The organism is Arthrobacter sp. NPDC080073, from assembly GCF_040686575.1.
Classification (GTDB): Bacteria; Actinomycetota; Actinomycetes; order Actinomycetales; family Micrococcaceae; genus Arthrobacter.
This window is the reverse complement of sequence record NZ_JBFBKR010000029.1, coordinates 1-44,250: the sequence shown is the minus strand read 5'-3', so window position 1 is coordinate 44,250 and position 44,250 is coordinate 1. Positions and strand designations below refer to the sequence as shown.

Sequence of the window (44,250 nt, the reverse complement as noted above, 5' to 3'; positions counted from 1 at the left end):
AGCTAAGACCCACAGCGCCGATGGTACTGCACCCGGGAGGGTGTGGGAGAGTAGGACACCGCCGGACAACCATTCACGGCCAGGCCCCGACACACACGTCGGGGCCTGACCCATTTAACAACACGAACCGCACCGGACCCCCTGCCTCCACCCGCTGCCCACCAGAAGTGAGCCGGCGTCCCGCCGAAACCGGCATATGTGAGCCGGCGTCCCGCCGAGCCCGGCATAAGTGAGCGGGCGTCCGGCCAGGACCCTGCATATGTGAGCGGGCGTCCGGCCAGGACCCTGCATATGTGAGCGGGCGTTTAGCCGGAGAAGAAGTCGGAGAGCTCGGCGATGAGCTTGTCCGGTGCGCGGATCACTCCGTCGTGGCCGTGGCCGGGCAGGATGGTGTAGCTCGATCCGGACAGGACGTCGTGGATCTGGCCACACGCCACACCGAAGTAGGCGGGGCTTTTCTCCCCGACCACAATGAGCGTCTCCAACGGCAGCTCAAGGAACGGTTCTGCCGGCATGTCCGCGGCAATGACTGCCTTGATTTCGCGCACCCCGGCCTGCATGAGCTCACGCATCTGCTTGCCCATGGGAGTGCCCGAGGTCAGCTTGGTGACAAGCGTCAGCATGGACAGCGGCATCCGCGCGAAGGCACCCTCCGTTTCGACGCCCTTCACGAGCACAGCGAGCCCACGGTCAAAGTCTCCAGCCGCCGTCGCGCGCTCGTATTCGCTCGTCCACTCTGCCTTCACGCTGTGGTTGACGGAGACTGCGGGGTCGTAGACCGCCAGGCGTTCCACCGGCAGCGTGCGTGCCGCGTGCAGGGCCACTGCGCCTCCGAAGCTGTGGCCGAAGACATCGGTGCTGGCCGTGTGCTTCATGACCTCGGAAAGATCCCGGATGTCGACGTCGAGGGTGTAGTCCTCGGGCTGGGGCGATGATCCTCCACGGCCGCGGCGGTTGAAGGTGTGGACCGGGCGGCCAAGGGCGGCACTGAGTTTCTGGGCAAACTTGGAATAGTCCGCGGCGGTCACCATGGAGGCGGGCACGACGACGACGCCTGAGCCGCCAGCGGCAAGCTCACCGCCCGTCGTGAACAGCTCGAGGGTTCCGCCGTCGGCCGTTGTGATCTTCTCGCGCGTCATGCTTCGAGCCTAACCGAGCCGCAGGGTTCCGTCAGTCCTTGAAATAGCTGGAAAGGTCCAGCACAAGTTCCTTCACCGCGGCAGGAATGGATCCGTGGAAGCCTTTTGGCGATACCACGAGCGAGCTTCCGGGGACAGCTGCGTAGAGCCGCTCCGCCGTGACCTTGTAGTATTCGGGGCTTTTGCTGCCCACCATGAACCGCGTGCTTCGGGGGAGTACGGAGAAGTCCCGGGGGCGCGCAGATTCGTCGTAGGCGGCTTTGAGTTCGGCTACGCCGGTTGGCATGAGTCCCCTGAGGACCTTGTTGACCTTCGTGTGCGAAACAAGGGCCATGAGTCCGGCCAGGATGGGCTCCGGGATTCGCGCCAGGGCGGTGCCAGGCTGCATGCCCCTTTTCATCCTTGCCATGGCACGCCCCACATGTCCGCTATCCACGGATTGGGCAAAGCCGTCCAGCCAGCCCGTGTCCACGCTTCCGTCGATGTTCACGGCGGCGTCGTACACAGCAAGTTTGTCCGGCTCGTAGCGTGTTCCCGCAAACTCCTGAACGGCGTTAAGTGCCACGGATCCGCCAAGGCTGTGGCCAAGGAGGTTCCTGGCGCCTGTGGCGTCCATGATGCTGCGGACGTCCGCAATCTCCGTGGCCATGGAGTAGTTTGCGGGTAGTTCCGTCGAGCTGCCGCGACCCCTGCGGTCGTACACGTCGACCGCCCAGCCCTCGCCGAGTCCCTTGGACAACGCCATGGAAAAAGGCCGGTAGATGAGCGCGGTCAGGAATGCGCCGCCAATGAGCACCACACGGCGCTCTCCCGGGGCGTCCACCGTGCCGTAACTGTACAAGGCGAGCTTGCCGCCGTCGGGCGTCGGGACCTCACGTTCTCTCACCGCTTCATCCTAGGGGGAAGGCGCCTTCGCCGTCCCTTGGGCCAGGTAGCGGGCGATTCTAACCGCGAGCTGCTTCCCCGGCCGGAGGGGACCCTCGTGGAACTGCAGCGGGACTACCGCGAAGTCCACCAACGGGATGGTATCGGCAAGCTGCCGACCTGTTTCGGCAAAGTACGCCGGACTCCACCCGCCACTGAGCATCAGGGTTGGCGTTTGCAACTCCGCATAGTCTTGGATATGCGAGTCGGCGTCGATGATCGCGCGCATCTCCAACACCGCCGTAGGCAGCAGTTCCCTCATCTCGGATCCCAACCTCGTCTTGGCCGAGAGGATGCTGATCATCCGCAGCGCCCCGAGCGGCAAATAGGAAATCGGGCCCGCCGTGCCCAGCCCCTGGACCAAATGCGCCCAAGCGTTGTCGAGCTGGCCCGCGGTGACGGCCTCTTCCAATTGCGGCCGCCAGCGCCCGTTCAAGTTGCCGGAGAGGGAAACTGCGGCGTCGTAGGTGACGAGTCGGGAAATGGGTGCGCGCAGCGCCGCTTGGAGCGCGACGAATCCGCCATAGCTGTGCCCCACAACGTCGGTGGACCCGCTCGCGTCCATTACGGAAATCAAGTCGCTCGTCTCCGTCGCGGCGGAGTAGTCCGGCGGCTGCGGTGCCGATCGGCCGCGGCCGCGGCGGTTGTAGGAATGCACCGGCCGGCCAAGCAGGACACTCAGGTTCCGGGCAAATGGCCAGTAAAGGGAATCGGTCACCAAGGTGCCGTGAACAAGGACGACGCCGGGCTCCTCCGCAGCGCTCGAAGCGCCGGGAATGGACGCCCCGGCAACCGGCCGGAAGGAGTGCACCTCGAGGTGGCCGCCGTCGTCGTCCGTTTCAACTGTCCATGTCTCCACAGCCCGAGTCTATGTTGCCGCAGGGGCGGGAGGGGAAGATAGGGAACTCTAAGGAATCCCCGGTAAACTTGTGGATTGTGACTTCCGCAAACACCCCATCCCCGCACACCGCCGAGCCCGCCGACGCCAGCGAGCAGATGCGCATCCGCATGGAAAAGCGCAGCAAGCTGATTGAGCGCGGCACCGAGGCCTACCCGGTGGGTGTTGAGCGGACCCATTCCCTTGCAGAGATCCGCGAGAAGTACGCCCATCTCCAGGCCGACGAAACCACCGGCGACATCGTGGGCGTCACTGGCCGCGTCGTGTTCGTGCGCAACACTGGCAAGCTCTGCTTCGCCACCCTCCAGGAGGGCGGCGTAGACGGGAAGGGCGTGCGCCTGCAGGCGATGCTTAGCCTGGCGAACGTCGGCGAGGAAACCCTCGCCGACTGGAAAGCGCTGGTAGACCTCGGAGACCACGTGTTCATCAAGGGCGAAGTCATTTCCTCCAGGCGTGGCGAGCTGTCCGTCATGGCCGACTCGTGGTCCATGGCCTCCAAGGCTTTGCGCCCGCTGCCTGTCCTGCACGCCGAACTGAATGAGGAAACGCGTGTCAGGCAGCGCTATGTGGACCTCATGGTCCGCGACGAAGCCCGGGAAATGGTCTACACCCGCGCAGCGATTACGCGCTCGGTTCGAGACACCCTGGACCGCCGCGGCTATGTGGAGGTGGAGACCCCTATCCTGCAGCTCGTCCACGGCGGTGCCACGGCCCGCCCGTTCGAGACCCACATGAATGCCTTCGACCAGAAGATGACGCTGCGTATCGCCACCGAGCTCTTCCTCAAGCGCGCCGTGGTGGGCGGAATCGACCGCGTCTACGACATGGGCCGCGTCTTCCGCAACGAAGGCGTCGACTCCACCCACAGCCCCGAATTCACTACGTTGGAGTGCTACGAGGCGTGGGCGGACCAGTTCGTCATGGCCGAGCGCATGAAGGAAATCATCCTGAACGTCGCCGACGTCGTCGGCACCCGCACCATCCAGACTGGCGCCGGAGAGATCGACCTCGACGGCGAATGGGCCTGGGTTGCCGTCTACCCGGGCCTCTCTGAGGCAATCGGCGAAGAGATCACCCCGGACACCACGGTGGCTGAACTGCAGGCGATTGCCGCCAAGCACGAGGTCAAGGTGGATCCCAAGTGGGACGCCGAAAAGCTTGTAGTTGAACTGTTCGGCGAGATCGTCGAACCCACCCTGCTCAACCCGACCTTTGTCTACAACTACCCTCCCTCCGCGCAGCCCCTTGCCCGCCCGCATCGGGAGGACGACCGCCTGATCGAGGCCTGGGACCTCATCATTGGCGGCATGGAACGCGGCACGGCCTTCTCCGAGCTGATCGACCCCGTTATCCAGCGCGAACGCCTTACGGAGCAGTCGCGCCGTTCGGCCGCCGGCGATGTCGAAGCCATGCATCTGGATGAAGACTTCCTGCGCGCCCTTGAGTACGGTGCTCCGCCCATGGGAGGCATCGGCCTAGGCATCGACCGCTTGGTCATGCTGTTCACTGGAGCTGGCATCCGGGAAACCATCCTGTTCCCACTCCTCAAGCCCGAAGGGCACTGATCATGGAATACATTGCTGTTCTTGCACCGTCCGTCGTTGTCGGACTGCTCTTTTGGTTTGCCATGAAGGCTATCTTCAACGCGGACAAATCAGAGCGCCAAGCAGAGGCCCGCGCCCAGGAAGAAGCCGGATTCGGAATTGCCAAGCCGGCGGCCGATGGCTCAAAGCCAGCCAAATAGCTCTTTCCCGGGACGCTCCCGAAGATTTAATAGCTCCTTTGAGGATGCCTTTGCCCGAGCCTTTGCCCGAGCCTTTGACTGGGCCTTTGACTGGGCCTTTGACTGGGTGCCCTGCGCTGGACGATAATCTTTAATTAGTAGTCTAGCTATTCTGCATATCCGACCCCTCCAAAAGAGAGTCTTTTCATGGCACAGAAAGTCAAAATTATCCTCGTTGACGACCTGGATGAGGGCTCTGCGGATGAAACTGTCCGCTTTGGCCTTGATGGAGTCAGTTACGAAATGGACCTGTCCAGTGCCAACGCTGCGAAGCTGCGGGACGCTCTTGGGCCATTTGTAGCTAAGGCGCGCAAGACGTCGACCGGCCGTGCAACGCGTAGCCGCGTTGCCGCAGGGAGAAACCAAGACTCCGCACAGATCCGCCAATGGGCGCGCGAGAACGGTTATACCGTAAACAGCCGTGGCCGCATTCAGGCCGAAATTCAGGAAGCCTACCAGAAGGCCAATTCCTGACACCAAGTATCAATGCCCCGGCCCCTGCGGCCGGGGTATTGTCATTTAACCGCACGGTTCGCCCCGGATAACGATCTGGTTTGGCAGGGTGCCTCCACTATTCCTCCGAAGGCTTGGAGTCGGCTGGGCATATCCGGCAGACAGTCACCACGTTGCCGGGAAGAACGACGGCGGCCAGCCGGCTCGTGGGGGGTGCCGGCGGAAGCGTGGGGTGATCGTGGAAGCCAAGGGTGCGGGTCTCCGCGGTGATCCCTGGGGCCAAGGACGAGTTGAGTCAACCTATTCCCGGTGCGGCCATGTTTCCCCTGTGGCGAACACGCCCCAAAATTCCAGCGTTGCCACGTAGCATCAAAGTACGTCGTAGCTAGGAGTGTGGCGAAATGTTTGAGAGATTTACGGACCGTGCCCGTCGCGTTGTTGTGCTTGCCCAAGAAGAGGCACGCATGCTCAACCACAACTACATCGGTACCGAGCACATCCTCTTGGGTCTGATCCACGAGGGTGAAGGCGTTGCCGCCAAGGCGCTTGAGTCCCTGAGCATTTCGCTCGATGGCGTCCGCGAGCAGGTACAGGAGATCATCGGCCAGGGCCAGCAAGCCCCGTCCGGTCACATCCCGTTCACCCCGCGCGCCAAGAAGGTGCTTGAGCTTTCGCTCCGCGAAGCCCTGCAGCTCGGCCACAACTACATCGGTACCGAGCACATCCTGCTCGGCCTCATCCGCGAGGGTGAAGGCGTTGCCGCGCAGGTCCTTGTCAAGCTCGGCGCCGACCTCAACCGCGTCCGCCAGCAGGTCATCCAGCTGCTTTCCGGATACCAGGGCAAGGAAACTGCGGGTACGGGCTCGGGACCGGGCCAACAGGAAGGCACTCCGGCCGGTTCGGTGGTGCTGGACCAGTTCGGCCGCAACCTTACCCAGGCTGCACGGGAAAACAAGCTTGATCCTGTGATCGGCCGCGAGCTGGAGATGGAACGCGTCATGCAGGTCCTCTCCCGCCGGACCAAGAACAACCCCGTGCTGATCGGCGAGCCCGGCGTCGGCAAGACCGCCGTCGTCGAGGGCCTCGCCCAGGCGATTGTCCGCGGAGACGTGCCCGAGACCATCAAGGACAAGCAGCTCTACACGCTTGACCTCGGTTCCCTTGTGGCCGGTTCCCGGTACCGTGGTGACTTTGAAGAGCGCCTGAAGAAGGTCCTCAAGGAAATCCGGACCCGCGGCGACATCATCCTCTTCATCGACGAGATCCACACGCTCGTGGGTGCCGGCGCTGCAGAGGGTGCCATCGATGCCGCGTCCATCCTCAAGCCGATGCTGGCCCGTGGTGAACTCCAGACCATTGGGGCCACCACCCTGGACGAGTACCGCAAGCACATTGAGAAGGACGCCGCGTTGGAGCGCCGCTTCCAGCCGATCCAGGTCAAGGAGCCTTCCGTCGCGCACGCGATCGAGATCCTCAAGGGCCTGCGTGACCGTTACGAGGCGCACCACCGGGTGACCATCACCGACGGTGCCCTTGCCTCTGCCGCAACGCTGGCCGAACGCTACATCTCGGACCGCTTCCTGCCGGACAAGGCGATCGACCTGATCGACGAAGCCGGCGCACGTCTGCGCATCCGCCGCATGACGGCTCCGCCGGAGCTCAAGGCCATGGATGAGCGCATCGCCGAAGTGAAGATGGAGAAGGAATCGGCCATCGACGCCCAGGACTTCGAAGGTGCGGCCTCGCTGCGCGACAAGGAGCAGAAGCTCATTGCCGAGCGTGCCGAGAAGGAACGCAGCTGGAAGTCCGGCGGCATGGACGATATTTCCGAGGTAGACGAGGAGCTGATTGCCGAAGTTCTCGCGAACTCCACCGGCATCCCGGTCTTCAAACTCACCGAGGAAGAATCCAGCCGCCTGCTCAAGATGGAAGAGGAGCTGCACAAGCGCGTCGTCGGCCAGGACGAGGCCATCCGTGCCCTCTCCCAGGCGATCCGCCGCACACGTGCAGGCCTGAAGGACCCCAAGCGTCCCGGTGGCTCCTTCATCTTCGCCGGCCCCACCGGCGTCGGCAAGACCGAGCTCGCCAAGGCCCTGGCGGAATTCCTGTTCGGTGAAGAGGATGCCCTCATCACGCTGGACATGTCCGAGTACTCCGAGAAGCACACGGTTTCGCGGCTCTTCGGTGCCCCTCCGGGCTATGTCGGCTACGAAGAGGGCGGACAGCTGACCGAGAAGGTCCGCCGTCGTCCGTTCTCCGTGGTGCTGTTCGATGAAGTGGAGAAGGCCCACGCCGATCTCTTCAACTCGCTGCTGCAGATCCTGGAAGACGGCCGCCTGACCGACTCCCAAGGCCGCGTGGTGGACTTCAAGAACACGGTGATCATCATGACCACCAACCTGGGCACCCGCGACATTTCCAAGAGCGTGGCGACCGGCTTCCAGTCCGGCACGGACACCACCACCGGGTACAACCGGATGCGGGCGCGGGTCACCGAGGAGCTCAAGCAGCACTTCCGCCCCGAGTTCCTCAACCGTGTTGACGACGTCGTGGTGTTCCCGCAGCTCACGCAGGACGAGATCATCGAGATTGTGGACCTGTTCGTCACGCGCCTCGAAAGCCGCCTCAAGGACAAGGACATGGGCATCGAGCTCACCACGGCCGCCAAGGTCCTCCTGGCGACCCGGGGCTACGATCCCGCGATGGGGGCCCGACCGCTGCGCCGCACCATCCAGCGCGAGATCGAGGACCAGCTCTCCGAGAAGATACTCTTCGGCGAGCTGCACACCGGTGACATCGTGGTGGTGGATGTGGACGGCGAAGGCGACGACGCCAAGTTCACCTTTGCCGGCAACGCCAAGCCGCGTATCCCGGAAATCGCTCCGAGCGCCTAGGTTCCGCTTCCGCCAAGTTCCGAGTCAAAGGCCCCGCCCGCTCCCGAAAGGAGAGGGCGGGGTTTTTGCGTTCCCCATGTTCGTCATATCTGAAATATATGCTTCACTCTCAGTGAATCTTTTGTGATCTGGGGCACATTGCGTGTTGAATCAGGGCATGGATTCGAATGCCTCAGAGACCCCGAGCACACAACCCGAAACTCCCTTCCACGATCTCGACCACTACCTGGCCATCCCCCGGGTCGGCGGCCTGGCTCTCAGCACGGACGGAAGCCGCCTGGTTACTACGGTTTCCACCCTCAACGCAAAGGGCACTGAGTACGTCACTGCCCTTTGGGAGCTTGATCCTGCGGGAAGGAAGCACGCCCGCCGCATCACACGCAGCGCCAAGGGAGAAACCGGCGCCGTGTTTGCTGCCAACGGTGACCTCTACTTCACCTCAGCCCGCCCCGATCCGGACAGCCCCGAAGCGGATCCCGTGAGCGCGTTGTGGCTCCTGCCTGCCGACGGCGGTGAGGCCCGGGTGGTGCATTCCCGCGCGGGCGGAATCGGGGGTGTTATGACCGCGTCAGCCGCGGATGCAACCTTCGTGACGGCATCGGTCCTTGCCGGTTCCACCGATGAGGAAAATGACGAGGAGCGGCGCAAGAGCCGCAAGGACAACAAAGTAGCGGCCATTCTGCATACCGGCTACCCGGTCCGTTACTGGGACGCGGATCTGGGGCCGGCCCAGCCCAGGCTGTTCGCCGTGGAAAGCGGAGATGCGGCTGAGTCCGGCAAGCCGGCGACCGTCGATGCTACCGCACCCCTGAAGCTGCGCAATCTGACGCCCGACGTCGGCGGCAACCTCCGCAACACCCATGCGGTGGTCAGCCCGGACGGCAAGACAATCTATACGAGCATGGCCAAGCCCCTCGCGAAGGCTGACACGCGATTCGTGCTCGCCGCCGTCGATGTCGCTACCGGTTCGGTCAAGGTGCTCCTTGACCATGAGGGGATGAGCTATTTCCCGGGCCCGGTCAGCCCTGACAACAAGACGCTCTCGGTCGTCAGCGAAAGCGACAGTACCCCCCGGCAGGCGCCCCAGGTCAAACTCCACCTCCTGAACGTCGGGGCGGGAGAAACCCTTGATCTCGAGCCGCTGGCGCCCGCTTGGGACCGCTGGGGCAGCCCCGCGGCCTGGCTTCCGGACGGGCGCTCGCTCCTCGTCACAGCCGACGACGACGGCGCGACGCCGGTCTTCCGGGTCGCCGTCGCGGACGGTTCGGTCACCCGGGTGACGCAGGATGCGGCCGCGTACACCGACGTCGTGGTTTCCCCGGACGGGCTGAGTGCGTTTGCGCTGCGGAGCTCCTACGAATTCCCGGCGGAAGCGGTCCGGATCGAGCTCGCCTCGGGTGACGTCGAGCGGCTCCCAGCACCCGCTGATCGCCCCAGGACCAAAGGCTCGTTGGAACGGGTGGAGACGATCGCTGCTGATGGCGCGAGGGTCCCGGCTTACCTCGCGCTCCCGGAAGGCGCGTCCGAGGCGAACCCGGCGCCCTTGCTGTTGTGGATCCACGGCGGCCCGCTGGGCTCGTGGAATGCTTGGACCTGGCGATGGAATCCATGGCTGCTAGTGTCGAAGGGGTACGCCGTGCTTCTGCCTGACCCGGCACTGTCCACCGGGTACGGCCAGCAATTCATCCAGCGCGGCTGGGGCGAATGGGGCAAGGCGCCGTTTACGGACCTCATGTCCATCACCGACGCAGTGGTCCAGCGGCCCGACATCGACCAGACGCGGACAGCCGCCATGGGCGGGTCGTTCGGCGGATACATGGCCAACTGGATGGCCGGGCAAACGGACCGTTTCAAGGCGATCGTGACGCATGCAAGTTTGTGGGCCATGGACCAGTTCGGGCCTACAACGGACGCTTCGCAGTATTGGCTCAAGGAAATGACCCCGGAGATGGCGCTGGACAACTCGCCCCATCGCCACGTTGCGAAAATCAAAACCCCCATGCTGGTGATCCACGGTGACAAGGACTATCGGGTGCCGATCGGCGAGGGCCTGAGGCTTTGGTACGAACTTCTTTCCAGTTCCGGGCTGCCCGCCGATGAGAACGGCGAGACCCAGCACCGCTTCCTGTACTTCCCTGACGAGAACCATTGGATCCTGCAGCCGCAGCACGCCAAGGTCTGGTACGGCGTCGTGGAGCACTTCCTGGCCAAGCAGGTACTTGGACGGGAGGTTCCTGTTCCCGAGGACCTGGGGCTTTAGGCGCCATTCGCCTCGTAAGATTGGGGCTGTGACTTCGACGTTCAGTATCCGCCCTGCCCGCACCAGCGATGTTTCCGCGATCAAAAGGCTCGTAGCGCCGCTGGCAGAGCAGCGAATCCTGATGGCCAAAGAGACCGTGGCCTACTACGAGAGCCTTCAGGAGTTCCGGATTGCCGAATCGTCCGACGGCGAGGTGATCGGTTGCGGCGCCTTGCACGTCATGTGGGAGGATCTGGCCGAGGTGCGCACTTTGGCGGCGGACGACAATTGGCGGGGCAAGGGCGTGGGCCACGTCCTTGTCCAGCAACTCCTGGAGGACGCCCGCGCGTTGGGCGTTGCGCGGGTCTTCTGCCTGACGTTCGAGGTGGACTTCTTCAGGCGCCACGGATTCGAAGTCATGGCAGACCAGTCCGCCGTCGACCCCCAGGTCTATTCGGAATTGCTGCGTTCCCATGACGAAGGCGTGGCCGAGTTCCTCGATCTGGCCCGGGTGAAGCCCAATACCCTGGGCAATACCCGCATGATCAAGGTTCTTTAGCTCCGGTTTCTTCTCCTCGTTCCCGGATGTTTGATCCACAAGTCTTTACGTATATCAACTTGATGGATAAACTATTCGCGGCTCGGTTGCGGCGAGCCAACCATACTGTGGAGGCGAGAAATGAAGTACCACGTTATGTTTCCGGACTTTTCAGGTTTCCAGATCGAGCTGCCGGGTCCTGGCTCCACGCCGGAGTCGCGCAAGCGGGGAACGGGGGGTTGCATGCGGTCCGCGTGCACGGATCCCTGGCCCGACTCGATGGCCAAGGACGCAACAGCCCAGGACTTCAGCGTCGGTCGTTTGGCAGTGGGCGGGCCGCCGCACTGACCAGGCGCATACCGGAAGGGTTTTCAGGAGGGACAGCCGTTGGGGCTGTCCCTCCTGCGTTTCCGGTTCCGGACTTTCCACGTAGGGGCCGTTCCCCTACCATGCCCGGGGCGCTGGTAGTAGGGTCAAATCACCTACCAGCAACGCCCCAGGAGCGCGCCATGAAAAAGCTCATCAACGATCCCCGCTCGGTGGTGGACGAGTCCGTCGAGGGGTTCGGCATGGCCCATGCCGATCTCGTGGACGTCCATACGGACCCCATCTTCGTCGTTCGAAAAGGAGCGCCCGTAGCCGGCAAAGTGGCGCTTGTGTCGGGAGGGGGGAGCGGCCATGAGCCGCTTCACGCCGGCTTTGTGGGGCACGGAATGCTCGACGCCGCCGTGCCGGGTGCCGTCTTCACCTCGCCCACGCCGGACCAGATCATTCCGGCCACCGCGGCAGTCGATTCCGGGGCCGGCGTCATACACATCGTGAAGAACTACACCGGTGACGTGCTGAACTTCGAGACCGCGGCAGAGATGGCACAAGCTGAAGGAATCAGTGTCCGCTCGGTTCTCGTCAACGACGACGTCGCTGTGGAAGATTCGCTGTATACGGCAGGACGTCGCGGCGTGGGCGGCACGGTGCTGGTCGAAAAGATTGCCGGCGCCGCGGCCGAGCGTGGGGATTCCCTGGAGGCTGTCGCCGGCGTAGCGGAAGGAGTTGTCCGCAACGTGCGCACGATGGGCGTTGCCTTGTCCGGCTCCATCGTGCCGCATGCCGGGGTACCCAGTTTCGAACTTGCTGACGACGAAATTGAAATCGGCATAGGCATTCACGGTGAACCCGGCAGGCACCGGATAGCCATGGAGGGCGCCGACGCCATCACGCGCCGCCTCTTGGACCCGGTGCTGGAGGACCTCGGGATCAAGGCCGGTGAAGAAGTGCTGCTCTTCGTTAACGGCATGGGAGGTACGCCCCTCAGTGAGCTGTACATTGTCTACCGCCGGGCGGCCCAGATCCTCGCTGAAAGAGGAGCCAAAGTGGAACGCTCACTGGTGGGCAACTACGTCACATCGCTTGAGATGCAGGGCTGCTCCATCTCGGTGCTGCGGCTCGACGACGAACTGACCACACTCTGGGACGCGCCCGTCCACACTGCAGCCTTGCGTTGGGGGATGTGACAGTGGGCCTGGGGGTCGAATGGGCGGTCCAATGGTTGACACTTTCCGCCCGCCTCATGTCTGAGCATCGGGAGGAATTGATTGCCTTGGACCGTGCCATTGGCGACTCGGACCACGGCGAAAACATGGACCGGGGATTCCAAGCCGTCATGGAGAAACTTGCCCAGACTCCACCGGAGACACCCGGTGCAGCCCTGAAGCTTGCCGCGATGGCCCTGATGGCCAAGGTGGGCGGGGCAGCAGGACCGTTGTATGGAACGGCATATCTTCGGGCAGCCACCGCCCTGGGGGAAATCGCGGACGTTGATGCAGCGGCGCTCGCCGGAGCATTGACTGCGGCGCGGGACGGAATTGTTGCCAGGGGCAAGGCGGAGCTGGGCGACAAAACCATGGTGGATGCCTGGTCTCCGGCTGTGGAGGCGGCGGACGAGGTCCTGGTGGCGGGTGGAGATGCTGTCGCCGTGCTGGCTGCGGCGGCCGAGGCTGCCGAGGTCGGGGCCGTCACGACTGATCCGTTGATAGCCCGCAAGGGTCGCGCCAGTTACCTCGGTGAGCGCAGCGCCGGTCACCGCGATCCCGGGGCTGCATCTTCTGCCCTGTTGTTGCGCGCAGCTGCTACCGCCGCGGGATTCCCCGATGGGGCCGCTGAATGACGGTGGGTTTGGTGGTGGTCTCGCATAGCCGGAAGATCGCGGAAGGTGCGGTGGAATTGGCCGCGCAGATGGCCCCCGATGTGCGGTTCTACGCCGTCGGCGGCACGGATGACGGCCGGATTGGCACGGACCTGGAGAAAACGATCGCCGCGTTCGAGGCGGGACTCGGGGAGGCTGCAGGGGATGGCGTGGTGGTCCTGACGGATCTTGGTTCCGCGGTCATGACGGCAGAATCAGCGGCCGAGTTCTGCAGCGAGCCGGACAAAGTCCTCCTTGCTGATGCTCCCCTGGTGGAGGGCCTCGTTGCCGCCGCGGTGGCCACCCAGGGTGGCGCCTTGGCGGCCGCAGCGAAGGCCGCCGCGGAGGCGGTTCGATTTGGTCCGGAGCGGGCTTTTGATGGCGCCGCGCCGGCTGAAACCCCAGGCAGGGGCGAACCTGCGGAAAGCGGCGAGTTCGAGCTCATCAACCCCATGGGAATGCACGCCAGGCCTGCGGCGAAAATTGCGGGCGGACTCGCCGGCCTGGATGTCGAGGCAACCGTAAACGGCGTCGATGGCACATCCATCATGGAACTCATGAGCCTCGCAGTGGGCAAGGGCGGCAAGCTCAGAGTCGAGGCTTGGGGGAAAGATTCATCGAAAGCCGTGGACTACGTCAGGCGGCTGGTTGAAGAGGGATTCGGCGAGATCTGACTCGGCGTTTTGACGCCACACGGGGCTCTTGGGGTTCAGGCCTGCCGCAGGCCGTGGGCATCGAGCAAGAGGCTTGCCGTGATGGTGGTCTGGCACTGATCGCCCCACGGTTTGGCGCTTATGGGTGTAAAGCTCAATGTCCTGGCCGGCAATGCCCCGCCGTTCGTGCCCGTGCCAGTCACTTCCGCATCGATGGGCGAGGCCGTTAGCGTTCCCATGTTCAGGTAGCCGTAGCGGGTGCCGTCCGGTGACGTGACGGCCGAGCATGACCCCTCGGGTTCCGGTCCGCAGGATTGAGGTACCGACGCGCTGCCCGGCCGCAAATCCAGGTCGGCCTCGCGGCATTTCCCGTCTTGGCATGCCTTCAAATGGACGGTTTTGATCGTTGGCGCGTATTCTGCCGTGATTGTCAGGGACACTACGGGGGCTATCGCAATTGCCGGACAAGCGGTGACTTGAGGTTCGCATCCCGACCAGAGCGCCGCCGTCGTGGTCAATGCAATGGCGGCCCATAACCTGCGCATACTTGAGAATAATCCCGGCGCCGGGGCCCGAAACGCCGATGCCCACAACTGGCAGGTACATCGTTACCGACATCTGCGGATCGTTGCGGCTCCGCGACCTCAAGACAGGGCTGGGCAGGGCTTCGGCCGGCCGCAAAGAATAGGGTTCTTTGCATGACTCAACCCTCGGATGTGCATGCCACCCGCGCTGCCTACAACGCGGTAGCTGCCGACTACGCTGAACTCCTGCGCAACGAACTCGACACCAAACCCTTTGACCGGGCCATGCTTGGCACTTTTGCCGAGCTCGTGGACGCTTCTGGAAGCGGGACCGTTGCCGACATTGGTTGCGGGCCCGGACGGATTACGGCGCACCTGGATTCCCTCGGCCTGGCGGCTTTCGGCATCGACCTCTCGCCGGAGATGGTGGCAGTAGCGCGCAAGGACCACCCCGGACTGCGGTTTTATGAAGGATCGATGGAGGCCCTGGAGCTGGCAGACGGCACCTTGGGTGGCGTCGTCGCTTGGTATTCGATCATCCATACGCCGCCGGCCCGTTTGCCGGGGGTGTTTGCCGAATTCCACAGGACGCTCCGGGACGGCGGCTTGCTGCTGCTCGCCTTTCAGGCGGGCGATGAACCCAGGCACTTGGACTTCGCCTATGGCCACGAGATCGACCTCGATGCCTACCGCTTGCCGCCTGAACGCATCACGGAACTCCTCCTTCAGGCCGGCCTTGTTGTCGAAGCGCAGCTTCTCCGCGAGCCGGACGGCAGGTACGAGAAAACCCGGCAGGCCTACCTTCTGGCCCGCAAGCCAACTCGCAAGCCAACGCGCAAGCCGGCCACGTCGTGAAGGAAGCGCCGTAGCGGAACCAGCGCAACGGAATCCTAGGCCGGGAGCCGCAGTCCGCCGTCGTGCATCTCGGCCAAGCCGTCCCGCAGGAGCCCCTCGAGGGCCCGTTCCAGCTGCTCCGGGACTGAATTCAAGCGGTGCAGGGCAGCTAGCGGGACGGCCGTGCCATCGGCGGCGAAACCGAGATCGGCCGCGGGGCGCTCGAACAGTTCAGGTGCTACCGGCGATTCGGCCACGCGCAATACGGCCATGACGGCGCCCCGCAGCTGCCGGTCTGTGCCGTGCCATGCCTGGCCTTTGGGCGTGTACGTCGGCGGCGGCTCACCTGCGGCCAGCCACGCGCACGAATCGCGCACAGGGCACTCCGTGCATTTGGGGGAACGGGCGGTGCACACCAGCGCTCCGAGTTCCATGACGGACGCGTTCCAGCGGACGGAGAGCTTGACGTCGTCGGGCATGAGCGATTCGGCGAGACGCATCTCAGACGCGGTGAGCGACGGCGCCGGCAGCGCAAGTCCCGAAACGAGCCGGGCATGCACCCGGCGGATGTTCGTGTCCACCACGGTTTCGCGGCGCCCGAACGCAAAAGCAGCCACGGCCGCGGCCGTATAGTCGCCGACGCCCGGAAGGCTCAACAGCGATGCGTGCGTGTCCGGCACCTTGCCGCCATGCTGTTCCACGATCGCGACGGCGGCCGCGTGGAGCCTGAGCGCGCGGCGGGGATAACCGAGCCTGCCCCAATGTCGCACGGCCTCGCCCGAGGGTTGCTTTGCGAGATCCGCAGGTTCCGGCCAGCGTTCCATCCAGTCTTCCCATACGGGGAGGACGCGAACTACCGGAGTCTGCTGCAGCATCACTTCGCTGACCAGGATTCCCCACGGGCTGCAGTCCGGTGATCTCCACGGCAATGCACGGGCCACCTCGGAGAACCAGCGGTCCATGGACTGGTGCAGGTCCGTGAGGTGATGGGTGCCGGCAAGTTCAGCGGCGCCTGGCAGTGACATGGAGATCCTTGCTGCGGTTCGTGGCGGGCCCTGTTGGCGGCCGATTCCTGCCCTCCACTGTAGTGGAGGCGCCCGGGAATGACGTAGGTCATACTGGCCCCGATCAGGCCTCGGCGGCGTGGTGCGGCGCCATCCGGGCCCTGGGTTGCCTAGCCTAGAAGCATGGTCAACAAGGGCAATCAACCGCCGAGGGCGCGCACGTCGCCGTCGGCAAAAAGCCCTGCCCGGACCGGAGGCGCAAACCATTCGGCGAGTGGGGTCCGGCCCCAAAGGCGACGAACAAGCCCTGCCGTCTACCGGCGTCGGAGGCTGGTTGTCTTCGGTGCCCTCCTGGTGGTCCTGGCGATGATCGTGGCCGGGGTCGTCGCCATGAGTTCATCCCTTGCAAGCAAGGCTGATCCCGGCGCATCCAAGACCCAGGCAGTCGGAGCCGCTCCTGCGGGCCCGACCCCGTCGACGGGTCCCATCGTGGCCACCACAACGCCCACGCCCACCCCGGTGTGCGACCTCAATCTGGTGACAGTAACGGCGTCCACCGACCAGCCTGCCTATGCGGCCGGGCAGAACCCCGTGCTGAGCATGAAGATCACCAACGGCGGAGCAGCACCGTGCCAGGTCAATGTCGGGACCTCCCAGATGGAGTTCCTGGTGATGAGCGGCGACGACCGGATCTTCTCCTCCAAGGACTGCCAAGCGAAGGGCGATGACCTCGTGAAGCAGATCGATCCGGGCAAGAGCGAGACCGCCAACTTTCCGTGGCAACGCAACCGGACGACGGAGGGCTGTGGCGTAATCTCGGCCAAGCCAGCCACTGGTACATACACTTTCAAGGCCGTACTGGGAAACAAGGCGAGCACCAAAGCCGTCTTCCAGCTGGGTTAGAGGAACCTGTCCAGGAGGCTGGCTTCGGCCATCCGGCTGAGCCCTTCGCGGACGGTCCGGGCACGCTGGTCGCCGATGCCGTCCACGGTCATGAGATCGTCGATAGTGGCGGCCATGAGGTGCTGGAGGCCACCGAAGTGCTCCACCAAACGGTCGGCCACGGCCCTCGGCACCGACTTCAGCCCGGACAAGAGGCGGTAACCGCGCGGCTGCACACCGGCGTCGAGCACGTCCATGCCCCCTGCGAACCCGATGATCCCGGCGATCTTGCCCAGATCGATCAGCTCCGCCGGGCCAAGATCCAGAAGGGCCTGTACCGCGCCGTCGATGTCCTCGGGCGAGGCGTCGGCGCCGGCGTAGTCGCGGATGATCACGTCGCTGCCCGGGCCGCGGCCGGTGGTGAGCTCCTCCAGCTGCAGCGACAGCAACCTGCCGTCCTCACCCAGCTCCAGGACGTACTGTGCGATTTCCTCGGCAATCCGCCGGACCATTTCCTGGCGCTGGAGGGTGACAGCCACATCCCGGACGGTCACCATGGCTTCGATTTCGAGGGCCGACAGGGCACTGGTGACCTGGTCCAGGCGGGCGCTGTAGCGTTCGAGGGTTGCGAGAGCCTGGTTGGCGCGGGCGAGGACTTTCTCCGAGCCCTCCAGCACGTGCCGCAGGCCGTTGACGTAGAGGGCGATGATCTGCATGGACTGGCTGACCGAAATCACCGGCACTCCGGTCTGGATGGCCACGCGCTCGGCCGTCCTGTGACGCGTTCCTGATTCCTGGGTCTCGATGCTGGAGTCCGGCACAAGTTGTACTGCGGCACGAAGGATGTTCCCGGCGTCCTTGTCGCAGATGATGGCACCATCCATCTTCGCGAGCTCACGGAGCCTCGTGGGGGAGAAATCGATGCCGATTTCAAAGCCGCCGGAGCAGATGGACTCGATGGTCCGGTCCGTTCCCAGCACAATGAGGGCGCCAGTGCGCCCACGGAGGATGCGTTCCAGGCCGTCGCGTAGCGGCGTTCCGGGGGCCACCCTGCCCAGAGTCGCCTTGAGCGATTCTTCGGGGCTCCGAGCCATAGGTGTTCCCTTCAAAGGTGCAGGCAGGCATGCCCGCGAGTATGCCGGTTTTCAGCAGTGAGTCGACGGGATCAAAATGCCAGGTTTCCCGCAAGCTCAATGATAGAGGTATAGACCGGCAAGAACCGCACAGGCAAGCCTTAAAGTGCCCCAAAGGAGGTTGTGTGGCGGGCGCTTCGAAACGCGTTCGACGGCGGCCGCCGGACCGCCACTTTCAGTTCGGTCCCCGGGACCCTCAGTTCGGTCCCCGGACCTTAGCGAGCCGTACGAAGGCGCGCGAGTCGCTCAAGGTCGCGTCGCACACTCTGCAGCGCGGCTTCCCGGGCCGCGGCCCTGCCGGTGTCCGGATGCGTTTGCCGCGCAGGAGCGTGGGTTCCACCTGTGCCGGCGTCCGGACGGTGTCCTTGCTGGTTCACAGCGCGGCTCCCCGCGGGGGAGGGGCCGAAGGGGTCGTAGAACAAGTCATTCCCTGGTTTCATTGATGCCCTGTTTCTTTCATGCCATCGTCGGCTGGTCGGGTGTTTTCCTGGCGGATGGCTCCAATCCGGGCTGGACATGTCCGCCATTGATTCAAACTATCGGGAGGTGATTTCGGAGGTTTGTGCACTTCGTTTCGATCCTGTTAAGCGCTGGCGTTGGGACGCTGCCCCCGGCGTTGTCCCGGGCTGCGATAAACTTGTTGTCTTGGCTGGCGCGCAAATCGTGCCGCTCCCTGAGTTGGCCCCCGGCCGGCGCAGGGCCCGTATCCAGCCTCCATTCCACGTTCGGCCCGTCGTTCCAGTGCGGGCAACGCCCAGATCGCAGCGAAAGTAGCACCGTGTCCCAAGAAGTCCTGAGCCCCGCCCGAGTCCAGGAAATTCACCACGAGGCCTCCCGGCGTCGGACTTTCGCGGTCATTTCGCACCCTGACGCCGGCAAGTCCACGCTTACGGAAGCCCTTGCCCTGCACGCAAAGGTCATCGGCACCGCCGGTGCGTCGAGCGGCAAGGCCAATCGCAAGGAAACTGTTTCCGACTGGATGCAGATGGAAAAGGACCGCGGTATTTCCATCAGCTCCGCGGCATTGCAGTTCTCCTACCGGGACACCGTGATCAACCTGTTGGACACCCCGGGCCACGCCGATTTCTCCGAGGACACCTACCGCGTCCTGGCCGCCGTCGACTGCGCGGTGATGCTGGTGGACGCCGCCAAGGGCCTGGAAACGCAGACCATGAAGCTCTTCGAGGTCTGCAAGCAGCGGAACCTGCCCATCATCACGGTCATCAACAAATGGGACCGCCCGGGCCTGGATGCCCTCGCGCTGATGGACGAGATCACGGAACGCACCGGACTCCAGCCCATGCCCTTGACATGGGCCGTGGGGATTTCGGGCGACTTCCGCGGAGTCTGGGACCTGCGCAACGACCGCTTCGCACGGTTCGCGCGCAACAATGCCGGCGCCAACATCGCCATCACCGAGTACTTCACTCCGGAAGAGGCAGCCGAAGCGCAGGGCAACGACTGGAGCAACGCGGTCGACGAAGCCGGACTGGTCATCGAATCCAACCTCGAATTCAACGTGGAAAGCTTCCATGCTGGAACGGCAACGCCCATCCTCTTCAGCTCGGCGGCCTTGAACTTCGGCGTCAAGGAGATCCTGGATGCCCTGGTGGACTTCGCGCCTCCGGCCGCACCCCGCCCGGACGTCGACGGCGAGCCGCGTTCCGTTGACGCTCCCTTCGCCGGGTTCGTCTTCAAGGTCCAGGCCGGCATGAACAAGGCCCACCGCGACCACGTTGCGTTCATCCGCGTGTGTTCCGGCGTCTTTGAGCGCGGCATGGTGGTCACGCAGACACGCACCGGAAAGTCCTTCGCCACCAAGTACGCCCAGCAGGTGTTTGGGCGCGAACGCGAAGTCATCGACGAGGCCTACCCGGGCGACGTCGTCGGCTTGGTCAACGCGTCCTCACTCCGCGTAGGGGACAGCTTGTTCCTGGACGAACCGGTGGAGTTCCCGGCCATTCCGCTTTTCGCGCCCGAGCATTTCCAGGTGGCCAGGTCCCAGGACCCCAGCCGCTTCAAGCAGTTCCGCCGCGGCATCGAGCAGCTTGAGCACGAAGGCGTCATCCAGGTGCTCCGTTCCGATGTCCGGGGCGACCAGGCGCCCGTGCTCGCGGCCGTAGGTCCCATGCAGTTCGAAGTAGTGGAGGACCGCATGGCCCACGACTTCAACGCCCCGATGCGCTTGGAGCGCCTCCCGTACTCGATGGCGAGGATCTCGACGGCGGAGGCCATGCCCGCGCTCGCCAACGTCCCTGGCGCCGAGGTGCTGCTGCGGTCCGACGGCGAATACCTCGCGTTGTTCAACGATGTCTGGGCCCTGCGCCGGATCGAGAAGAACCACCCGAAGCTGACGCTGGTCCCGATCGGCACGCACAACCCGGCGAAATAGTCCCCCAAAGGCGAAGTAATCCCCTGGACATGCCCCTCGTTCGAGCTGAGGGCTGGACATAATCCTGTTATGTCCAATCCTTGGTTCGAACAGGGGGCATGTCCGGTGGTGGACCAACACTCCGGGCCCTACCGGCCGCTAGGTGATCAGCAACTCCAGGGCCTCGGCCAGGTGTGCCACTTCGCGGACCGAGAAACCCTCCGGGACAGGTCCCGGTCCGTTGGGGCTGGCGGGCACCACGGCGTGGGTGAAACCAAGCCGCTGGGCCTCGTGGATGCGCTGGTTGATTCCGGGAACGGGACGGACCTCCCCGGCCAGGCCAACTTCGCCGAATGCAATGAGCCGCTGGGGCAGGGCTTTGCGTGCCTTTGCCGAGGCCACGGCAAGCGCCACCGCCAGGTCGGTGGCCGGTTCGCTCAATTTCACGCCTCCGACAGTCGCCACATAGGAGTCGTCCTTGTGCAGGATGCAGCCGGCCCGCTGTTGGAGCACGGCCAGGAGCATGGCGACTCGCGAGCTGTCCAGGCCGCTCGTCGCCCTGCGCGGCTGTGAACTGGCACTTTCCGCCAGGAGCGACTGCACTTCGGCCAGCAGCGGGCGCCGGCCCTCCATGGTCACGGTGATGCAGGTGCCGGACACCGGCTCGCGTGTCCGCGACACAAAAAGGCCGCTGGGATCGGCGAGGCCCTCGATGCCGGCTTCGTTCAGGTCGAAACAGCCGACGTCGTCCGTGGCCCCGTAGCGGTTCTTGACCGCCCGCAACAAGCGGAGCCGGGAATGGCGCTCGCCTTCGAACTGGCACACAACGTCCACCAGGTGCTCCAAAAGACGCGGACCTGCGATGGAGCCGTCCTTCGTCACGTGGCCAACCAGCAGGGTGGTCATGTTGCGGCGCTTTGCGGCGGCGATGATGGACGCCGCGACCTCCCGGACCTGTGAAACCCCTCCAGCGCTACCCTCGACATCCGCGCTGCTGAGGGTCTGTACCGAGTCCACAATCAGCAGCTTCGGCTCGAGCTTCTCCACTTGCCCCAGCGCCTGCCCGAGGTCCGTTTCCGCCGAGAGATAGAGGGTATGCGCGACCGCGTCAATCCGTTCCGCGCGGAGCTTGACCTGGGCCGCCGATTCCTCGCCCGTGACGTACAGGACGTCCTGCCCCGTGCGGGCGAACTTCGCAGCGACGTCCAGCAGGAGGGTGGATTTTCCGACGCCGGGTTCCCCCGCGAGCAGGATCACCGCGCCGGGAACCAGCCCTCCGCCCAGGACACGGTCCAGTTCGTCGACGCCGGTGGGCAGGAACGCGGCTGTGGTGCCGTCTACCTCGGCAATCCGGCGGGCCGGCTCCAAAACCGTTGTTGCCGCCGTCGTACGCGCGACTGTGGCACCGCTTTCCTCCACGGTGCCCCACGCCTGGCACTCACCGCAGCGCCCCACCCACTTGACCGTGGTCCACCCGCATTCGGCACATTTGTACGCGGGTGTCTTGGAAGTGCGTGAGGTCTTGGAAGCCATGCGTACAAGGCTAGTGGAGGGGTGGGACGGTCAGGTGCGGCTCACTGCAAGGGAGGAAGCACGTCGCGGGCTTCCCGGGGGTCCATGCCCGCGGCTTCGAGCAGGTCCACCATGAGCGGCCGGAAGAGCATCACCACTGTTTCGCCCTCGAGCTTCTGGACATGCAGCATTTTGGGGTGCAGCCGGGTGGCAATGTCGGTCAGGTCCTGCCGCGCACCGCGCAGGTGGGCGCGTCGGGCGCCGTCGTGCACTTCCGCGAGGCCGAGCGACAGTTCCTCGACGGCTGCGGAAGTGTCCCGCAAGACCTCCGAGATGCTGTCCGTCGCTTCGTCCGTCAAGGCTGCATGGTTGATGGCGCTCGTGAGCCTCCGCGCGAACACCCGGCCGTTGCGAAGGGCGAGGTCGATGGAATCCAGTGATTCCTCCAGCATGGTCAGCTCGTCGCGGTGCCGGCGGTACGCGGGGGCGAGCGTGGCCACCTCGCCTGAGGCCTTGAGGGACTGGCGCATCCGGTCCACGAGGGGTTGGCAGTTCCGGCCCCGGATGAGGGCATGCCAGGCCTGGGTCGAGTCGCTGTTGATCAATGCTTCGGCGCACTCACGGAGGACCTCCGAGAGTTCGTGCAGGAGTTTGCGGACGTCCTGGCGCGGCTCCCGGCGCGGGTCCTTCGGGACCAGCATGGTGACGAGGAGCGCGAAAACCCCGCCCACGACGGCGTCGATGCTCCGGGTGAAAGGTCCCCCGGCCGGCGCGGGCAGCAAGACCACGAGCAGCGACTGCAGGCCGAGTTGGGTGGTGAAAATTGAGCCGCCGTCCAGGAAACGTGCCAGCAGGATGGAGAAAAGAAGGACGACGGCGGCCTGCCAGATCCCCGAACCCAGCCAGTGGAGGAGCAGATCACCGACGACGATCCCGAGGGTGCAGCCAAACCCGACTTCCACGACCCGGCGAAGCCGCGGATCCCGTGAGAAGCCGAGCGCGATCAGCGAGGAGGTCGCGGCGAAAAGGGGCCCGGAGTGCCCCAAGACATATTCAGCGAACGCATAGGCGCCCACGGCGCACACGGTCATCTGGACGGCCGGAACCAAGGAGTTCCGGCTGCGGATGAAGCCGGTGCGCAGCCGCGCCCGCAGGAATTTCTTGCTCGCTGAAAGTCCTTGGGGGGCGGTCATGGCTCAAGTCTATTCAGGAGCGGCTTAAGGAGTGCGGCTCGCCGGGGAGCCGCAAAGTGAGGGGCGTCACTTAATCCCCCGCGGCACGCCAAGCGCAAGGGTGACGCTGCACATGTAAGCCAATGGTCCACAGCCGTTCACCTTCCGTTCACTTTGGACCGCCGATCCCGTTACCTGCGGCTCTTACCGTCAATCAAGGTACAAACACGTACGCAAATCTTTCGTATGCCGACTTTCTCCCTCGGTACGCATCAGAGAATCCCTGGAAGGGGTACATCCCAGTGAAGGCAACTCGCTTCGGCCGCAATGCGGCAATCGCGGTCCTCGCAGTCGGCGCCCTTGCGCTGACCGCTTGCGGTTCGGACAACGCAACCGGCGCGCCGTCGGCAGCTCAGACCACCGCAGGCGTCAAGGTCACCGGCACCCTGACCGGCATTGGCGCCTCCTCGACCGGCGCGGCCATGGACGCCTGGAAGGCCGCATTCGCTTCCGCCAACCCCGGCGCAACCGTGCAGTACTCCCCGGATGGTTCCGGCGCGGGCCGCAAGGCAATCCTCGACGGTTCGGCCCAGTTCGCCGGTTCCGACGCATACCTGACTGACGCTGAGCTCGCCAGCTCCAAGACCAAGTGCGGCACCGACGGTGCCATCAATATCCCGGTCTACATCTCCCCGATCGCTGTCGCCTTCAACATCCCCAACATCAAGGACTTGAAGCTCGACGCCGACACCGTTGCGAAGATCTTCCGCGGCCAGATCACCAACTGGAACGACCCGGCAATCGCCGCCCTGAACGCCGGCGTCACGCTTCCGGACCTCAAGGTCACCCCGGTCAACCGCTCTGACGACTCCGGCACCACCCAGAACTTCACCGACTACCTGGCTGCCGCCGCTCCCTCGGTCTGGACCGACAAGGCTGCAGGCCTGTGGCCGGCATCCTTGAAGGGCGAGAACGCCAAGGGCACCTCCGGCGTCGTCAAGACCGTCACCGACACCCCGGGTGCCGTGACCTACGCCGACGACTCGTACGTCTCCGGCAAGCTTGGCACGGCTCAGATCAAGGTTGGCTCGGACTTCGTCAAGATCTCCGCTGACGCCGCAGCCAAGGCTGCCGAACTCGGCAAGCCCGTTGCAGGCCGGGCAGCCAACGACCTCTCCATCAAGCTCGACCGCACGACCACAGCTGCCGGCGTCTACCCGGTTGTCCTCGTTTCCTACCACGTCGTCTGCACCACCTACGACAAGAAGGAAACCGCTGACCTGGTCAAGGCATTCGAGAGCTACGTAGTCTCCGACGCCGGCCAGCAGGCTGCTGCCGGCTCCGCCAAGTCCGCACCGCTCTCCAAGGCTCTGCAGGACAAGGCGAAGGCCGCTGTTGACTCCATCAAGGCCAAGGCCTAAGGATCACAACGGAGTAGTGGTGCTGCGGACCGCGGCGCCACTACCCTGAATATCGAGGTTCCCCGTCCCGCGCTGGTGAAACATCACCGGACGGGGCGGGGAACTTGGCCATTTTTGAGTGAATCTGAAGGATCGTGAAGTGACCACCAACTCCTTGACCACTTCCCAAGGTGCTGGACGCGCCGGGGACAAGGTCTTCTCCGGAGCCACCCTGGCCGCGGGATGCCTGATCCTTGCGGTTCTCTTCGGCGTCGCACTTTTCCTTGTAGTCCAGGCCATCCCGGCGCTTGTGGCTCCACCCTCGGACGTCCAGGGCGGCCACGGTTTCTTCGCGTACATCGGGCCGATCGTGGTGGGAACCCTCATCGCCGCCGTCATCGCGCTGGTGATCGCTACTCCCATTGCCATCGGCGTCGCCCTGTTCATCTCGCACTACGCGCCCCGCAGGCTCGCCTCGGGCCTGGGCTACGTGGTTGACCTCCTCGCGGCCATTCCTTCCGTGGTCTACGGTGCGTGGGGCGCGGCATTCCTTGCCCCCCAGATTTCGCCCGCCTACGGCTGGTTGGCCAGCAACATGGGCTGGCTGCCGATTTTCCAAGGGCCGGCCTCCGCTACGGGCAAGACCATCCTGACCGCGAGCATCGTCCTTTCCGTCATGGTTTTGCCGATCATCACTTCCCTGTCGCGTGAGATCTTCCTCCAGACCCCGAAGCTCCACGAGGAAGCCGCCCTGGCCCTCGGTGCGACCCGCTGGGAAATGATCAAGATGGCTGTCCTGCCGTTCGGCCGCCCGGGCATCGTGAGCGCCATCATGCTGGGCCTCGGCCGCGCACTTGGCGAGACCATGGCCGTCGCGCTGGTCCTGTCCTCCGGCGTCCTGACGGCAAGCCTGATCCAGACCGGCAACCAGACCATCGCCGCGGAAATCGCCTTGAACTTCCCTGAAGCCAGCGGACTCAAGGTCAGCACGTTGATCGCGGCCGGCTTGGTATTGTTCGTCATCACCCTGGGTGTCAACATGATTGCACGCTGGATCATCTCCAGGCACAAAGAATTCTCGGGAGCCAACTAATGACTGTCACAGCCCCCGTGGCGCGCAAACGCTCCGCACTGACCAAGGGCCAGTTGCCCGCTTTCGCTCCGTATGTCGTCCTGGCCGTCGCTCTTGTGCTCGGCGCAGCGATCCTTGCGCTGATCGGCTTCAACGCCTTCGGCTGGGGCCTCGTCTCCGCCATCCTTTTCGCGATCGGCCTGGTCGGCTGGAGCGCAGCCGTCGAAGGCGGCCGCAAGGCGAGCGACAAGCTTGCCACGTGCCTGGTCGTCGGCTCCTTCCTCGTGGCGCTGCTGCCCCTGATTTCGGTGATCTGGACCGTCCTCGTGAACGGCATCCCGGGCATCATCACCCCCGGCTTCCTGACGACTTCCATGAACGGCGTCACGGGTTCCCTCGACAACAAGAGCGTCGATGAAGGCACGAAGGTCCTCGGCGGCATCTACCACGCGCTCCTGGGCACCGTGCAGATCACCTTGCTCGCCACTGTCATCTCGGTTCCGGTGGGCTTGCTGACCGCAATCTACCTGGTCGAGTACGGCAACGACCGGGCCCTCGCCCGTGCCATCACGTTCTTCGTCGACGTCATGACCGGTATCCCCTCGATCGTGGCTGGTCTCTTTTCCGCAGCCTTCTTCTTCGCAGTGGTCGGCCCGGGCACCAAGACCGGTGCGGTCGCCGCCGTCGCGCTCTCAGTCCTGATGATCCCGGTGGTGGTTCGCTCCAGCGAGGAAATGCTCAAGATCGTCCCGAACGAGCTCCGTGAAGCGGCTTACGCCCTGGGCGTCCGCAAGTGGCGCACCATCCTCAAGGTGGTCATCCCGACGGCGATTTCCGGCATCGCGTCCGGCGTCACCCTGGCGATCGCCCGCGTGATTGGCGAGACTGCACCGATCCTCGTCACCGCAGGTTTCGCCACCACCATCAACAGCAATGTGTTCGGCGGCTGGATGGCCTCGCTGCCTACGTTCATCTACACGCAGATCCTGAACCCGACCTCGCCGTCCAACCCGGACCCGTCGAGCCAGCGGGCATGGGGTGCCGCGCTGGTCCTGATCATCCTGGTGATGCTCCTGAACCTCGGCGCCAGGCTGATCGCCCGGATCTTCGCCCCCAAGGCCGGCCGTTGAGCCCCCAGGCCACCAGCAAACTTCCAACCACAGTACCGAAGGAACACCATGTCTAAGCGGATCGACGTCAAGGATCTGAACGTCTACTACGGCAGCTTCCTGGCCGTTGAAGGCGTCAACATCGCCATTGAAGCCAAATCGGTCACGGCATTCATCGGCCCGTCCGGTTGTGGCAAGTCCACCTTCCTGCGCACGCTGAACCGCATGCACGAAGTCCTTCCGGGCGCGCGCGTCGAAGGCGAAGTCCTGCTCGACGGCGACAACCTCTACGGACCCGGCGTGGACCCCGTGACTGTCCGCACCCAGGTCGGCATGGTCTTCCAGCGGCCCAACCCGTTCCCCACGATGTCCATCCGCGACAACGTGCTTGCCGGCGTGAAGCTGAACAACAAGAGAATCAGCAAGGGCGCGGCCGACGCACTCGTGGAGAAGTCCCTGCGCGGTGCCAACCTGTGGAACGAGGTCAAGGACCGCCTCGAGAAGCCGGGCTCGGGACTCTCCGGCGGCCAGCAGCAGCGGCTCTGCATTGCCCGTGCCATCGCCGTGGAACCGCAGGTCATCCTCATGGACGAGCCCTGCTCCGCGCTGGACCCCATCTCCACCTTGGCCGTCGAAGACCTCATCAATGAGCTCAAGGACGAGTACACCGTGGTGATCGTGACGCACAACATGCAGCAGGCTGCGCGCGTTTCCGACAAGACTGCGTTCTTCAACATCGCCGGCACCGGCAAGCCCGGCAAGCTCATCGAGTTCGCGGACACCACCACCATCTTCAACAACCCGTCCCAGAAGGCCACGGAAGACTACGTCTCGGGCCGGTTCGGATAAGCCCCGCTGAACTCAGCGGGACTCGCTCAACTCAGCGCGACAGCGGTGATAGCGCCAGCCCGAGAACGAACGCCACTGTGGCGGTAACGATCGGCGTCGCAACCCAGAACCCCAGGATCCGCAGCACCATCCGACGGTTGGTGACGGAAAAGTTCTGGTTGGTTCCTGCGCCGAGCACCGCGGACGTTACAGTGTGCGTCGTGGAAAGCGGCAAGTGGAAGCCGATGGCACCGACGAACAGCATCAGCGAGGTCAGGCTCTGGGCAATGAATCCCCGCATCGGGTCAACCCGCGTCAGCTTGTAACCCAAGGTGTACGAGATGCGCCAACCACCGCAAAGCGTTCCCGCCGTGAGCATGGCAGCCACCAGCAGGATGACCCAGAACGGGAGGTCATTCGAGTCGGACACCCCGGCCGCCACAGCGCCCAACAGGATCACTGCTACGGACCTCTGCCCGTCCTGCAGGCCATGGCCGAACGCGACGGCAGCGGCCGAGACGGACTGCGCATGGCGGAAGCGGCCATGCACAACATCGGGCTGGGTGTAGCGCGCCGCCCACGTGACAGGCCACACGAGAAGATAGGCGCCAAGGAAGGCAACCACGGGGGACAGCAGCAACGGCAAGACCACTTGTGCCAGCAAAATACTGTCTACTCCGTGGACGGAACTGCCTCCCGTCACTGTGCTTGCAGCTCCGGCGCCCACCAGGCCTCCCACCAAAGCATGGGTTGAGGAGAGCGGCACACCGCGCCACCAAGCATAGATTCCCCAAAGGATGGCGCTACACAGCCCCGCCGCAAGCATTGTCAGCCCGTTCATTCCCGAGGGGAGAACCACCCACGCCTGGCTGAAAACCAGCGCGAAACCCCCGCTGAGCAGCACCCCTGCAAAGTTGAAGACGGCCGCCAGCACCACCGCAACTGACGGAGTGAGGGCACGCGTCCGCACGGAGAGCGCGACGGCGGTGGAGACATCGCGGAAGCCGTTCAGGAATGCGAAGACAGCCGCCAGCACCACCACAAGGGCGAAGAACGCGACCGCCACCTCATGCTTCCTTGACGATGATGCTGCCTACCTGGGTCGCGACGCGGCGCATGTCCTTGGTGACGTCCACCAGTTGGTTGGCTACGTCGCGGTTCCTCGAAAACTGTGTGGACTTCATGTCGCGGAGCATCTCTGCTACCCAAGTCCGGTGGCTGCGCTCCGCACGCTTGGCCAGCCTCAGGACCTCTATCCAGTAATCCTCGAGCTCGTCCAGATCATCCAGCTGGCGCATGGCATCAACCGTGAGTTCTGCCTGGCGGCTGATGATCTCCAACTGGTCCGCCGCGCGCTTGGGCACCCGGTCCAGTTTGTAGAGGGCTACGAGCTCAGCGGCGGCATCCAGCTTTTCCATCGCCTCGTTGAGGAAACGGGAGAGGGCGTACATGTCCTCGCGGGGGAGCGGGTTCACGAAACTCGTGCGCATGTGGGTCAGGAGGGCGAAATGCAGGTCCGTGGATTTCGCCTCGTGTTCGTGCATCTCCTCCACAAGCCGTTCGTGCTCCGCGACAGGTGCTCCGAAGATCTCAGAAAGCGTCCCGGTTGCCTCAAGAATCTGGCGGGCCATTTGCGACAACAATTGCAAACCGGCGGGTTCTTGGGGGAAGAGACGCAGCTTCATTTGGCTTCCGGTAGGCGGGAGGGATGGGGGTGGGGCGGCGTCTTCGCCGAAGGGCATAAAAATGGTGCCGAACCGGATACGCCTCTCGGCGGTAGGCCGCTCGAAGCGGCTATAAGTTGAAGCCCGGGGGTTTCGCGGTTCGACACCAGTTTCAGTTTTCTACGTCGTCCGAGCTAAGTCAACATTGACAGCTGGCGCCGGAGGTGGTTGTGACGGCTCCACGCCCTTATATTTCGCCTCAATCCAGCTCTCCGAGGCGCCACGCGTTGGCCGCGTGCTCGAGATCTTCCGCGGTCTTCACGAGCTGGTGGGAGTTCCGGGTCAGCTTGCTTGCATGGCCTTCGTTGGAATGCTCTGCGCTGTCCGCCAGGGTGGCTTGGCCGAGCGCGACGACGCGGCAAAACGCGGCGGAGCGTTCCAGCGCGACGTCGAAATCGCCGTCGAACGCTCCAGAAAGGATAGCGTCCGCCATTTGCTTCATTTCATCGGCTCCCGGCGGCTCTGCGGCGCCCGCCACAACGTGGGAAACCTGGGCGGTGTCCCGGCCGGCCCTGAAGTACACGGAGATGCGCTCGGAGTCCTGCATGGTGGCCGCGCGCAACGCATAGAGCCGCCACAAGGCGCCGGGCAAGGACCGGGCGGGGCTCTCGGCCCACATTTCAGCGATGGCTTCCAGGCCTTGCTCGTCAGCGAGCTTCACGAGGCGCCTGGTGATCTTGGGATCATCGCTATCCCGACCCCGCCGCACGAGGGCCTGGGCGGCGAGGTGCGCGGCTTCGGACACGCGCGCGGGGTCCGCTCCGCCGGCAAACGGCTCGAAGTCAACCGGTGCGAAGGGTTTCGGCTTGTGGTGCCTATTTGCTCCGCCGTACACAGGAGGTCCGGATTGTTCGCTCATGCCCCAACGCTACTCCTGTGTTTTCGCTCGTGCACTCTTGACTGGGGCGCGTTCCTTCCTCCCCAGGTTTGAATCCGCAGGCGCCCCGACACGCCGTTGTGGCCGCGCGTCGTCGTCGGGGTTTGGTTCCAAGGTGGGGAGAACGCTGCGGGCCGGGCTTCTCTGCTGTCTTGTTTGAATCCGCCGCCGCCCCGACACGCCGTTGTGGCCCGCGCGTCGTCGTCGGGGCCGGGCCAAAAGAGGTCACGACGGCGCGGGGTCCGGTGGTGTCAAAACGGCCTTGAGCTTGAGGTACAGTATTTATGGCTGTTTCTATAGTCGCAGGGGCCTTTAGCTCAGTTGGTAGAGCATCGGACTTTTAATCCGTGGGTCGTGGGTTCGATCCCCACAGGGCCCACCCTTTGGCAGGTCAGAGGCGTTTCGCCTCTGGCCTGTTTTTCTTTTCGGGGCCAAATCCAACGGAAACCAGTTGATGCCCGGATGCGAGGCTCACAGCAGAAGCTGAATGGCGCGACTGGGATCCGGAAAGGCGCAGGTCCCCTGAAGTCAGTGACTGCTCGCAGGGCGTACGTCGATTCCTGTTTATGGTGGAGGCATTCATCTGCCGAGTGTTAAGCGCGTATCGCAAGCGTCGTGGATCGCGGACCGCCGGGTAGCATGACCGGGATTGGCTGACACGTACGTCAGGGTGTGGCCGAAGTAGCCTGAGGTACCTTACTCGAACTAGATGCTACTTGGGGCGAAGGTTTTTTCCTCAACATGGCAGGGCGCTCCACCGCGTAATACGTCAGGGCAGACAGCGGCAAAACGATACCGAGGACTAGGACGACGTTGAAGGGAAGTGCCAGCATCGTTCCACCCACTGTTAGTTTGCGTGTCATGAGCCAAAAAATGACCGGGAGGTGCCACAGGTAGATGCTGTAACTGATAGTCCCGGTGAACCTAATCGGACGCAATTCAAACAACAGCGCGAGTCTATTTGCCCATCTGTCTTGTGATGATGGGAGGACAACGGCAAGAAGGACAAGAGCCGAGGCGGCGCCAGCCATATTCGACAAGTAGGGCATTGTGCCTGACATGCCGACCCATATGGCAGCTACAGCTGCGGCAAGGAGGACCACCTTTATCCAGGTCGCAACACGCTGAACTCCACGCTCATCCAGGGCGACAACAACCAGTGCCGCCGCGATTCCATAGCCAAACAGGTCAGCCTGTCCCAGGAAACTCCTCAGTAGAACTGCAGTACCTGTCTGCCCAAAGGCAAAATCTATGCGCTGGGCGTGGTCCAGTTGATCGGCTGCCGCATGGCCCCAGGAAGTCACTCCCAACCCGATAACGACCATGGCAACCGGGGCTATCGCCAGAGCCAGTGCCTTGCTGGCTCCCAACCTCACGAGCCGGGCCGAGAGTAGCGCCATCAAGGGCACCGCCACGTAAAAAGTGATCTCGGCTGTCAATGACCATGCGACGGGAAGGCCACTCATGACGAACTGCGGAATAAACATATGCACTAGTAACGCATTGGCAAGGAACTTTATGGGCTCGGTCAGGCGTCCGATATTGTCAGGGCCAAACCCGTGTGTGCTGCCTTTGATGTAGACAGATCCCATAACGAGGGCGGTCGCTGCGAAGATGACAAGGTAAGCGGGGTAAATCCGCAGTAGTCTATTGGCTGCGTAACGTCGAATTGAGGGGAGCTTTTTGCCTCGCGCGATCGACGTAGCGAAGGGCCTGAACAGCAGGAACCCCGAAAGGACGAAGAAAAGTGGTAGCCCTTGGCCGAGAAGAGGCAGAAGGACCTGGCCGACGGGTCCCAAATGAACTTCGTCCGAGGCCATGAGGCCAACGTGATATGCCAGAACGGATAGGGCCGCCGCCGCTCGCAGTCCTTCGATGCCGGCCAGCCGGCGTCCCCAGGAAGGGAGAGGATCGACGATTTTTTTCACGGGGGCTCCTTCAGCCGGGAGGGACGATGTTGATGAAGCAGTGACCATCACTCGTCAAGGCCGCAGCTCGTCGCAACGGACTTGCACCTTCCATGCCCCCGGCGCCGTTCCGACTGGATATTCGGTCATCCCAGGATCAGCGATACAAGCGACTCTGGCCGTTGCAACGCCGGTTGCCCAGACCGGTCCGTCCTGACGGAATGCTGATGACGGAAAGAAATACAAGCACTGCAGAACAAGAAACGCGGCTAAGACGCCCGACGTGGCATTTGAAGAAGTTTTTTCCCATAAGAGTGCCAACAATGGAACCAGGGCCAGTAGGAACATCGACGGGACGGTGCTATATCTCCCCAAAAGGAAGGCGCTCCATTGAGTCGCGCCAAATTCTGAGTAATCAAATGGGTCGGAAAAGTTGAATATCACAGCCGCGGACCACACGCCCGCCGAAGCCGCTACGAACGAAAGTGCTACCACCCGAATACGGGCGGAGCCCTTCCACAGAAGATACAAAAAAGCAAAGAAAAATGGTAATGCGGCAAGGACTACAGGCAGCATGCCGAAGTTGAGGATATTGCGAGAAATTTGCCTCGATGTGCCGAAGACTACTGCCGAACTGCTGTTCAGGAACCACCCTTCGACTACCGATGCAAGGTTGACTGGCTGAAAAGGAGCGGAACGCGGATAGGACAGGGTGGCAATGATCTGGCATGTGATGCCCACCAACAAGCCGAGTCGAGCCGGTAGAAGCGCCTTGTCCTTGAACCTGTAGAGAAAGAGCGGAACGAACATCATCGTCAGAATCTCGGTGAGAGATGCCATCGCAGCCACGGCGAAAAGTAGGACACCCTCATATTTCGTTTGCGCGGGCTTGATAAGCAGCCAGGGTACCAACCACAGCAGATACCAATGGAGGTTGGCAACGTTACCCTGGCTCTCCAGCGCTCCGGGAGCCACAAAAATAGTGATTGATGCCCAAGCCAGCCGGATGAGAACATTTGCGGTAAGGGCCCGCGAACAATGAAACACCATCAGGGCGATGAGGGTGATCAGGAGGCAACTCAAGGAGGAAATCGCGATGGCAAAGTCATCGATTGAAAAGAACCTGACCACGAACTTCGTCATAGCCCGCGGGACTACATGCAGATAGCCCTGGTACGGAGCAAACACGTCCAGCAATCCGCGTCGGCTCAGCGCGTCTTGGAGAAAGACTGCGCCGTCCTCCGCCCAGATGGTCCCTTGAGCTGTAGGGCTGAGGCGACCAAATGCGACCAGAGTGCCTGCGAACACCGCCCCTAATGTAGTAGGAATTATCCACCGGATTTTCATCGGAACTACATTTCTGTCGCCGCTTTTCATAGTCCCCCTTCGACCACCGACGCGAAGCGCGCGTGGATTAGCTATTGGCAGCAGTCCAGATTAGGGGCTCTACGGCGCCTGCACCGCATGCATATTACCCCACCCAGATGGTGCCTACGAAAATCCGCCTGTCATAGGCTCGAGCTCGAACTATGCCTGCATCGGCTAGCAGGGCGCCCGCCGGACACGCAAAATGGGGGTGGATTGATAATCGGACAGTGGATGGCGCTAAGCCCCGCGGGTTCTGGGCTTAGTGACCATTCCGCGCCGCGAAAACCCGTAACGAAATCAACTAAACAGGGTCAGCATGGGCGAGTTCGCCGGACAGCAGAAGAGCGTGGTAAGGCCCGCGTATTCCTGAGCGTGTCGGCGGGTTCCGGGGTTTACTTGTCCGTGGCCCACATGGCTCGGTGACGGCCGAGCGGTCCGGCTTGCTGCGACCAGTGCGCGGGGACGCCGTCGATCTGCCCTGGAAGGGGGACGCGTCGCGCCGGCCCCCAGTCCGTGGTGGTTTCCACGAGGCTGACGTCGTTGGACCCGGATACGGATAGGTGGCCGTTCGGCGGGGTCAAGGAGTACAGCAAGTTGGCCGTGCCGATGAGTGAGCCCTGGATGCGGGCCGTTATCGAATGGCTGAGGCGCCGGGTCAGGGCACGGGCGACCGCTGCGGCCAATAGCCAGCCGGTCGCGTGGTCGAGGGCTTGGACGGGAAGCGGGGTCGGCTCCGCTTGGCCTGTGGCGGTGGCTCCCTCGTCGGCGATACCACAGCTCATCTGGACCAGGCTGTCGAACCCGCGGCGGTTGCGCCAAGGGCCATCCCAGCCGTAGGCGTCCAGGCTGGCGATGATCAAGCCGGGGTTCGCGGCGGTCAGGGCATCGTCGTCGTAGCCCAAGCGTTTCAGGGCGTCGCCTCGCAGTCCCGTCACGAGCACATCGGCCCCCGCGAGCAGTTCCTCGAACATCGCGCGGTCGCTTGGGGCCGTGAGATCCAAAGCGGCGGTACGTTTGCCGACGGTCGTCTCAGGCAGTAGCGACGGCACCTCTTCAAAGCCCGGCGGGTCGATCCGCAGCACGTCCGCACCGTAGCCTGCAAGGAACTTGGTGCACACCGGTCCTGCGATCACCCGCGTCAGATCCAGAACGCGCACCCCGTCGAAGGGCAGTTCTCCGATGGCGTTCGGCGTGCGGGCGCCGGATGAGCGGCGCTCGACGACGGTCAGCGGCGGCGCGTCCGCGGTCGCCGCCCCCGCGGCCGAGGCGAGCCACTGGCCGCGGTTGTGCATGACGGCGGCGCAGCCACCCGCCTCCACGATGGCCGTCTCCAATTCCTCGGCAGGCACCCCGGCCACTGCGGCCTGCACTGTTTCGCGGTCATGGGCGCCCAGCACCCGTTCGACGGCGGCGCGGTGGCTGGCGTAGTTGGTGTGCAGCCTGATCCAGGCATCCGCCGCACGATAGTTGCCGGCGATGGGGTCCCACAGCGGTGGACGGGTCCAGCCGATCGGGGCAAACAGCCTCTCGGATGCGAACGCGGCGCACGATTCCCGACTGTCTACTGTTACCGCCGGCTGCCCTGACTGGCGGCGGGCCGCGAGAAACTGCGCTGCGGCCACCGTCGCGGAGGCAACCGCGCCCGTCGCAAGTCCTGTCACGTCGAAAGCGGCCGGGAGGACCGCCCGCGGCCCGGTCGTCGTTAGCCGAGCGGCCAGCCAATCACCATCATCGGCGCCGATTGCGTGCCACACGCGGGAGGTCACATCAGCGAAGCTGTCGTTCACATTCACCATTGTCAATGGGCCTACACGGAACGGGCAACGGCAACCGGATCTGATGCCTCCTGCCCAAGTGGGCCTTCAACTGCCAGACTGTTCTTCATGCATGCGCTCTTGGACGGACTCCTGAACACCAGCCCGCTCGTGATCGCGTGCATCGTTTTCGCCCTCGTGTTCGCTGAGGATGCGATCTTTGTGGGCTTTGTTATTCCCGGTGAAACGGCGGCGGTGGTCGGCGGGGTGATTGCAAGCCGCGGGCTCTTCGAATTGTGGGCCATGATCGCCATTGTGGTGACTGCCGCGATCATAGGAGACACCGTGGGCTATGAAATAGGCAAGCACTTCGGCCCACGGGTGATGGCCTTGAAAATCCTGGACAAAAGACGCGCCCAATTGCAGAAGGCTGAAGACTTCCTCAAAGACAAAGGCGGCGTCGCGGTGCTCCTGGGCCGGTTTACCGCTTTCTTTCGCGCCGTCATGCCCGCGCTCGCCGGGCTCAGCCGTATGCCTTACCGGCGCTTCGCGTTCTGGAACTTCAGCGGCGGCATTATCTGGGGCTCGTTGTTCGTGACCCTCGGCTTTGTGGCCGGAAATTCGTACGAAGAAGTGGCGCGCGTAGCGGGCCGGGGTGCCGCGGGGGTGGTGGCAGTAATTGTGGTGGCGATCCTGGTTGTCTGGCAGGTCAGGAAGCACCGCGCCAAGAAGGCCTGATGTCGAAGGAGCACGGAAACCTTTCCGAAATCTCAAGGCTTTAGGCTGGTCACAATTCGTTCGGGAGGGGCGGTGAAGGGGCGAACTGGTTATGTCTGACGTTTGGCGTTATAACCGTAGTAGCTGCCCCGACGTCCTCGGCTTTTCGGAGCCTCGAGTGATCTGATGTCCGCTTCTGCAGCACGCAACTTTAAGGAGAACCGATGCATCTTTTGCCCCGTGAGCAGGAAAAGCTCATGATCGTGGTCGCGGCTGACCTCGCCCGCCGTCGGCAATCCCGCGGACTGAAGCTCAACTTCCCAGAAGCCGTGGCGATCATCAGCTACGAACTGATTGAGGGCGCCCGTGACGGGAAAACCGTCGCCGAACTCATGAGCTACGGGACCACCCTGCTTCGCCGTGAGGATGTCATGGAGGGCGTGCCCGAGATGATCCATGACGTCCAGATTGAGGCCACCTTCCCTGACGGCACCAAGCTCGTCACCGTCCACGACCCGATCCGCTAGGAGGCCAACATGATTCCCGGTGAGTACCGTCTCCAAGCAGAGCCCATCGCCTGCAACAGCGGACGCGAGGCAATCGCCGTCGACGTCGTCAATCGCGGTGACCGCCCGGTCCAGGTGGGCTCTCACTACCATTTTGCCGAGGCGAATCCGGCCCTCGATTTTGATCGCGAAGCAGCTTATGGCCGCCGCCTCGATATCCCCGCCGGAACGGCCGCGCGCTTCGAGCCGGGCGATTCCAAGACCGTCAAACTCGTTGCGCTTGCGGGCAGCCGCGAAGTCTACGGCCTGCGGAACGCCGTCAACGGTCCCCTTGATGCGGACGCGGGAAAGAACGACGGCGGTGCTGCCGCCGGCACCGACGGGCCCGGAGCCAGCAAAGAAGGGACAGCCCAGTGAGCTTTGAAATTTCGCGCAAGCAGTACGCAGACCTTTACGGCCCGACGACGGGCGACTCCATCCGCTTGGCGGACACCGAACTTTTCCTCGAGATCGAGAAGGACTACACCGTCTACGGCGAAGAGGTCATGTTTGGCGGCGGCAAAGTGGTCCGCGACGGCATGGGCCAGAACGGCCAGGTGACCCGCGACGGTCGATTGCCTGAGTCCAACGCAGCCTCGGACCAGACCCTCGACGTTCCGGACACCGTCATTTCGAACGTCGTGGTCCTCGACTACACCGGAATCTACAAGGCCGACGTCGCGCTCAAAGACGGCCACATCTTCAAGATCGGCAAAGCCGGCAACCCGCAGATTGCCGACGGCGTGGACATCGTGATCGGGGCCAGCACCGAGATGATCGCCGGGGAGGGCAAGATCCTCACCGCAGGCGGCGTGGACACCCACATCCACTACATTTCCCCGGACCAAGTCCCCACGGCGCTGTGCAGCGGCATCACCACCATGGTGGGCGGGGGCACGGGACCGGCCGAAGGCACCAAGGCCACCACCATCACGCCCGGCAAATGGCACATTTCACGGATGCTGCAAGCGGCGGAGGGGCTCCCGGTCAACATCGGCCTCCTCGGCAAAGGCCACGCGTCCGCCATCGAGCCGCTCGCCGAGCAGATCCGCGCAGGCGCTGTGGGCCTCAAAGTCCACGAGGACTGGGGCGCCACGACGTCGTCGATCGACATGTCCCTGCGCGTAGCGGACGAATACGACGTGCAGGTAGCCATCCACACGGACACCCTCAACGAGTGCGGATTCGTAGAGGACACCATCAAGGCCATCGATGGCCGGGTGATCCACACCTTCCACACCGAAGGCGCCGGCGGCGGGCACGCTCCGGACATCATCAAGATCGCCGGATTGCCCAATGTGCTCCCGGCATCCACCAACCCGACGCTCCCGTACACGAGGAACACCATCGAAGAGCACCTGGACATGCTCATGGTGTGCCATCACCTCAACCCTGACATCCCGGAAGACGTGGCGTTCGCCGATTCCCGCATCCGGGCCGAGACGATTGCCGCCGAAGACGTGCTCCAGGACCTGGGTATCTTCTCCATGACCTCCTCGGATTCCCAGGCCATGGGCCGCGTGGGCGAAGTCGTCATCCGCACCTGGCAAGTGGCCGATGCCATGAAACGGCAGCGAGGCGTCCTGAAGGATCCGTCGGGTGCAAGCCACGGCGCTCCAAATGGCTTGGGCGAGGACAGCGATAACTTCAGGATCAAGCGCTACATCTCCAAATACACCATCAACCCGGCGATCGCGCAGGGCATGGACGACTCCATCGGCTCCGTGGAAGTGGGCAAGTTCGCCGACCTCGTCCTCTGGAATCCGGCCTTCTTCGGCGTGAAGCCGGAACTGGTCATCAAAGGCGGGCAGATCGCCTACGCGCTCATGGGCGATTCCAATGGCTCCATCCCCACCCCGCAGCCGCGCACCATGCGCCCGATGTTCGCCACCCACGGCAAGGCGCTGCAGCAGTCCTCCATCACGTTCCTGTCCAAGGCGGCAATCGCGAACGGCGTCCCGCAGGAACTTGGACTGGAACGCGTCATCCGGGCGGTGTCCGGCATCCGGAACCTGAGGAAGGCGGACCTCAAGTTCAACGGCGAAACGCCCGATATCGCCGTCGACCCCGAAACCTACAAAGTGACGGTCGACGGCGAAGACGTCACCTGTGAGCCGTCTGACGTGCTGCCCATGGCCCAGCGCTACTTCCTTTTCTAGACCGCCGGAGGAGAACCACATGATCGTCGAAAAGATCCTCGGCAACCTGCACGAGCTGCCGCAGGCCGAAGCCGCGGCACTCGCACAACTCCACAAGGAGAAGGTCGTCATGCCCAGCGCCCAACTGGTCAAACGCATCCAACGCGTCACCACGGACCACGGGAAGGAGCTCGGCATCCGCCTCCCGGCAGGCTCCGGAGACCTGCGCGACGGCGACATCCTCGCCGTCGAGGACGCGAACCTGATCGTAGTCTCCGTGCTGCCGAGCGACGTCCTGGTGATTGCTCCCCGCAGCATCCACGAAATGGGTGTCGTGGCGCATTCCCTGGGCAACCGGCACCTGCAGGCTCAGTTCTTCGACAGCTCGTCCGAGTACGGGGCCGAAGTCATGGTGTGCCAGTACGACCACACGGTCGAGGACTACCTCGAACACGTCGGCGTGCCGTACGACCGCCAGGAACGCGTAATGCCGGTGCCTTTCCGCCATGCTGAACACACGCACTGAGTCCGTTCGCCGCTGGCGCGGTTCGGTCGGGTTGGGGCGCCGCCCCGGATTTGGGGCCGTGCCCGCTTCGCGGTGCCCTCCACACCGCGGCCCCCAAATCCGGGTCGGCGGCTCGTCGTCTCGCCTTGAGGGGGCGGCATGACCTCTTATCAGCTCCCGCTCCAGCAGCTGACTGACTCTGCTCTTCCTACTGGGGCTTTTGCCCACTCGCTGGGGTTCGAGACGTACATTGACCGCGGGTTGGTTCACGATGAGGCGTCGTTCGGCACTTGGCTGTCCGCGTTTGTTGGGCAGCAGTTGACCTATTCCGACGGCTTGGCCATTCGATTCCTTTATGGAGGGACGGACGTGGGGGAGTTGGATGAGCATTTGAGTGCCCAGCTCCTGCCTCGGCAGTTGCGGGAGGCCAGTACCAAAATGGGCGGGCGGCTCATCGAGATCGGGACCGAAGTCTTTCCGTCGGCCGAGCTGGAAGCCTACCGGACTCTCGTGACCACGGGCCGGGCTGCCGGTCATCAGCCGCTGGCGTTCGCCGTCGTCGCGCGCTCACTCGGCGTGCCGTTTGAAGAAGCGCTCGCCGCTTACCTTTTCGCGGCGGTCACCTCACTGACGCAGAACGCCGTGCGCGCCATCCCGCTCGGCCAGAACTCCGGGCAGCGGCTGTTGCGCAAGGCGCACGACGACGTCGCTGCCGCCGTCGAACATGTCCAGCACCTCAGCTGGGACGACTTCGGAGCGGTCAGCCCGGGGTTGGAAATTTCGCAGATGCGGCACGAATGGCAACGTGCGCGCATGTTCATGAGCTAGAACCACAGGAGGACACATGTCTGAACCCATCAAGATCGGCATCGGCGGCCCGGTAGGTGCCGGCAAAACGCAGCTCGTGGAGCGCCTGACCCGCCACATGAGCCGGGAAATCTCCATGGCCGCCATCACCAACGACATCTACACGATCGAAGACGCCAAAATCCTCGCGGCCAATGGCATCCTTCCCGAAGACCGCATCATCGGCGTCGAAACCGGCGGCTGCCCGCACACCGCCATCCGCGAAGACACGTCCATGAACACAGCTGCCATCGAGGAACTCAAGAAGCGGCACCCGGACCTGCAGGTCATCTTCGTCGAATCCGGCGGCGACAACCTCTCGGCCACGTTCAGCCCCGAACTCGTGGACTTCTCGATCTACATCATCGACGTCGCCCAAGGAGAGAAAATCCCACGCAAGGCCGGCCAAGGCATGATCAAATCGGACCTCTTCATCATCAACAAGACGGACCTCGCCCCGTTCGTCGGCGCAGACTTGTCAGTCATGGAACGGGACTCCAAGGAATTCCGCGGCGACAAGCCGTTCTGCTTTACCAACCTCAAAACCGACGAAGGGCTCGACAAGGTCATCGCATGGATGCGGCACGACGTCCTGATGCTCGACCTGGCCCAATGAGCACGACGGCGGTCCAGGGGAGTTCGGTCGGTGACCTGACCGCTGAGGCGGCGAAGCCGGATTTGGGGGCCGCGGCGTGGCGGGCACCGCGGGGGGCCCACCGCCGCGAGGGCCCCGACCCGAGCTTGCGAGGGTTGGGAGCGGCTGGGGACGGGCACGGCCCCAAATCCGGCGGAGCCGACGGAGGTGACCTGGTACCGCCAAGAACGCCGATGGGCGAGCTCAGCCTGCGCATAGCCGAACGTGCTGGTCGTTCCGTGGCCGTGCAGCAGTTTCATCGGGGTGCCTTGCGGGTTTTGAGGCCCCACTACTTGGATGGGTCCGGGCAGGTTTGTTATGTCGTGGTCAATCCGGGCGGGGCGTATTTGGGGGCGGATCTCTATGTTGTGGACGTGGAGGTCGAGGCCGGGGCTACGTTGCTTTTGACGACTCAGTCGGCCACGAAGATTTATCGGACTCCGGAGTCCTTTGCCGAGCAGCGCATGACTATCCGGCTGGGGGAGGGGGCGGAACTGGAGTTGGCTCCCGACCAGCTCATCGCCTACCGGGAGGCCAGCTATCGGCAGGATACGCACATCACTGTGCATCCGACGTCGAGCCTCATCATGGCGGAAGTCATCACTCCCGGCTGGTCGCCGGACGGCGCCTCCTTCCAGTACCGGGAACTCCGCCTCCGGAACGAAATCCACGTGGATGGCGACGACGGCGCGGTGCTGCTCGCGCTCGACAACCTCCTGATCCGGCCGCCGCTGGGCGATGTAATCGGAATGGGCTTCATGGAGGGGTACAGCCACGTGGGATCGCTCATTGTGGTGGATCCGCGGGTTGACCAGGCGCTCGCCGATGAGCTGCATGGCCTGACGACGGGGTTTGACGCTTACTTGGGCTTGTCGCTGACCCGGACCCTTGCGGGCACAACGTGCCTGGTCCTACGCTCCCTTTCGAACAGCACCGAGGAACTGAACCGGTTGCTTGGTGCCTGTACCGGGCTTTTGCGCGAACGCTGGCACGGCAGGGCGCCGCTGAACCTAAGGAAGTACTGATGACCTCACTCGCGGAGTTCGCCTCGATATACCGCCAGCGCGAGCATCTCCCGATGAAGTCGCGCCTCGAGTTCATGTTCGGTTCGGTCGTCCTCCTGCACCTTGCCGCCCTCGTTCTCCTGCTTGTGGGTGGCGCTGGTGGAGGGCAGCCGCTGGCCCTTGGCCTCGTACTGACGGCATACGTGGCCGGTATCAAGCACAGCTACGACTGGGACCACATCGCCGCGATCGACAATTCCACACGAAAATTCGTGGCACAGCGCAAGGACCCCGTGAGCGTCGGCTTCGCCTTCAGCCTGGGCCACAGCTCCGTGGTAGTTCTGGCCGGTGTGATGGTGGTTGGCGGCGCCAGCCTGGTGGGCCAGCTCATGGAGGACGGCACCACCGGGCACCTCGTGCTGGGGCTGATCGGCAGCGGCGTCTCCGGGCTCTTCCTCCTGGCCATGGGCGTCTTAAACGGGTCTGCTTTCCTTCGCACGATGCAGCTGTACCGCGCCGCCCAAACCGGAGGCGCGATCGCCGTCGACGACCTCGAAACCAAGGGGTTCATCGCGCGGCTCCTGGCCAAGCCGCTATCCAAGGTCCAGCGTCCGCGGAACATCTACGTGATCGGGTTCTTATTCGGGCTTGGCTTCGACACGGCCACCACCATTGGGCTGCTGGTGCTGACGACGGCGGCGTCCCTCGCGGGTGTGTCTGTTCTCGCCCTCCTGGCTCTGCCACTGGCCTTCACTGCGGCAATGACCCTCTGCGATTCCATCAACGGCGTGGCCATGATGCGGATGTACAAGTCCGCCATCCACGATCCCCAGCGCAAGCTTGGATTCAACGCCATCATCACCGGTATCTCGGCCTTCTCGGCACTCTTCATCTCGGTCATCACGCTGGGCGGTTTCCTCAACTCGGCCCTCGGGCTGACCGATCCTGTCACCACATGGCTGGGCGAAATAGACCTCGGCGACGCCGGGCTGGTGCTGATTGCGCTGTTCGCCGTCGTGTGGGCGGTCGCGGCCGTGCGGTTCCGGGTCCGCGCGGCGCTCCATGGGAAGCCCTGACGACGCCCGCTCACTTATATCCTGAATTCTGACGACGCTCGCTCACGTATGCCGGGAGAATCGACGACGCTCGCTCACTTATGCCGGGAAAGTCGACGACGCTCGCTCACGTATGCCGGGAAAATCGACGACGCTCGCTCACTTATGAGGCTATTTTTGTCAACCCTCCTGCAGTTGTATCGCCAACGGTCGACGGCGGGGGTCGGCGCTGGGTGCGGAAGTCGCCGTCGGGCATTAGACAGTTGGCGGCGACGGGCTATGGCTGGGGCTGGAGCCACTCCAGAAGCCGATCCAGCGGCCATGTTGTGATGATCCGATCGGCGGGTACGCCGTTGGCTTCCGCCCGCTCGGCACCGTACTGCAGGAAATCGAGCTGGCCGGGGGCATGCGCGTCACTGTCGATGCTGAAAAGGCAGCCAGCGTCGAGGGCAATCCGAATCAATTCATCCGGCGGGTCCTGGCGTTCAGGCCTCGAGTTGATCTCGACGGCGACTGAGTGTTCCGCGCACGACGCAAATACTTTTTCCGCGTCGAACTCCGATGAGGGCCGTGTCCCTCGTGATCCTTTGACCAAGCGGCCGGTGCAGTGCCCAAGGACGTTCGTGTGGGGGTTTCCGATGGCGGAGTGCATGCGCCGAGTCATGGAGCGTTTGTCGGAGCGGAGCTTCGAGTGGACACTGGCCACAACGACGTCGAGTTGGCCCAGCAGTTCCGCGGACTGGTCCAACTCGCCGTCTTCAAGGATGTCCACTTCGATTCCCGTTAATAGTCGAAAGCTGGACGATTGCCCGTTGTTGATCCCATCCACGACCGTGAGCTGCTCCATCAAACGTTCGGGGCTGAGTCCGTTGGCGATGGTGAGGTTGGGGGAATGATCGGTCAAAGCGAGATATTCCCGTCCGAGGATACGGGCCGCATCGGCCATGGCCTCGATCGCTGAACCGCCATCCGACCAGTTGCTGTGGCTGTGCAGATCGCCCCTGAGCTCGGCGTGCAGCTTGTGTCCGCCGGCGACCAAAGGTTCGGCCCCTCGGCGGCGGAGGTTCTCGAGGTAGTCCGGAACGGCACCGCTCAAGGCCTGGCTGATCACTTCGAAGGTCCGGCTGCCGATTCCCTTGGTGCGCTTGAGGCGGCCATCCCTGACTCGTGCAGCCAGTTCCTCTTGGCTCAGTCCGGCGATAACGCCCGCAGCCCGTCGGAACGCCTGGACCTTGAAGCTTTCCGCGAGTTCCCGTTCCAGCCAGAAGGCGGTTTCGTTGAGGGCGTCTATGGCGTCCATAGCTCAATCATGTACCACGCCGCGCCCAGATGTATGTGAGCGAGGGTTTGGGTTTTGCCGGTTGTTTGTGAGCGAGGGTTTCGGGTTGGGGGCGTGTACGTGAGCGAGGGTTTCGGGTTGGGGGCGTGTACGTGAGCGAGGGTTTCGGGTTGGGGGCGTGTACGTGAGCGAGGGTTTGGGTTTTGGCGGTTGTTTGTGAGCGAGGGTTTGGGTTTTGGCGGTTGTTTGTGAGCGAGGCCCTCTTCGTCAAGCTGGTTGTGAGTCATTCATTACCTGTTGAGAAGGAGCCGGCGATGGCCGTTGATACCAAGGGTTTTACGCGGGAAGAGATC

The 44,250-nt window shown here is 63.6% G+C and carries 40 protein-coding genes and 1 tRNA gene; 26 read left to right on the top strand and 15 right to left on the bottom strand.

The window, feature by feature from the left end:
* Positions 1 to 305 precede the first annotated feature (305 nt).
* Genes AB0O52_RS21635 through AB0O52_RS21625 form a run of 3 tightly spaced genes read right to left on the bottom strand, consistent with a single transcriptional unit; the run spans position 306 to position 2,922 of the window.
* Positions 306 to 1,139 (bottom strand): alpha/beta hydrolase, encoded by an 834-nt coding sequence (locus AB0O52_RS21635; protein ID WP_364542192.1) that lies wholly within the window; start codon positions 1,137 to 1,139, stop codon positions 306 to 308.
* Positions 1,140 to 1,170: 31 nt separating this feature from the next.
* On the bottom strand, positions 1,171 to 2,025 hold the full coding sequence (locus AB0O52_RS21630) for an alpha/beta hydrolase (RefSeq protein ID WP_364542190.1): 855 nt from the start codon (positions 2,023 to 2,025) through the stop codon (positions 1,171 to 1,173).
* Positions 2,026 to 2,034: 9 nt separating this feature from the next.
* Positions 2,035 to 2,922, bottom strand: coding sequence for an alpha/beta hydrolase (locus tag AB0O52_RS21625; RefSeq protein ID WP_364542187.1), 888 nt, complete (start codon positions 2,920 to 2,922; stop codon positions 2,035 to 2,037).
* A 77-nt stretch (positions 2,923 to 2,999) separates the two neighbouring features.
* On the opposite strand from AB0O52_RS21625, the gene lysS reads away from it, so the two are divergent.
* The 9 genes from lysS (at position 3,000) to dhaM (ending at position 13,724) form a co-directional block, all read left to right on the top strand.
* Entirely contained in the window at positions 3,000 to 4,526 is a 1,527-nt protein-coding gene (gene lysS, locus AB0O52_RS21620; RefSeq protein WP_364542184.1) for a lysine--tRNA ligase, read from the top strand.
* 2 nt (positions 4,527 to 4,528) lie between these two features.
* Entirely contained in the window at positions 4,529 to 4,705 is a 177-nt protein-coding gene (locus AB0O52_RS21615; protein ID WP_364542182.1) for a hypothetical protein, read from the top strand.
* 186 nt (positions 4,706 to 4,891) lie between these two features.
* Entirely contained in the window at positions 4,892 to 5,218 is a 327-nt protein-coding gene (locus AB0O52_RS21610; RefSeq protein ID WP_059390281.1) for an Lsr2 family protein, read from the top strand.
* 380 nt (positions 5,219 to 5,598) lie between these two features.
* The gene (locus tag AB0O52_RS21605; RefSeq protein WP_364542179.1) at positions 5,599 to 8,091 is read left to right on the top strand and encodes an ATP-dependent Clp protease ATP-binding subunit; all 2,493 of its coding nucleotides are present in this window, start codon (positions 5,599 to 5,601) and stop codon (positions 8,089 to 8,091) included.
* Between the two features lie 157 nt (positions 8,092 to 8,248).
* Positions 8,249 to 10,351, top strand: coding sequence for an alpha/beta fold hydrolase (locus AB0O52_RS21600; protein WP_364542176.1), 2,103 nt, complete (start codon positions 8,249 to 8,251; stop codon positions 10,349 to 10,351).
* Positions 10,352 to 10,379: 28 nt separating this feature from the next.
* Positions 10,380 to 10,889, top strand: a complete 510-nt coding sequence (locus tag AB0O52_RS21595) for an amino-acid N-acetyltransferase (RefSeq protein WP_364542173.1) — start codon at positions 10,380 to 10,382, stop codon at positions 10,887 to 10,889.
* Positions 10,890 to 11,377: 488 nt separating this feature from the next.
* Positions 11,378 to 12,379: a dihydroxyacetone kinase subunit DhaK gene (gene dhaK, locus AB0O52_RS21590; RefSeq protein ID WP_364542171.1), complete on the top strand. Its 1,002-nt coding sequence runs from the start codon at positions 11,378 to 11,380 to the stop codon at positions 12,377 to 12,379.
* A 2-nt stretch (positions 12,380 to 12,381) separates the two neighbouring features.
* On the top strand, positions 12,382 to 13,032 hold the full coding sequence (gene dhaL / locus AB0O52_RS21585) for a dihydroxyacetone kinase subunit DhaL (RefSeq protein WP_364542168.1): 651 nt from the start codon (positions 12,382 to 12,384) through the stop codon (positions 13,030 to 13,032).
* Positions 13,029 to 13,724 (top strand): dihydroxyacetone kinase phosphoryl donor subunit DhaM, encoded by a 696-nt coding sequence (gene dhaM / locus AB0O52_RS21580; RefSeq protein WP_364542166.1) that lies wholly within the window; start codon positions 13,029 to 13,031, stop codon positions 13,722 to 13,724. The genes dhaL and dhaM overlap by 4 nt, the downstream gene beginning before the upstream one ends.
* A 35-nt stretch (positions 13,725 to 13,759) precedes the next feature.
* Here the strand turns inward: dhaM and AB0O52_RS21575 are convergent, their stop codons facing one another.
* Positions 13,760 to 14,143 (bottom strand): hypothetical protein, encoded by a 384-nt coding sequence (locus AB0O52_RS21575; protein ID WP_364542165.1) that lies wholly within the window; start codon positions 14,141 to 14,143, stop codon positions 13,760 to 13,762.
* A 258-nt stretch (positions 14,144 to 14,401) separates the two neighbouring features.
* On the opposite strand from AB0O52_RS21575, the gene AB0O52_RS21570 reads away from it, so the two are divergent.
* A complete protein-coding gene (locus tag AB0O52_RS21570) occupies positions 14,402 to 15,082 on the top strand; it encodes a class I SAM-dependent methyltransferase (RefSeq protein WP_364542163.1) in 681 nt (226 codons plus the stop codon).
* A 35-nt stretch (positions 15,083 to 15,117) separates the two neighbouring features.
* On the opposite strand, the gene AB0O52_RS21565 is transcribed toward AB0O52_RS21570, so the two are convergent.
* Positions 15,118 to 16,086 carry an A/G-specific adenine glycosylase gene (locus tag AB0O52_RS21565; RefSeq protein WP_364542160.1) on the bottom strand — a complete coding sequence of 323 codons (969 nt, stop codon included), beginning with the start codon at positions 16,084 to 16,086 and terminating at the stop codon, positions 15,118 to 15,120.
* Between the two features lie 162 nt (positions 16,087 to 16,248).
* On the opposite strand from AB0O52_RS21565, the gene AB0O52_RS21560 reads away from it, so the two are divergent.
* Positions 16,249 to 16,968 carry a hypothetical protein gene (locus AB0O52_RS21560; RefSeq protein WP_364542157.1) on the top strand — a complete coding sequence of 240 codons (720 nt, stop codon included), beginning with the start codon at positions 16,249 to 16,251 and terminating at the stop codon, positions 16,966 to 16,968.
* Here AB0O52_RS21560 and disA read toward each other — a convergent pair.
* Positions 16,965 to 18,041 (bottom strand): DNA integrity scanning diadenylate cyclase DisA, encoded by a 1,077-nt coding sequence (gene disA, locus AB0O52_RS21555; protein WP_364542154.1) that lies wholly within the window; start codon positions 18,039 to 18,041, stop codon positions 16,965 to 16,967. The genes AB0O52_RS21560 and disA overlap by 4 nt on opposite strands.
* 817 nt (positions 18,042 to 18,858) lie before the next feature.
* On the opposite strand from disA, the gene AB0O52_RS21550 reads away from it, so the two are divergent.
* Positions 18,859 to 20,472 carry a peptide chain release factor 3 gene (locus AB0O52_RS21550; RefSeq protein ID WP_364542152.1) on the top strand — a complete coding sequence of 538 codons (1,614 nt, stop codon included), beginning with the start codon at positions 18,859 to 18,861 and terminating at the stop codon, positions 20,470 to 20,472.
* A gap of 138 nt (positions 20,473 to 20,610) precedes the next feature.
* On the opposite strand, the gene radA is transcribed toward AB0O52_RS21550, so the two are convergent.
* Both radA and AB0O52_RS21540 read right to left on the bottom strand, forming a co-directional pair.
* Positions 20,611 to 21,984: a DNA repair protein RadA gene (radA, locus tag AB0O52_RS21545; RefSeq protein WP_284980621.1), complete on the bottom strand. Its 1,374-nt coding sequence runs from the start codon at positions 21,982 to 21,984 to the stop codon at positions 20,611 to 20,613.
* A 41-nt stretch (positions 21,985 to 22,025) separates the two neighbouring features.
* Positions 22,026 to 23,156: an FUSC family protein gene (locus AB0O52_RS21540; RefSeq protein ID WP_364542149.1), complete on the bottom strand. Its 1,131-nt coding sequence runs from the start codon at positions 23,154 to 23,156 to the stop codon at positions 22,026 to 22,028.
* A gap of 281 nt (positions 23,157 to 23,437) precedes the next feature.
* On the opposite strand from AB0O52_RS21540, the gene pstS reads away from it, so the two are divergent.
* The 4 genes from pstS to pstB all read left to right on the top strand — a co-directional run bounded on the left by pstS (position 23,438) and on the right by pstB (position 27,565).
* A complete protein-coding gene (gene pstS / locus AB0O52_RS21535) occupies positions 23,438 to 24,556 on the top strand; it encodes a phosphate ABC transporter substrate-binding protein PstS (protein WP_364542146.1) in 1,119 nt (372 codons plus the stop codon).
* Between the two features lie 139 nt (positions 24,557 to 24,695).
* Entirely contained in the window at positions 24,696 to 25,628 is a 933-nt protein-coding gene (gene pstC, locus AB0O52_RS21530) for a phosphate ABC transporter permease subunit PstC (RefSeq protein ID WP_364542143.1), read from the top strand.
* Positions 25,628 to 26,737, top strand: coding sequence for a phosphate ABC transporter permease PstA (gene pstA, locus AB0O52_RS21525; protein WP_364542140.1), 1,110 nt, complete (start codon positions 25,628 to 25,630; stop codon positions 26,735 to 26,737). The genes pstC and pstA overlap by 1 nt, the downstream gene beginning before the upstream one ends.
* Positions 26,738 to 26,785: 48 nt before the next feature.
* Positions 26,786 to 27,565 (top strand): phosphate ABC transporter ATP-binding protein PstB, encoded by a 780-nt coding sequence (gene pstB, locus AB0O52_RS21520; RefSeq protein WP_364542137.1) that lies wholly within the window; start codon positions 26,786 to 26,788, stop codon positions 27,563 to 27,565.
* 31 nt (positions 27,566 to 27,596) lie between these two features.
* On the opposite strand, the gene AB0O52_RS21515 is transcribed toward pstB, so the two are convergent.
* The 3 genes from AB0O52_RS21515 to AB0O52_RS21505 all read right to left on the bottom strand — a co-directional run bounded on the left by AB0O52_RS21515 (position 27,597) and on the right by AB0O52_RS21505 (position 30,127).
* Positions 27,597 to 28,610, bottom strand: coding sequence for an inorganic phosphate transporter (locus tag AB0O52_RS21515; protein ID WP_364542134.1), 1,014 nt, complete (start codon positions 28,608 to 28,610; stop codon positions 27,597 to 27,599).
* 1 nt (position 28,611) lies between these two features.
* The gene (locus tag AB0O52_RS21510; protein WP_364542131.1) at positions 28,612 to 29,229 is read right to left on the bottom strand and encodes a nuclease PIN; all 618 of its coding nucleotides are present in this window, start codon (positions 29,227 to 29,229) and stop codon (positions 28,612 to 28,614) included.
* 238 nt (positions 29,230 to 29,467) lie between these two features.
* Entirely contained in the window at positions 29,468 to 30,127 is a 660-nt protein-coding gene (locus tag AB0O52_RS21505; protein WP_364542128.1) for a hypothetical protein, read from the bottom strand.
* Positions 30,128 to 30,451: 324 nt separating this feature from the next.
* On the opposite strand from AB0O52_RS21505, the gene AB0O52_RS21500 reads away from it, so the two are divergent.
* Positions 30,452 to 30,524 (top strand) — tRNA-Lys (locus tag AB0O52_RS21500).
* A 286-nt stretch (positions 30,525 to 30,810) separates the two neighbouring features.
* On the opposite strand, the gene AB0O52_RS21495 is transcribed toward AB0O52_RS21500, so the two are convergent.
* The 3 genes from AB0O52_RS21495 to AB0O52_RS21485 all read right to left on the bottom strand — a co-directional run bounded on the left by AB0O52_RS21495 (position 30,811) and on the right by AB0O52_RS21485 (position 35,207).
* On the bottom strand, positions 30,811 to 32,073 hold the full coding sequence (locus AB0O52_RS21495) for an acyltransferase (protein WP_364542125.1): 1,263 nt from the start codon (positions 32,071 to 32,073) through the stop codon (positions 30,811 to 30,813).
* A gap of 54 nt (positions 32,074 to 32,127) precedes the next feature.
* Positions 32,128 to 33,429 carry a hypothetical protein gene (locus AB0O52_RS21490; protein WP_364542123.1) on the bottom strand — a complete coding sequence of 434 codons (1,302 nt, stop codon included), beginning with the start codon at positions 33,427 to 33,429 and terminating at the stop codon, positions 32,128 to 32,130.
* Between the two features lie 383 nt (positions 33,430 to 33,812).
* Entirely contained in the window at positions 33,813 to 35,207 is a 1,395-nt protein-coding gene (locus AB0O52_RS21485; RefSeq protein ID WP_364542120.1) for a CoA transferase, read from the bottom strand.
* Between the two features lie 96 nt (positions 35,208 to 35,303).
* Between AB0O52_RS21485 and AB0O52_RS21480 the strand changes: the two genes are divergently transcribed.
* The 9 genes from AB0O52_RS21480 to AB0O52_RS21440 all read left to right on the top strand — a co-directional run bounded on the left by AB0O52_RS21480 (position 35,304) and on the right by AB0O52_RS21440 (position 42,639).
* Complete coding sequence (locus tag AB0O52_RS21480; protein ID WP_364542117.1) at positions 35,304 to 35,912, top strand: DedA family protein; 609 nt, start codon at positions 35,304 to 35,306, stop codon at positions 35,910 to 35,912.
* A gap of 203 nt (positions 35,913 to 36,115) precedes the next feature.
* Complete coding sequence (locus tag AB0O52_RS21475) at positions 36,116 to 36,418, top strand: urease subunit gamma (protein ID WP_078106942.1); 303 nt, start codon at positions 36,116 to 36,118, stop codon at positions 36,416 to 36,418.
* A 9-nt stretch (positions 36,419 to 36,427) separates the two neighbouring features.
* Entirely contained in the window at positions 36,428 to 36,814 is a 387-nt protein-coding gene (locus AB0O52_RS21470; protein ID WP_364542114.1) for an urease subunit beta, read from the top strand.
* Positions 36,811 to 38,595 carry an urease subunit alpha gene (gene ureC, locus AB0O52_RS21465; protein ID WP_364542112.1) on the top strand — a complete coding sequence of 595 codons (1,785 nt, stop codon included), beginning with the start codon at positions 36,811 to 36,813 and terminating at the stop codon, positions 38,593 to 38,595. Before AB0O52_RS21470 ends, ureC begins: the two co-directional genes overlap by 4 nt.
* 19 nt (positions 38,596 to 38,614) lie before the next feature.
* Positions 38,615 to 39,100 (top strand): urease accessory protein UreE, encoded by a 486-nt coding sequence (gene ureE / locus AB0O52_RS21460; protein WP_364542109.1) that lies wholly within the window; start codon positions 38,615 to 38,617, stop codon positions 39,098 to 39,100.
* 138 nt (positions 39,101 to 39,238) lie between these two features.
* Positions 39,239 to 39,907 (top strand): urease accessory protein UreF, encoded by a 669-nt coding sequence (locus AB0O52_RS21455; protein WP_364542106.1) that lies wholly within the window; start codon positions 39,239 to 39,241, stop codon positions 39,905 to 39,907.
* Between the two features lie 16 nt (positions 39,908 to 39,923).
* Positions 39,924 to 40,541, top strand: coding sequence for an urease accessory protein UreG (gene ureG, locus AB0O52_RS21450; protein ID WP_078106937.1), 618 nt, complete (start codon positions 39,924 to 39,926; stop codon positions 40,539 to 40,541).
* A gap of 212 nt (positions 40,542 to 40,753) precedes the next feature.
* Positions 40,754 to 41,584, top strand: a complete 831-nt coding sequence (locus AB0O52_RS21445; RefSeq protein ID WP_364542104.1) for an urease accessory protein UreD — start codon at positions 40,754 to 40,756, stop codon at positions 41,582 to 41,584.
* Positions 41,584 to 42,639, top strand: a complete 1,056-nt coding sequence (locus tag AB0O52_RS21440; RefSeq protein ID WP_364542101.1) for a nickel transporter — start codon at positions 41,584 to 41,586, stop codon at positions 42,637 to 42,639. The genes AB0O52_RS21445 and AB0O52_RS21440 overlap by 1 nt, the downstream gene beginning before the upstream one ends.
* A gap of 256 nt (positions 42,640 to 42,895) precedes the next feature.
* Here the strand turns inward: AB0O52_RS21440 and AB0O52_RS21435 are convergent, their stop codons facing one another.
* Positions 42,896 to 43,918, bottom strand: a complete 1,023-nt coding sequence (locus AB0O52_RS21435; protein WP_364542098.1) for a PHP domain-containing protein — start codon at positions 43,916 to 43,918, stop codon at positions 42,896 to 42,898.
* Between the last annotated feature and the right edge of the window lie 332 nt (positions 43,919 to 44,250).

Bases quoted from the DNA above. Each gene is read 5' to 3' on its own strand.
- AB0O52_RS21635 (WP_364542192.1), bottom strand. From the start codon at position 1,139: ATGACGCGCGAGAAGATCACAACGGCCGACGGCGGAACCCTCGAGCTG.
- AB0O52_RS21615 (WP_364542182.1), top strand. From the start codon at position 4,529: ATGGAATACATTGCTGTTCTTGCACCGTCCGTCGTTGTCGGACTGCTC.
- AB0O52_RS21610 (WP_059390281.1), top strand. From the start codon at position 4,892: ATGGCACAGAAAGTCAAAATTATCCTCGTTGACGACCTGGATGAGGGC.
- AB0O52_RS21605 (WP_364542179.1), top strand. From the start codon at position 5,599: ATGTTTGAGAGATTTACGGACCGTGCCCGTCGCGTTGTTGTGCTTGCC.
- AB0O52_RS21600 (WP_364542176.1), top strand. From the start codon at position 8,249: ATGGATTCGAATGCCTCAGAGACCCCGAGCACACAACCCGAAACTCCC.
- dhaK (WP_364542171.1), top strand. From the start codon at position 11,378: ATGAAAAAGCTCATCAACGATCCCCGCTCGGTGGTGGACGAGTCCGTC.
- dhaM (WP_364542166.1), top strand. From the start codon at position 13,029: ATGACGGTGGGTTTGGTGGTGGTCTCGCATAGCCGGAAGATCGCGGAA.
- AB0O52_RS21570 (WP_364542163.1), top strand. From the start codon at position 14,402: ATGACTCAACCCTCGGATGTGCATGCCACCCGCGCTGCCTACAACGCG.
- AB0O52_RS21565 (WP_364542160.1), bottom strand. From the start codon at position 16,086: ATGTCACTGCCAGGCGCCGCTGAACTTGCCGGCACCCATCACCTCACG.
- AB0O52_RS21560 (WP_364542157.1), top strand. From the start codon at position 16,249: ATGGTCAACAAGGGCAATCAACCGCCGAGGGCGCGCACGTCGCCGTCG.
- disA (WP_364542154.1), bottom strand. From the start codon at position 18,041: ATGGCTCGGAGCCCCGAAGAATCGCTCAAGGCGACTCTGGGCAGGGTG.
- radA (WP_284980621.1), bottom strand. From the start codon at position 21,984: ATGGCTTCCAAGACCTCACGCACTTCCAAGACACCCGCGTACAAATGT.
- AB0O52_RS21540 (WP_364542149.1), bottom strand. From the start codon at position 23,156: ATGACCGCCCCCCAAGGACTTTCAGCGAGCAAGAAATTCCTGCGGGCG.
- pstA (WP_364542140.1), top strand. From the start codon at position 25,628: ATGACTGTCACAGCCCCCGTGGCGCGCAAACGCTCCGCACTGACCAAG.
- pstB (WP_364542137.1), top strand. From the start codon at position 26,786: ATGTCTAAGCGGATCGACGTCAAGGATCTGAACGTCTACTACGGCAGC.
- AB0O52_RS21510 (WP_364542131.1), bottom strand. From the start codon at position 29,229: ATGAAGCTGCGTCTCTTCCCCCAAGAACCCGCCGGTTTGCAATTGTTG.
- AB0O52_RS21505 (WP_364542128.1), bottom strand. From the start codon at position 30,127: ATGAGCGAACAATCCGGACCTCCTGTGTACGGCGGAGCAAATAGGCAC.
- AB0O52_RS21490 (WP_364542123.1), bottom strand. From the start codon at position 33,429: ATGAAAAGCGGCGACAGAAATGTAGTTCCGATGAAAATCCGGTGGATA.
- AB0O52_RS21480 (WP_364542117.1), top strand. From the start codon at position 35,304: ATGCATGCGCTCTTGGACGGACTCCTGAACACCAGCCCGCTCGTGATC.
- AB0O52_RS21475 (WP_078106942.1), top strand. From the start codon at position 36,116: ATGCATCTTTTGCCCCGTGAGCAGGAAAAGCTCATGATCGTGGTCGCG.
- AB0O52_RS21470 (WP_364542114.1), top strand. From the start codon at position 36,428: ATGATTCCCGGTGAGTACCGTCTCCAAGCAGAGCCCATCGCCTGCAAC.
- ureE (WP_364542109.1), top strand. From the start codon at position 38,615: ATGATCGTCGAAAAGATCCTCGGCAACCTGCACGAGCTGCCGCAGGCC.
- AB0O52_RS21455 (WP_364542106.1), top strand. From the start codon at position 39,239: ATGACCTCTTATCAGCTCCCGCTCCAGCAGCTGACTGACTCTGCTCTT.
- ureG (WP_078106937.1), top strand. From the start codon at position 39,924: ATGTCTGAACCCATCAAGATCGGCATCGGCGGCCCGGTAGGTGCCGGC.
- AB0O52_RS21445 (WP_364542104.1), top strand. From the start codon at position 40,754: ATGGGCGAGCTCAGCCTGCGCATAGCCGAACGTGCTGGTCGTTCCGTG.
- AB0O52_RS21440 (WP_364542101.1), top strand. From the start codon at position 41,584: ATGACCTCACTCGCGGAGTTCGCCTCGATATACCGCCAGCGCGAGCAT.
- AB0O52_RS21435 (WP_364542098.1), bottom strand. From the start codon at position 43,918: ATGGACGCCATAGACGCCCTCAACGAAACCGCCTTCTGGCTGGAACGG.